Genomic DNA, 56,366 nt, shown 5'->3' with positions numbered 1-56,366 from the left:
CGGCATTGGGCAGCTTCTGGCGCGAACAGGCCGTAGTGCTCGACGTAGTTCACCACTCCAGCAGGGAGAAACCGTAGTAGGAGCCGGCTTGCCGGCGAGGGCCCTTGAGCCTTGCACCGCCCTCGGGAACGCGATCGCTGGCAAGCCAGCTCCTATGGGTTGATACCGAGCAATGCCCCACCTATGTAGGAGCCGGCTTGCCGGCGAAGGGCCCTTGAGCCTTGCACCGCCCTTGGGAACGCCATCGCTGGCAAGCCAGCGCCTACGGTGGAAAAGGGAGGGTTATTCGTCGTCTTTTTTCATCAACCCGGCCAGGGCGGCGAACGGGTTGTGGGTGGCCTTGGCGATCTTTGGCGTGCTCAGGGAGCCTTCGCCAAAGTACTGCTGGTCGGTGTAGCGCGAGTGCTCGTTGTCGTGGCAGTACAGACACAGCAACTCCCAGTTGGAGCCGTCCTGGGGGTTGTTGTCGTGGTTGTGGTCACGGTGGTGCACGGTCAGCTCGCTCAGGCGCTTGCCGGCGAATTCCCGGGCGCAGCGGCCGCAGACGTGGGGGTACATTTTCAGGGCCTTGTCGCGGTAGCCCATCTCCCGGTCGCGCTGGGCGTCGGCGAGGATGCGGTCCAGCTTGGAGGTGTTGGACGGCGTAGTGGACGAACTCATGGGTTCACCTTTGTAGAAAGACTAATGACGGTAATGGACGAAGTTTAGCTCAGCCCTTGAGCTTCTCGGCAATCCAGATGGTGTGCCGGGTGCCCTTGTTGCCGTGGGCGAAGACTTGCACTTCCTCGGCCTTGAAGCCGGCCTTGCGCAGCTTGTCAGAGAACTGTTTGTCGGCGCTGGCCGACCACACGGCCAACACGCCCTTGGGCCGCAAAGCCTTGGCGCAGGCCGCCAGGCCACCGGCGGAGTACAGCCAGCTGTTGGCTTTCTGGGTCAGGCCTTCGGGGCCGTTGTCGACGTCGAGCATGATGGCGTCGAACCCCTGGGGCTCGGCCTGCAGGACCTTGGCCACATCCTCCTGGCGGATCACCGTGCGCGGGTCCAGCAGCGGCCGGCCGGACTTTTCCCCCAAGGGACCGCGGTTCCACTCCACCACCCCCGGCACCAGCTCGGCGACCACCACTTCGGCACTCTTGCCCAGGTGCTTGAGGGCCGAGGCCAGAGTGAAGCCCATGCCCAGGCCGCCGATCAGCACCCGCGAACCAGGGCGCCCGGCCACCTTGCGGCAAGGAATCTCCGCCAGGGCGTCTTCGGAGCCGTGCATGCGCGTGTTCATCAACTGCCCGCCATCGCCGCCCTGGATCTTGATCACGAAATCCTCGCCGTATTCGAACAGGCACAGGGCACCGCCATTGTCGGGAATCGGGGTGGTGTCGAGCAGAACGAAACGTTTCATGTGGGTCTCATTGAAGAAGGCAAACCGGCCCGGTTGGGAGTAGCCTGAGGGGCAGACAATAGCGAGGGAGCCATTGATGAAGCGCACTATTCTAACGGTCATTGCCCAGGCGGCGCTCTCGCTAAGTGCGACGCTATGGATCAGTGGTGCCCTGGCCGAGGATTTGCTGAGTGTGCCGGTCACGCCGACCCCCAGCGTCGGCTCGCCGGGCACTGCGACCCCCACGCCTTATCCGCAAGTCACGCCGCCGAGCACGCCCAAGGCCGGCGGCAATGGGGGCGCGCCGTTGCTGCCACCGATCGACATGCCCAAGCCCCCCAAGGACCAGACGCTGCCGGGCTTGGAGCAGAGCGAGAACAAAGCCAAGACACCGGGGGGCTGAGCCCCGCTTTAGCAGTGCTGGGCCAGCAGTTGCCCGTCGGCCATGCGCAGGCGCTTGGACAGGGAAATGGCCAGGGCGCGGATGATTTTGGCGGCAATTTTCGGCGCGTCGTTGAGCATTTTCTCCAGCGAGTCCTTGCCCAGGTTGAGTAACTGGCAATCGCTGGCGGCCACGCAGGTGGCTGAACGCCGCTCGCCATCGAGCACCGCCATTTCGCCGAAGGCCCGGCCACTGCGCAGGGTCGCCACGGTCACGGGTTGGCCGTCGCCGGTGCTTTTCTGCACGGCCACCTGGCCGGAATGGAGGATGCACATGAAGCTGCCGGCATCGCCCTCGTGAAAGATTTCCTCGCCCTCGGCGATGCTGCTGATGCTGAAGTAACCGGCGGCAGCGACAAAGTCGGCCGGCAAGAGTTGGTCGAACAGGCCGCAGTCCATCAGCCAGTCGCGGATTTCGTTATTCAGTAAGGTCGGTTCTGACATGTCGTCACGGTCTTTTTCTTGTGTCTGTTGCATCGCTGGATACCTGAGCAGGGCACCCACCGACGGCGCTCGAGATTAAGACAGGAGCGCCGGGTGGAGTTCCTCAGTCCAGGCCCAGAACCTTAAAAACAAATGCATATTCGAGGGCTACGTCACGTAATCCCTGATAACGCCCGCTCATGCCCCCGTGGCCGGCGCCCAGTTCGGTCTTGAGCAGCAGCAGGTTCTGGTCGGTCTTGGTGGCGCGCAACCGGGCTACCCACTTGGCCGCTTCCCAATACTGCACGCGACTGTCGTTGTAGCCGGCGATCACCAGAGTCGCCGGGTAGGCCTGGGCCTTGACGTTTTCATAAGGCGCATAGGCCTTGATCCGCTCATACACCTCCGGTTCTTCAGGGTTGCCCCATTCGTCGTACTCGGTGACGGTCAGTGGCAGCTCGGGGTCGAGCATGGTGTTGAGCACGTCGACAAACGGCACTTCGGCAATTGCCGCCCGGAACAGCTCTGGACGCTGGTTGAGCACCGCGCCGATCAGCAGCCCACCGGCGCTGCCGCCACTGATGGCCAATTGGCTGGAGGTGGTCAGGCCTTGGGCGATCAGGTGCTCGGCGCAGGCGATAAAGTCGCTGAAGGTGTTGTGCTTGTGTTCTTGCTTGCCGGCGCGGTACCAGGCTTCGCCCAGTTCGCCACCGCCGCGCACGTGGGCAATGGCAAAGGCCACGCCTCGGTCCAGCAAGCTCAGGCGGGCATGGGAGAACCACGGGTCGAGGCTTTCACCGTAGGCGCCATAGCCATAGAGATAGAGCGGGGTCGGCTGGCCCAGGGCGTCGCGCTTGACCACCAGGCTGATGGGCACCTGGGTGCCGTCCGGCGCCGTGGCCCAGAGGCGCTGGCTGACATAGGCGTCGGCATCGAAATCACCGAGGACTGGGGTTTCCTTGAGTACGGTCTGTTGCCCGCCGAGCAGGATCAACTGGCGCACCTGGGCTGGGCGATTGAGGGCCTCGTAGCGCAGGCGGATGCGGTCGCTGCTGAACTCCAGGCTGTTTTGCACGTGCAGGCTGTAGGCGGCGTCCGGCAGTTGCACCCGGTAGGACGGGCTGTCCTGAGGGTGCACTTCGATGATCGGCAGCCCGCCTTCGCGCAGGCTCAGGGTCATGGCCCCGGCATTCAGGCTCACGCCGTCGAGCATCACCTGATCGTCATGGGGGATCAGTTCCAGCCACTGGTCCTGGGTCGGCACCTGGCCGGCGTCCGGGGTCTGGTACAGGGCGAAATTGATGCCGTCGCGGTTACTGCGGATAAACCAGGTCCACTGGCCGTCGAGCTGGCCGTGATCCACATCGTATTCATGGTCCTCCATCCGCGGGGCCAGGCAAATGAACGGCAAGTGCGGCTGGGCGGCATCCAGCACCCAGACTTCGCTGGTGGTCTTGCTGCCCAGGGACAGCAGCAATTGGCGTTCGGAACTGGAGCGGTAACAGTGCAGGAAGAAGCGCCCGTCCGGTTCGTGGAACACCTCTTCGGCGGCGGTGCCGTCCAGGCGGTAGCGGAACAGTTTGTGCGGGCGATGGGTTTCGTCCAGCTCGCCAAAGAACAGGGTCAGGCTGTCGTTGGCCCAGGTCATGCTGCCGTCGCAGTTCTCGAACGCCAGCTCACTGATCTTGTCGTTGGACAGCTCCTTGACGAACAGGGTGTAGATTTCCTCCCCTGTGGTGTCGAGGCTGTAGGCCAGGCGCTGATGGTCCGGGCTGATATTGAAGGCGCCCAGGGAAAAGAAACCGCCGTTGGCCAGGGCGTTGGGGTCCAGCAGCAGTTGCTCCTGGCTTTCATCCACCACCAGGCTGTCATCGGCCGGGCGCGGGCAGCGGTAATGCCGGGCGTATTCGTCGCCGGCGGTGGTGCGGGTGTAGTAGAGGTACGGGCCCCACGGCGAGGGCAGGGACAGGTCGGTCTCGAGAATCCGTCCCTTGATCTCCTGGAACAGGGTCTCGCGCAGTGCCGCCTGGTCGGCGAGCTGGGCTTCCTGATAACTGTTTTCAGCCTTCAGGTAGTCGAGCACCGCATCGCTGTCGCGCTCTTGCAGCCAGGCATACGGGTCAGCGCCTTCGGCCTTGTGGGCGAGGGGGGCACTGGTGACGTTGGCAGATAAAGGCATGAATGGCTCTCGGCGGATGACAAATGAGGGCTTGGCAGACGGCGTTGCAGCCTGACATGCGAAAAGCCGTTATCATAAGCGCCTCTTTGCCTGCCTTGCCATGGACACCATGACCGAGAACGACTATCTGATCGCCTGGGGCCTCTACGCCTTCGCCGCCTTGGGCTGCCTGTTGGTGTGGATGCGCCTGACCCGCTGGATGTGGCGCTGGTTGCGTGAGCCATTGCGTGTGTTGATGGCGGTGTTGCTGTTCAGCCCGACCATGGTCGACGCCACCAAGGACATGCTTGCCCCGGCCGTGGCCATCACCGCCCTGGACCTGCTGCTCAAGGTTGGCAACAACGCCTGGCGGGCCATTTCCGATCTGTTCATGTACGGCATGATCGCGTTTGCGGTTTACCTGTTGTTTGTGCTGATCCGCTGGCCCATCGAGCGTGCCGCCCAGCAGCGCCGCGAGCGCGCCGAGGCCGCCAAGGCAGCGGTCAAGGCCAGTGATGTGGAAGACGACCAACCCTTTGGCGGCGCCGGCGATGATCGCTACGGCCGCCCGGCGGTGCCCAGCAACCCCCAGCGTTCGCGAGTCGAACCGCGTTTGTAAGCCCGCCCCGGCATTGAAGCGAGAGTCCGAGCATGTGTGAGTTATTGGGCATGAGCGCCAATGTACCGACCGATATCGTCTTCAGCTTTACTGGGCTGATGCAGCGCGGCGGGCGTACCGGCCCGCACCGCGACGGTTGGGGCATCGCTTTTTATGAAGGCCGCGGCTTGCGGCTGTTCCAGGACCCCGCGGCCAGCTGCGAGTCCGAAGTGGCCAACCTGGTGCAGCGCTACCCGATCAAGAGCGAAGTGGTGATCGGCCATATTCGCCAGGCCAACGTCGGCAAGGTCTGCCTGTCCAACACCCACCCGTTTGTCCGCGAGCTGTGGGGGCGCAACTGGTGTTTCGCCCACAACGGCCAACTGGCGGATTTCCGGCCGGCGCAGAGCTTCTATCGCCCGGTGGGGGATACCGACAGCGAGGCGGCGTTCTGTGATCTGCTCAACCGCGTACGCGGTGCCTTCCCGGAGCCGGTGGAGGTCGAGGCGTTGCTGCCGAAGCTGGTGCAAGCCTGTGCCGAATACCGCAGCCAGGGTGTGTTCAACTGCCTGCTCAGCGACGGTGACTGGCTGTTCTGCTACTGCTCGACCAAGTTGGCGCAGATCACCCGACGTGCGCCTTTCGGGCCGGCGCGCTTGAAGGATGTGGACGTGATCGTCGACTTCCAGGCCGAAACCACCCCCAACGACGTGGTTACGGTGATCGCCACCGAACCCCTGACGGAAAACGAAACCTGGACCCGCTACGAACCCGGGCAGTGGAGCCTGTGGCGGCGCGGTGAATGCATCAGCCACGGCCAGACCGAATAAGGACATCCCCTATGTTGCTCAGTTATTTGCGGTTGGTGCTGTTTGCCGCTGGCCTGTTGGTGGGCGTGCAGGTACCCGGTTTCATCAGCGACTACGCCAAGCGCGTGGAAGCCCACTTGATTGAGGCCCAGACCAGCCTGCAAGGCTTCCAGGGCACCGCCAATCAGTTTTTCAAGGGTGATATGCAGGCTTTGGTGGCTCATTACCGCGCCAGTGACGACCCGGTATTTCGCAGCGACGCCGACAGCCTGAGCAGCCTGCTCACTCGGCAATTGGCCTTGGACAAGCAATTCCAGGCGATGCAGGGCCCTTGGTACATCCGCGTGCTGCAAGTGGCGCTGGCCGCCGATCCGGATATCCGCAAGGAAACCTGGAACGGCTACAGCTACCAAATCCTCCTGACCCCCGAGGCCATGGTCTGGGGCATGAGCGGCGCCTTGCTGCTGTCTTTTGGCCTGGAATGCCTGTTCCGCCTGATCGACTGGGTCGTGCTGGGCGGCAAGCGCCTGCGCCAGAGTCGCCCCATCGAAGAGCGCGACCTTAAAGGCCTCTAAGCCGCTATACGAGCCGGCTCCCTTAGCCGCCGGCTTGCCAGCGCTCACGCCCGCAAGACCAATCTCCACCTACTTGGACAGAAAGCGCATTCCCTCTTCCAGCCCGCGCAGGGTCAGCGGGTACATCTGGTCCTCGATCAGGTCGCGGACAATGTTGGTCGACGCGGTGTAACCCCAGGTGTCCTTCGGGTAGGGGTTGATCCAGATGAGCTTCTTGTACTTCTCCATAAAGCGCTGCATCCACACATAACCGGCTTCCTCGTTCCAGTGCTCGACGCTGCCGCCGGCCTGGGTGATTTCGTAGGGCGCCATGGCGGCGTCACCGACGAAGATCACTTTGTAGTCGGCGCCGTACTTGTGCAGCAGGTCCTGGGTCGAGGTGCGCTCCGAGCCGCGGCGCATGTTGTTCTTCCACACCGATTCATAGATGAAGTTGTGGAAGTAGTAGTACTCCAGGTGCTTGAACTCGGTCTTGCAGGCCGAGAACAGTTCCTCGCAGATCTTCACGTGGGCATCCATGGAACCGCCGATGTCGAACAGCAACAGCAGCTTGATGCTGTTGCGGCGTTCCGGGCGCATCTGGATGTTCAGCAGCCCGGCATCGCGGGCGGTGTGGTCGATGGTGCCATCGATGTCCAGCTCGTCCGCTGCGCCCTGGCGCGCGAACTTGCGCAGGCGACGCAGGGCTACCTTGATGTTGCGGGTGCCCAGCTCCACTGAGTCGTCGAGGTTCTTGTACTCGCGCTGGTCCCAGACTTTCACCGCCTTGCCCTGGCGCTTGCCGGCGTCGCCGACGCGGATGCCTTCCGGGTTGAAACCGCCGGAGCCAAAGGGGCTGGTGCCGCCGGTGCCGATCCACTTGTTGCCGCCGGCGTGGCGTTCCTTCTGTTCTTCCAGGCGTTTCTTGAACTCTTCGATGAGCTTGTCCAGCCCGCCCAGGGACTGGATCTGCGCCCGCTCTTCATCGCTCAGGGAACGCTCGAACTCCTTGCGCAGCCAATCCTCGGGGATCAGCGCCTGCAGGTGGTCATCGAGCTTTTCCAGGCCGTTGAAGTACGCACCAAAAGCCCGGTCGAACTTGTCGAAATGCCGTTCATCCTTCACCAGGATCGCCCGGGCGAGGTAATAGAACTCGTCCATGTCGGCGAAGGTCACGCGCTGCTTGAGCGCGTTGATCAGGTCCAGCAGTTCGCGCACCGACACCGGCACCTTGGCCGCGCGCATTTCATTGAACAGGTTGAGCAGCATGGCATCAGCCTCTTAACGACTACCGCGACGGCTCATGAACGCCAGACGCTCCAGCAACTGCACATCCTGCTCGTTTTTCACCAGGGCGCCGGCCAGGGGCGGAATGGCCTTGGTCGGATCACGCTCGCGCAGCACCGCCTCACCAATGTTGTCGGCCATCAGCAGCTTGAGCCAGTCCACCAGTTCCGAGGTTGAAGGCTTCTTCTTCAGGCCGGGCACTTTGCGCACGTCGAAGAACACGTCCAGGGCTTCGCTGACCAGGTCCTTCTTGATGTCCGGATAATGCACGTCGACGATTTTCTGCAGGGTGGTGCGGTCGGGGAAGGCGATGTAGTGGAAGAAGCAGCGGCGCAGGAAGGCGTCCGGCAGCTCCTTCTCGTTGTTGGAGGTAATGATGATGATCGGCCGCTGCTTGGCCTTGATGGTCTCGTCGATTTCGTAGACGTAGAACTCCATCTTGTCGAGTTCTTGCAGCAGGTCGTTGGGGAATTCGATGTCGGCCTTGTCGATTTCGTCGATCAGCAGGATCACCCGCTCCTCGGATTCGAAGGCTTCCCAGAGCTTGCCTTTTTTCAGGTAGTTGCGGATGTCGTGGACCTTGTCCACCCCCAGCTGAGAGTCGCGCAGGCGGCTGACCGCGTCGTACTCGTAGAGGCCCTGGTGGGCCTTGGTGGTGGACTTGATGTGCCAGGTGATCAGCTTGGCGCCAAAGGACTCGGCCAGTTGCTCGGCGAGCATGGTCTTGCCGGTGCCGGGTTCGCCCTTGACCAGCAGCGGACGCTCCAGGGTGATGGCGGCGTTGACGGCCAGCTTCAAGTCATCGGTGGCGACGTAGGCGCGGGTGCCTTCGAATTTCATCTGCAAATCCTCGAACGGTGACGGCGAGCTGCCCGGGGCAGGTCGACTGAAAAACGCGGTGGCTGACTATAACGCGGCGCCCGGTCGACTGTGAACGCAGACGGCCCATTCAGTCTCTGAATGGGCCGTCACACGGTGACTCAGTCAGTCGATGGCTTGGGCTGCTCATAACGGGCATTGAATGCCTGGACGAAACCGTTGTGCAGAATCTGCAGAAACGCCCCAAAGGCGCTGATGTCCTGGCGGTGTACGTTGCCGCTGAGTTCAACCCGGGTGGCGAACTGGTTTTTGCCTTGGTTTTTCAGCAGGTTCTCGCTGGCGCCAACCAGGGCCTTCCAGACCGAACGCAGGATGCCTTTGTTTTTGTTCTCCACGTCCTGCTGCCAATTGAACACTTCGACGTCCCGCAGCAAGGGCTTGATGTACCCGGTCAGGCGGGCTTTTTCCGCCCGGGCCTCGATCACCACATCGCCGTGGCCGGCGTTGAAGTCGAATTTGCCGTAGGCCGAGGCGAAGTCATTGAAGCGCTTGAGTTCGATGTCTCGGGCCCGCAGGCGGAATTCGAAGTCCTCGAAGTTGCTCAGCGGATCGAAGGTGGCGCTGCTTTCCAGGGGCGCCTGGCCCTGCAGCAAGGCCTTGCCGTCGAAGCGCGCGGCGCGCTTGCCGGCGGCGTCGGCGACGTTGGTCAGGTTGTAGATACTGGCGTTGACCTGGGTGGCGCCGATGTTCACCGGCGGCGTGGAGCTGAAGTTGCGAAAGTTGATGGTGCCGTCGTCGATCCGCACCTCATCCAGGGTAATGGGTACAAGCTTGCCCAGTTGCGCCCGCCAGTCGGTGCCCTGGCCGGTTTGCGAGGCCTGTTTGTTGGCGCCGCCGTCGACGAAGTTCAGTTGCGGTTTGACGAACAGCACCTTGGCCACCACCGCATGGTCGTACCACAACGAATGCCAGCTCACCGCCAGGTCGATCAGCGGCGCGTCGACGAAAGGCACCGGCACCTTGCCGTCGACCTTGACGATCTGCAGCCCGTTGATGCGATAAGCGCCGCGCCACAGGGCCAGGTCCACGTCGCTGACCTGGCCACGGTAGTCGCCCATGTCCGCCAGTTTGTCATTCAGGTAATCGCGTACCAGGTAGGGCAGGGCGATATGCAGGGCCACCAGCAGCACGACCAGGCATGCCAGGGTCCACAAGGGCCAACTGTAGCGACGTTTCATGGTGATGGGCCTCCAGCCGTATAGAGGATGGACTGCCGGTGGCCGCAGTCGTTCGGCTCGACTGGACGCTCATGGGTCCGAGGCATACCCTTGAGCACTTCTTCACTGCTGCATAAGGACCCAGCCATGAGCCGCATTTTTGCTGACAACGCCCATTCCATCGGTAATACGCCCTTGGTGCAGATCAACCGCATCGCCCCCCGTGGCGTGACCATCCTGGCCAAGATCGAAGGGCGTAACCCGGGCTACTCGGTGAAATGCCGAATCGGCGCGAACATGATCTGGGACGCCGAAAGCACCGGCCGGCTCAAGCCTGGCATGACCATCGTCGAACCCACTTCCGGCAACACCGGGATCGGCCTGGCCTTCGTCGCCGCCGCCCGCGGCTATAAATTGATGCTGACCATGCCCGCTTCCATGAGCATCGAGCGACGCAAGGTGCTCAAGGCCCTGGGCGCCGAACTGGTGCTGACCGAGCCGGCCAAGGGCATGAAAGGCGCCATCGACAAGGCGGCGGAAATCCTGGCCAGCGACCCGGTCAAGTACTTCATGCCGCAGCAGTTCGATAACCCGGCCAACCCGGCGATCCATGAAAAGACCACCGGTCCGGAAATCTGGAATGACACCGACGGCGCCGTGGACGTGCTGGTAGCGGGGGTCGGCACCGGCGGCACCATCAGCGGTGTGTCGCGCTATATCAAGAAGACCCAGGGCAAGCCGATTCTGTCGGTGGCGGTCGAGCCTTCGGGTTCGCCGGTGATTACCCAGAAACTGGCTGGCGAAGAGATCAAGCCCAGCCCCCACAAAATCCAGGGCATCGGTGCCGGGTTTGTGCCGAAGAACCTCGATCTGGAAATGGTCGACCGGGTCGAGCTGGTGACCGATGAAGAGTCCAAGGCCATGGCCCTGCGTCTGATGCAGGAGGAGGGCATCCTCTGCGGCATTTCCTGTGGCGCGGCGATGGCCGTTGCCGTGCGCCTGGCAGAAACCCCGGAAATGCAGGGCAAGACCATTGTGGTGATCCTGCCGGACTCCGGCGAGCGCTACCTGTCGAGCATGCTCTTTAGCGATCTGTTCACCGAGCAGGAAAACCAACAGTAAGGCGACGGCCGCCATTCGCCTGATAAGCCGCCGGCTTGCCGGCGAATGCTGACCCACATCACTCAAGGCTTCGGGCGCTTATGCTACTTAACGCCTTTGTTGCAAAGCCGTTAATACTGAATGTTCAGTGGTGCGGGTTTTTCCATGGCCCAGGAGTGTTTATCATGGCCGGCTGCCAGGCCGGGTGAACACTCCCCTCACGGTTGCCTATTTCCAAGGAGTCGTTGCATGAGCTTTTCCTTTGCCGCCAAGTTCGCGGTGTTGTCGCTGTTCGTCGGCAGCATTCTTTACGTGCACCTGCGGGGCAAGGCGCGTCTGCCGGTACTGCGCCAGTTCGTCAACCATTCCGCGCTGTTCGCCCCATACAACGCCTTGATGTACCTGTTCTCCGCGGTGCCCTCCAAGCCTTACCTGGACCGCAGCAAGTTTCCGGAACTGGACGTGCTCAAGGACAACTGGGAAGTGATCCGCGACGAGGCCATGCACCTGTTCGACGAGGGCTACATCCGCGCCGCCGAGAAGAACAACGACGCCGGTTTCGGCTCGTTTTTCAAGAAGGGCTGGAAGCGTTTCTACCTCAAGTGGTACGACAAACCCCTGCCTTCGGCCGAAGCCCTGTGCCCGAAAACCGTTGAGCTGGTCAGCCGCATCCCCAACGTCAAGGGCGCCATGTTCGCCTTGCTGCCCGGTGGCAGCCACCTGAACCCGCACCGTGATCCGTTCGCCGGTTCCCTGCGCTATCACCTGGGGCTATCGACCCCCAACTCTGACGACTGCCGGATTTTCGTCGATGGCCAGGTCTATGCCTGGCGCGACGGTGAAGATGTGATGTTCGACGAAACCTACGTGCACTGGGTGAAGAACGAAACCGAAACCACCCGGGTGATCCTGTTCTGTGACATCGAACGCCCCCTGAGCAACCGCCTGATGACCCGCCTCAACCGTTGGGTCAGTGGTCTGCTGGGCCGTGCCACCGCACCGCAGAACCTGGACGACGAGCGCGTCGGCGGGATCAACCAGGCCTACGCCTGGAGCAAGCGCTTCAGCGACAGCTTCAGCGGCGTGGTGAAACAGTGGAAGCGCCGCAATCCCAAGCTGTACCGCATCCTGCGGCCGATCCTGGCGGTGGTGGTGCTGGTGGCGTTGTGGAAGTGGCTGTTCTGATAATTCTTGCAATGAAGATCGGGCGCTGAGTATATTCGGCGCTCGACGAGTCAGACGACTCAGGTTTTTCCCTCCTCAAGAGCCCTCTGTACATGGCCTTTTCCCTCAACAGCTCGGTAGTGGTTTCAGCGGTCAACGCTGGCGTCGTGCCGTGCGGGAATCAGCAGCCTGCGCAGATCGGTCAATACCCCCCACCTGTCAGTAGTGTGCCGGTCTACGCAGTCGTAGCACCGCCAGGCGTTGGTATTCCGGGCTGATCAGCAACTGCTGCCGTTGCCTGCGCCCGCCTGAAAAAACACGACTGAATTTCAGCTTTTGCTGAGTTGGCTTTTTGCCTGACTACAGGTGGTTTTCATGTTGCTCATTTCCAAAAAATCCGCGCTGGCGGCGGCTTCCACGAGCCTGTTCGTCCTGCTCTGGAGCAGTGGCGCAATCTTCTCCAAATGGGGCCTGGCCCATGCATCGCCCTTTGCCTTCCTAGTGATTCGCTTTGCCATTGCCCTGTGCGGCCTGGTGCTACTGATGCCCTTGCTCAAGCTCAGGTTGCCCCGTGGGCGTGGCCCGATGCTCTACGCGGCGGTCACGGGCCTGGTGCTGTTGGGCGCCTACCAGATCTTCTACCTGCTGGCCTTGAGCCTGAAGGTCACGCCCGGGGTCATGGCCACCCTGATGGGGGTGCAGCCGATCCTTACCGTGGTGCTGATGGAGCGTCAGCGGTCCTGGAGCCGGATGTTCGGCCTGGGCCTGGGGTTGGCGGGGCTGATCATGGTGGTCTACCAAGGCATTGGTCTGGCGGGAATGTCCCTGGTCGGGATGCTCTTTGCCTTGCTGGCCCTGGTCAGCATGACCCTGGGCTCGATCATGCAGAAGCGCATCACCGATAACCCGTTGGGGACGTTGCCCGTGCAATACCTGGCGGGGCTCTTGCTGTGCGCGGTGTTCGTGCCCTTCCAGCCGATGCATGTCGAGTACAGCCTGGGCTTTGTGGTGCCGGTGTTGTGGATGGGCCTGGTGGTTTCGGTGCTGGCGACCCTGCTGCTGTACCGGCTGATTGCCCAGGGCAACCTGGTCAATGTCACCAGCCTGTTCTACTTGGTGCCGGCAGTGACGGCGGTGATGGATTACCTGTTCTTCGGTAATCGCCTGGCGCTGTTGAGCCTGCTCGGCATGCTCTTGATCATCGTCGGCCTGGTGTTCGTGTTCCGTAAGAGCGCCTGACCTGCCAGGGCCTGGCGGCGGACGCCGTCAGGCCCTGAGCACACGGTTGCGTCCGGCCAGCTTGGCGGCGTAGGTCGCCTGGTCGCTCAGGCGCAGCAGGTTTTCTGCTGACAGCTCCGGGTCCCAGGCCGCCACACCGAAGCTGGCGGTGACCGGGCCGACCACGGGCAGCGATTGCCGGGCGAGGTTTTCCCGCAGTTGCCAGGCCAATTGTTCGGCCTGTTCCCCTGAGGTTTGCGGGCAGAGGATCGCCAGTTCCTCGCCGCCGATCCGACAAAAAATATCGCTGGTGCGCAGCCGTTGGCCAATCAGTTGGCAGGTTTGCTTGAGCACCTCGTCCCCCATGTCGTGGCCCCAGCGGTCATTGACTGACTTGAAGTGATCCAGGTCCAGCAGGATCAGGGAAAACCCCGTCCCGTAGCGTTTGCCGCTGTCCACCAGGCACTCCAGTTGGCCCATGAAGTGCCGGCGGTTGTAGATACCGGTCAACTCGTCGGTGACCGCCTGGGTACTCAGGGCGTGCTCGCGGTCCTTGAGTTCGGTGATGTCCATGAACGACCCGTACCAGACCACGCTGCGATCCTCCTGGCGCTCGGCGTAGGCTTCGCCGTGCAGCCAGCGCAGCCCTTGGCGTGGCAGTTGCACGCGAAAGTCACAGGCCCAGGCCTCGCCGCTGCGGCTGGACTCCAGGGTCACGCTGATGATCAGCGGCATGTCTTCGGGGTGGACGCGCTTGAACAGCGGGTTATGCAGGAAGCTCAAGCCCAGGACGTCCTCGGCCTTGAGTTCGAAAAGTTGTTCGATACTCGGGCTGCAGAAGGCGAAATAGCCGTCCCCCGAGGCGCGCAGGTGGTACTGGTAAAGCACGTTGGGAATGCGCTGGGTGAGTTTTTTCAGGAAGGCCTTGCTCTCCTGGATGTCCTTGAGCAGTTCGTTGCGTTCGCTGACATCGATGATCACATTGAGCTGTTCCAGGCCTCCGCTGTCAGGGTCGTGAAACTCGGCACGGCGCAGTTCGCCGATAAACAGGCTGCCGTCCTTGCGCTGGTAGCTCCATTGCGTGGCCTGGTCGCCGCTGCTGCGACACAGGTGATCGATCAGTTGCACGTTCGAGGTATGCAACAGCGCCGGGTCTTGGCTGGCCTTGCGACGTTCATCGAGATCGGACGGCAGGTACAGGCGTTGCACCAGATTGCGCCCCAGCATCTCGGCGCGGTTGAAGCCGAACAGGGCCTCGGCGCCGGCACTGAACAGGCGTATCCGTCCTTCAGCGGTGGTGCTGATGACGGCCACTTGGGTGGCCGCATTCATCAGGTTGTCGAAGCGGGTATTGAGCGCCTTGATGCGGTTTTTGCGTGCGTTCAGCTCATGCAACTGGCGGCGCGTCTCACGCTGCTGACGCACCGTGCAGAACAGCATCACCAGCAGGAGCGCGGCGAGGCTGATCAACAGCCCCGTGGCCAGGGGGTGCAACGGGTGATGATCGGGCAACCACAGCAAGCCGATCATGGCGCTGCCAAGGACCAGCCAAAGTGTCGGCTCAATCAGCCGACTGCGGTTGAGGAAGTGCTCGATCCACTGCGACATCCGACTACTCATTGCCACCTCCGAACCAGGCGAAAGCTGCATGCGCGTAGTGCCCCGTCAGGACTATTCCTTCCTGCTTCTGGCGAAGATTATTCTCATAGTTACGCGATGATGGCTAGAGGCCATTTTTGTGGTTGGCCAATGATGGCCACTCCCTGGATTGGTCATCAACGACATGAATGATCAGTGATATTCCAGCCATGTCATCGGTAAAAAAACGGATTGGCAGGGCAGCAGCTGGTGATCTTGCGCGTTCCCCAGGGGGCGGTGGGCATCGGTGTCGGCAGCCATCGTTGAACAGGGGCGGTTGGGCAAGGGCTGTGCGCGCAAAAAAACTCAGGGGGGTGAATCGCAAATACTAAAGTCGCTGATGGGGGGACGACATAACGCTTATACACAGGAGAGTTCCTATGAGAGGTCTACTTATCGGTACCGGCATCAGCGTGTTCTTCGGGGTGGCGGGCAGTTGCTTGGCCGCACCCCCCATGTCTCAAGGTGTGATCCGTTTTAACGGCAGTGTCGTCGAGACCCCTTGCCGCGCTTCCGAGACGGCCTCGCCCGGTGGTCTGGAGCTGGGCCAATGCCCCAAGGCGGCGCGGGGCAATGTCATCAGCGTCAACCCGGTGGCCACGGTCAGCGGGTTGAACAGCTCCGGGGTCAAGGTCAAGTTATTGGCCGACAGTGGCACGGCCGAGCCTTATTACCAGCAGCGGTACGTGCTGGTCGATACCGCCGGCCGCCCGTGACATCGGGCAACTACCTGGTGACCTTGAGTCTTCCCTAGTTCAGGGCAGGGTCAATTGGTGCTCGGCGCGCACCGAGCCGACGAAAGCCTGCATCGCTGACGAGGCGATGCGATGGCGTCGGGTAATCAGGCCGAACGGTGGCAAGCGCGCCTCGAAGTTGATCGGCAGGATCGCCAGCAAGTCACGTCCGGGGTAGTCCTCCACCACGGACAGGGGCGTCACACCGAGCATGTCGGTCTGTTGTACCAGGGAGAGCAAGGTCATGATCGAGGTGGTTTCGACAATGCTGCTGGGAATGTCGACCCGGGCATTGTGGAACACCTGATTGATGATCGAACGCATGGGGCTTGGGTGTTGTTGCAGCACCCAGGTCTCATGCTGCAACTGCGCCCAATTCAGTTGCGTGGCCTGGGCCAGGGGGTTCTGCGCGCCGGCGATCACGCACAGCGCCTCTTCGCCGAGGCTGTCGAAAATCAATTCTTCCGCCCGCGCGCCCGCGGGAATCCGGCCCAGCACAATGTCCAGTTGATCCTGCAGCAGGGCTTGCACCAGCACGTCGCTGGTGTCGACCTGGATGCTCATGGACAGCCGTGGGTGGCTTTGCTTGAGGGTGGCGATGGTGCGGGTCAGCAGCCCTGAAGCCAGCGCCGGGATTGCCCCCACCGCCACCCGCCCGAGGTTGCCGGACTCCAGCGCCACCAGTTCTTCGCGCATGCCGCTGAGTTCGGCGAAAACCATCTGCGCGTAGTAGATCACCGTGTCGCCGTAGGGCGTCGGGCGCATGCCCCGGGGCAAGCGCTCGAACAGCTCGACGCCCAGCAGGTCCTCGGCTTCGTGGAGCATCTTGGTGGCGGCCGGCTGGGTCATGCCGATGTGGTCGGCGGCGCGGCGGAGCGAACCGAACTCCTGCAGGGCCAGCATCAGGCGCATCTGTCGCAAGCGCAGGCGGCTGTGGATCATATTGGCATCAGGAATTCGGGTCATGGGGCCGGGCTCTTGAGAAAGACAGCGGCAAGCCTGACAACAAATGCCAGGTCTTGCCAGGGGGGGGATCAGGGCACCGAGTTGCTCTTCGCCGGTTGCCCGCCCCGCAGGCCCAGAAGGCTGCGTACTGCGCGTGACAGCAGCGGCCAGAACAGCATCAGCAGCGCAGCGGTGGTCAGGCTGCCCACCAGCGGGTTGGACCAGAAGATGCCCAGTTGCCCATCGGAAAACAGCATCGACTGGCGGAACGCGTCTTCGGCCTTGTCCCCCAGCACCGCCGCCAGCACCAGGGGCGCGATGGGGTAGCCGAGCTTCTTGAACAGATAACCCAGGGCGCCAAAGCCCAGCATCAGCACCACGTCGAAAAACGCGTTGTGCACCGAGTAGGCGCCGATGGCGCAGATCATGATGATGATCGGCGCGATGATCGAGAACGGAATCCGCAGGATCGAGGCGAACAGCGGCACCGTGGCCAGGACCACGATCAGGCTGACCACGTTGCCCAGGTACATGCTGGCGATCAGGCCCCAGACAAAATCATGCTGCTCGACGAACAGCGTCGGCCCCGGGTGCAGGCCCCAGATCATCAGCCCACCGAGCATCACCGCGGCGGTGGCCGAGCCGGGAATACCCAGGGTCAGCATCGGCAGCAGGGCGCTGGTGCCTGCGGCGTGGTCGGCGGTTTCCGGGGCGATCACCCCTTCGATTTCACCCTTGCCGAACTGCTCGCGGTTCTTCGAGAAGCGCCGCGCCAGGCTGTAGCCCATGAACGAGGCCGCCGTCGGCCCGCCCGGGGTGATGCCCATCCAGCAACCCACCAAGGTACTGCGGACGATGGTCAGCCAGTAACGCGGCAACTTGGCCCAGGTGCGCAGGATCACCATGGGCGTGATGCGCGCATGCTCGCCGCGAAACACCAGGCCCTCTTCCACGGTGCAGAGGATTTCGCCGATGCCGAACAAGCCAATCACCGCCACTTCGAAGCTGATGCCGGTCATCAGGATCGGCTGGTCGAAAGTCAGCCGCAGGTTGCCCGAGACCGTGTCCATGCCCACGGCGGCCATGGCGAAACCGAGCATCATCGCCACCAGGGTCTTGAGCGGCGGGTTCTTGCTCATGCCGATAAAGGTGCAGAACGCCAACAGGTACACCGCGAAAAACTCGGGCGAGCTGAAGGACATGGCGAACTCGGCGATGCGCGTGGACAGGAAGGTCAGCAGCAACACCCCGCACAGCGCCCCGATCAGCGCCGAGCTGAAGGCCGCCGTCAGGGCCTCGGCCGCTCGTCCCTGGCGGGCCATGGGGTAGCCGTCGAAGGTGGTGGCCACCGAGGACGGCTCGCCGGGAATGTTGAACAGGATCGAGGTGATCGACCCGCCGAACAACGCCCCCCAGTACATGCATGACAACAGGATGATGGCCGACACCGGGGCCATGGTGAAGGTCAGTGGCAGCAGCAACGCCACGCCGTTGGGGGCTCCCAGGCCGGGCAGCACGCCCACCAGGATGCCCAGCAGCACACCGATCACCATCAGCCCGATGTGCCCGGGGGTGAGGATCAGGTTCATGCCTTGCAGCAGGGAATCGAATTCGCTCATTTCAGGCTGCTCCCGGCCAGGACCAACCAGTCGCCCACGGCGCCGGCATCCAGCGGCACCTTGAACCACAGAGCGAAGATCAGGTAACTGGCCAGTACCGCGCCCAGGGACACGCTGCCGATCATCCAGGCCTCGTAAGGTTTGGCCCGTACCCGGTCACGCCACATGAACCAGGCAATAAACAACGCCGAGGCCAGGTAGATACCGGTCAACGGCATGGCCGCGACGAACAGGGCGATGGGCACGAACACCGACATCACCTGGCCAAAGGCGCTGCGGCTGACGAACGCCAGGCCCAGGGCTTGCCAGCGCAGCAGGGTCAGCAGCCCGTTGGCCAGGCTGGCGCCGCTGAGCAGCAGGCCGATGTAGAAGGGGAAGTAACCCGGCTCGGGGCCGCTGTCGCCCCAGCCGATGCCTTGTTCGACGCTGCCGAACATGACCATCGCGCCCACCAGGGCGGTGAACAGGGCCAGGCCGAGTTCGACCCAGCGGGTGCCGACCAGTGAGGGTGAATCCACAGAACGGGACATGGGTGTATCTCCGCAAGAAGGGGCTGCCGAGGGCCCGGCCGGCTCAGTCAACGAGCCGGAGGGGCGGCAGCCGTTGGATCAGTTGCGCAGCCAGCCGGCGTTCTTGAACACCGGGGTGACGCGGGCGGTGTCTTGCTCGATGTAGGCGGTCAGTTGCTCGCCCTCGAGGAAGGTCGGCACCAGCGCGTTCTGGGTCACGTAGGCCTTGAACTCCGGTGTCTGGGTGACCTTGCGCAGCAGCTCGACATAAAACGCCTGTTGTTCGGCGCTGACTTCGCCGGGCATGAACACGGTCCGCGGGAAGCGGTACTGATCGATGCCCAGGCCTTGGGAATGGCAGGTGGGGATATCCGCCCAGGCTTTGTCGCCGGCGACCTTTTCCGTGTAGCGCATGGGTTCCTGGCTGAACACGCAGAGCGGTTGCACTTGGTCACCGCGCCATTGGCTGATGCTCTCGGCAGGGTTGTTGACGTTGCTGGCGATGTGTTTGCCGGCCAGTTGGGTGGCCGCCTCGCTGCCGCTCTTGAAGGGGATGTAGGTGAGCTTGCTGCCGGTGGTCTGGTTCAGCAGCAAGGTCAGGGTCTGGTCGACATCCTTGGACTGGCTGCCGCCCATGCGCAGTTTCGAGGCGTCGGCCTTGACGGTTTCATAGAAGCCCCGGGCGTCTTTCCAGGGCGCGTCCTTGTAGGTCCAGAGGATGAAATCATCTTCCGCCACGGCCGCCACCGGGGTCAGTTCCTGCCATTGGTAACCGAGCTTGGACACCAGGGGCAGCAGGTAGATGTTGTTGGTGCCGATCACCAGTTTGTCGGGGTCGCCCTTGGCCATTTTCAGGTCGAGGAAGGCCTCGGCGCCGTTGCCGCCGCCTTTGTTCAGCACCACGGTGTTGACGTCCAGCAGCTTGTGGGTGGCGATGATCGACTGGATCAGCCGAGCGAGTTGGTCGGTGCCGCCACCGGGGCCGCCGGCGACGACGATTTCCAGGTTTTTATCGGGTTGCCAGGCCTGGGCCAGGGTCGGTAGCGTGCCGACGCACAGCAGGGTGCAACCCAGGAGCAGGCGGGACGTGCGACGAACGAATGTTGTGCGCATGGGAGGGCCTCGTGTTCTTGTAGTTGTTATGAGTGGCTTGTCACTGGCCGGGGCCGCAAGCCTGGGCCGAGTGTGGGAAGCCCCGCCACGAACGTCTACTCAAAACAATACATACACCGATAGCCTGGGGTTATAGGTTGGGCCGGGCTTGCACCAGATTCGCAGTGCTAAGTATTGAGCCAGAGCGGTTGCTGTTAAACCTGGGAAAAACGGGGGCTGGACTCGGAGCGGTCTGAAATCGTTGTAGGGATATCCTCTGGCTATCGCCTTATCTCAAGTTTTGATTAGACGGTTATCACTGGGCCTTCGATAGTGCACCCCAGGTCGCGCCCTCGAAGGCGCACGCTGCACCCACAACAATAAGAAAACGAGGTACCCCCCCCATGGCTCGTTCCAGTGCTTCCCTGCACTTGCCCGCTGCAAGTGTCGAACACGCTTCAGCAGCCCCGAACACTGGGGGCCGAGCCAGCCATGTGCGCTGGCGGATCTTCGCGGTGATCTTCGCCCTGACCATGGTCAACCTGATCGACCGGGTCTCGCTGTCCATCGCCATGCCCACCATCGCCCATGAATTCTCCCTGTCGCCGAGCCTGCAAGGGCTGATCCTCAGCAGCTTCTTCTGGGCCTATGCGCTGCTGCAGATTCCCGGCGGCTGGCTGATCGACCGCTTTGGCCCGCACCGGGTCATCGGCTGGTCCACCGGGCTTTGGGGCACCTTCCAAGTGCTGGCCGCATTTGCCACTGGCGGGCTTTCCCTGCTGTTCGCCCGGGTCGCCCTGGGCGCTGCCGAAGCACCGTTGTTTCCCTCCGGCGGCAAGCTGATTTCCCTGTGGCTGGCCCCGGGCGAACGCAGTCGCGGCGCGGTGCTGATGGACAGTGGCAGCCCCCTGGGCGTGGCCATTGGCGGGCTGTTGATCGCCTACCTGATTGCCATTCTTGACTCTTGGCGGCTGGCCTTTTTGATCGCTGGCGTAGCGACCCTGGTGCTGGCCTGGGTGGCCTACCGTTACCTGCGCGACGACCCCGCCAGCCATCCTCAGGTGAACGCCGCGGAGCTGGAAAAGATCAACGCCGGCCGGGCCACACCGGCCGCCGAAGCGGCACGGATTCCGGTCAAGGGCCTGGGCATCGCCAGCCGTTCGTTGTGCGGGCTGCTGATCGGCCGGGCCAGTTGGGCCATGGTCTATTTCGGCTTGCTGACCTGGGGCCCGAGCTACCTGTCCCAGGCCCGGGGTTTTGATATCAAGGGCATTGGCGCCGCCACCTTTGTGATCTTTATCTGCGGCGCCCTAGGCTCGCTGACCGGCGGTTTTCTCTGCGACGGCCTGATGCGCAAGGGCGTCAGCCGGGGCGTGGCGGTGAAGAGCCTGCTGGCGTTTTCCGGGGTGATTGCGCTGCTGGCGTTCCTGCTGCTGCCGACCCTGAGCAACCCCTTCGCCGCCGTGGCCCTGCTGGCGCTGACGGCGTTCTTCCTGATGTGGGGCAGCCTGTACTGGAGTTTTCCGGCCCTGCTCGCCGCCCCGGCGCGGGTCGGCCTGATCGGTGGGGTGATGAATATGGCCGGCAGCACCGGTGGCATCGCGGTGCCGATCCTGGTGGGAGTGATCCTGCAGTTCGCCGGTGGCTTTGCCCCGGTACTGGGCTTCTTTGCGGTCTGCTCGGCGCTGTTTGTCCTGGCCACTTTGCTGATCAGCCTCGACGGCCCTCAGGAGGTGACGCATGGCTGAGCTCTGGGATGGCCCGATCGTCGACGCCCACCATCACTTCTGGGACCCGCAGAACAACTACCACCCCTGGCTCGCGCCGGAGGCTCGGATCGCCTTTCGCTATGGCGACTACAGCGCCATTAAGCGGCGTTATTTCCCTGAGGATTATTTCGCCGACGCCGGTGCCCATCGAGTGGTGCAGACGGTCTACGTCGAAACCGAATGGGACCCCGGCGATCCGATTGGCGAAACCCGTTTCATCCAGGGCCTGGCCGAGCGTTACGGGGTGCCCAATGCGGTGGTGGCCCAGGCCTGGCTCGATCATCCGGACGCCCTTGCGGTGCTCACCGAGCAGGCGTCCTACCCTTGCGTGCGCAGTGTCCGGCACAAGCCCGGCGGGCCCCAAACGCCCGAACAGGTGGGCCAGACCCGCACCCTGATGAGCGATGAACACTGGCGCCGCAGCTTTGCCGCCCTGGAAGGCCTGGGGCTGCATTTCGATTTGCAGACCCCTTGGTGGAACCTGCCGGAAGCCGAGCGGCTGGCCCGGGATTTTCCCGGCACGACCCTGATTCTCAACCACGCCGGGCTGCCCAGCGACCGCAGCGCCGAAGGCCTGGCGGCCTGGCACGGGGCGATGGCGCGGCTGGCCGAATGGCCCAATGTGCAGGTGAAAATTTCCGGCCTGGGCCAGGGGGGTAAAGCCTGGCGCGCCGAAGACAATGCCTGGATCGTACGTCAGGTGATCGAACTGTTCGGCAGCGCCCGCGCAATGTTCGCCAGCAACTTCCCGGTGGACAGCCTGTGTGGGTCGTTCGATGACATCTACAGCGGTTTCAAACACATCGTTGCCTATCTGCCCCGCGCCGATCAGGAGCGCCTGTTCTACAGCAACGCCCAACGCCTCTATCGTTGCGAGCCTGACGCCCGCGACCGCACACGGCCTGAATCTGTAAGGAGCCAAGCATGAATAAAAGTACCCTCGCCATGGTCCTGGGCGACCCCGCGGGCATCGGCCCGGAGCTTATCGCGCGTTTGCTCGGCGATCCCCAGGTGCGGGCCCAGGCCCAGGTGATCCTGATTGCCGATGAGGCAGAGATGCGCTGCGGCATGGACATCGCCGGGGTGACGTTTCCCTATCGCCCGGTGAGTTCCCTGGAAGACCTGGTGTTCAGTGACGACACGCCGTTGTTCTACGATTTTCGCGGCAGCGCCCTGGGCCCGTTCCCGCGCAGTGAGGCCAGTGCGATCGGCGGGCGCTACAGCCTCGACACCCTGGAAGTGGCCCTGCGCCTGACCGAGCGCGGGGCCACGGACGCGGTGTTGTTCGGGCCCTTGAACAAGACCTCGCTGCACATGGCCGGCATGGCCCACAACGATGAATTGCACTGGTTCGCCGAGCTGCTGGATTTCCATGGGCCGTTCTGTGAATTCAACGTGCTGGACAATCTGTGGACTTCCCGGGTGACGTCTCACGTGGCGCTGTCCGAAGTGCCGGGCCTGCTCAGCCAGGAGCGGGTGCTGGAAGCCATCCAACTGATCGACAACGCCCTCAAGCGCAATGGCCTGGACAGGCCGCGGATCGGTGTCTGCGGCTTGAACCCGCACAACGGCGACAACGGCTCGTTTGGCCGCGAGGAGTTGGACATCATCGGCCCGGCCGTGAGGTCAGCCCAGGCCCTGGGCATTGCCGCGGACGGTCCGTACCCGGGCGACACGATTTTCTTGAAAGTCCAGGGCGATGCCAGTGCTTTCGATGCGGTGGTGACCATGTATCACGACCAGGGGCAGATCGCGATCAAGCTCATGGGCTTCTCCCGGGGTGTGACGGTGCAGGGTGGCCTGCCGATCCCCATCACCACCCCGGCCCACGGCACCGCGTTCGACATCGCCGGGCAGGGCAAGGCCAACGTTGGAGCGATCCGCCAGGCCTTCGAGATCGCCTGCCGCATGGGCCTGCGCAGCCGCTGATCGGCGCGGCCTTCCCGGCGTTTTATTCCTCGGCGTTCTTCGCCAGCCAGCCGGCCCCTACGGACAGTGGGGGCGGCTTTTTGGCGAATGGGGAAGGTGAAATATCCGATAACCCTATGTGGCAATAAAGGCTTGGTTGCTATCACCTGTGGTTATCGTTGGATGCCCATAAGTGATTAGCCGCTGTGTTCACCGCTGGCTAAAGTCGCCCCATCGCTTGAGCCGAAGCCGCCACCGAACACGCTCGCTCAAGACGACTCGACAACTACAAAAAGCCCGCCTTGTTTCTTCCGCAAGGCATGACGGCACTCAAGGAACATCCCTATGACTCGTCCCGATTCGGTCCTGGCGCTGTCCAGCGCTATCTCCAAAAGCCGGCTGCGCTTGCTGCCATTCCTGATCCTCATGTACATCCTGGCCTTTATCGACCGCTCCAACGTCGGCTTTGCCAAGGCCGCGTTGCAGGCCGATACCGGGCTGGGCGATGCGGCGTTCGCCTTTGGCGCCAGCATCTTCTTCATTGGCTACGCCTTCTTCGAAGTGCCCAGCAACTACATGCTCCATCGCCTGGGGGCCAAGGTCTGGCTATGCCGGATCATGGTCACCTGGGGCCTGGTGTCGGCGGCGATGATGTTCGCCCACAACGCCGAAACCTTTTACGTCCTGCGCTTTATGCTCGGCGTTGCCGAGGCCGGGTTCTTCCCCGGGATCATCCTGTACCTCACCTACTGGTTCCCGGCGCAAAGCCGTGGCCAGGCCTTGGGCCTGTTCTACTTCGGCCTGCCCCTGGCGCTGGTGCTCGGCAGTCCGCTGTCGGGCTGGTTGTTGGAGTTTCACGGGGTGTTCGGCCTGACCAACTGGCAATGGCTGTTCGTGGTCGAGGGCCTGATGGCGTCGGTGGTGGGCATCGCCGCCTACTTCTACCTGGTGGACCGCCCGGCCGATGCGCGCTGGTTGAGCGTCGAGCAGAAGCAGGCGCTGCAAAACGCCCTGGCCGAAGAGGACGCGAAGAAGCAAGGCAGCAGCCCCCACGGCTTTCTCAGTGCCTTGCGCAACCCTCGGGTGCTGCAGTTCTGCCTGGCGTATTTCACCATCCAGATGAGTGTCTACGGCGTGGTGTTCTACCTGCCGACGCGCATCGCCGGTTTGCTCGACGGCCATGTCGGCCTGAACGTCGGCCTGATCACCGCGATCCCCTGGGTCTGCGCCCTGGTGGTGACCCGCCTGATCACTCGCTACGCCGACCGCAGTGGCCAGCACCAACGCCTGGCGGTGTGCATGCTGACCATGGCCGCCGCCGGTATTGCCGCCTCGGCCCTGGGCAGCAGCATGGTCCCGGTGGTGCTGGCCTTCTGTTTTGCCGCCGCCGGTTTTGTCGCCGTGCAGCCACTGTTCTGGACCATCCCCACCGGTTACCTCAGCGGTGCCGCGGCAGCCGGTGGCATTGCCCTGATCAACTCCATCGGCAACCTCGGCGGCTTTGTCGCACCCAACCTCAAGACCCTGATGGAAACCCAGTTCGCCGATCCGCGCGCCGGCATGTTCGCCCTGGCCCTAGTGGGCATCCTCGGTGCCATCCTGCTGTCGCGCTTGAACACCCGGCACACCCCGACCTCGCCTAACTCGCTTACGCCGGCCCAGGTCGGTTGATCACTCCCACGCCTTAGCAAGGAACCCACACCATGAAAATCAAAGCCATCCGTACCCGCGTTTTCGAGTGGAAGGGCAAAGTCGTCCCGCCCCAAGCGCACTTCTGCACCAATGCCAGTGACATTCTTTTCGAGCGTGGCGATGCCATGGGCTCGTTCCGCTTCCACGGCTGGCTGGTGGTGGAAGTGGAGACCGACAGCGGCATCGTCGGCATCGGCAACTGCGCCCTGGCCCCGCGTGTGGCCAAGGAAATCATCGACACCTACCTGGCACCCATCGCCATCGGTGAAGACCCCTTCGACAACGAATACATCTGGCAGAAAATGTACCGCCAGAGCCATGCCTGGGGCCGCAAGGGCATCGGCATGGCGGCCATCTCGGCGATCGACATCGCCATCTGGGACATCATGGGCAAGGCGGTGAACAAACCGGTGTTCAAGCTGTTGGGCGGGCGCACCAAGGAGAAGATCTGGACCTACGCGTCCAAGCTCTATGCCAACGACAACCTCGACCTGTTCCTCGAAGAGGCCCAGGGTTACCTGAGCCAGGGCTTCACGGCGCTGAAGATGCGTTTTGGCTACGGCCCCAAGGACGGCCCGGCGGGCATGCGCCGCAACATCGAGCAGGTGCGTGCCTTGCGTGAGCTGGCCGGCCCGGACGTGGACATCATGCTTGAGTGCTACATGGGCTGGACCCTGGAATACGCCCGGCGCATGTTGCCCAAGCTGGCCGAGTTCGAACCGCGCTGGCTGGAAGAACCGGTGATTGCCGATGACATCGAGGGTTATATCGAGCTGAAGAAGATGGGCATCATGCCGATCTCCGGTGGCGAGCACGAGTTCACCTCCTACGGCTTCAAGGATCTCCTGGAACGTCGCGCCGTCGACGTGATCCAGTACGACACCAACCGCGTGGGCGGCATCACCGCGGCGCGCAAGATCAACGCCATGGCCGAAGCCTGGTCGGTGCCGGTGATCCCCCATGCCGGGCAGATGCACAACTACCACCTGACCATGTCCACCACTGCTTCGCCGATGGCCGAGTTCTTCCCGGTGTTCGATGTCGAAGTCGGCAACGAACTCTTCTACTACGTGTTCAAGGGCGAGCCGCAACCGGTCAATGGCTACATCCAGCTCGACGACCACAAGCCGGGCCTGGGCCTGGAAATCTCCGATGAATACTTGAGCGACTTCAATATCATCGAGTAAGGGGCAAGCCACCGCCCTACAAACCACCCAGCCACACAGCACAACGCCGGCCCCTTGAGGCCGGCGTTGTGCTGTGTGGCAGTTGCCGAAGGTTTGACCCAGCAAAAAAAAACGACCGCCCGAAGGCGGTCGTCGCAGGTGCCGGAAGGTTGTGGCGTTACAGCGCCGTCCGCGTGCTTTCGCCGTCCACCAGGCGCTGGATGTTCAGCGGGTTGGCGTTTTGCAGGGCTTGGGGCAGCAGGGCATCGGGGTAGTTCTGATAGCACACCGGGCGCAGGAAACGCTCGATGGCCAGGGTGCCCACGGAGGTGCCCCGGGCATCGGAGGTGGCTGGGTAAGGGCCGCCATGCACCATCGCATCACAGACTTCGACCCCGGTCGGGTAGCCGTTGAGCAGCAGGCGCCCGGCCTTTTCTTCGAGGATCGGCACCAGGCTGGCGAAGCGCTGCAGGTCGTCCGGCTCGGCCAACAGGGTGGCAGTCAGTTGCCCGTGCAGGCTGCGCAAGGCTTGCTCCAACTGGGCCTGGTCGGCGACTTCAACGACGATGGTGGTCGGGCCGAAGATTTCTTCCTGCAGCACTTCCTCCTGGTTCAGCAGCAACGCTACGTCGGCCTGGTACAGCTGCGGACGGGCTTGCTGGCCCTGTTGCGGCTGGCCGGCCAGGTGGCGGATGCCCTCCAGGGCGTCGAGGCGCGACAGGCCGTTGCTGTAGCTGCGCAAGCCGCCGGCATTGAGCAGGGTGTGGGCCGGCTGCTCGTTGAAGAACTGGGCGAGGCTGGCGACAAACGCGGAAAACTCCGCCGAAGCGATGCCCAGGACCAGGCCCGGGCTGGTGCAGAACTGCCCCGCACCCAGCACCACGCTGTTGCCCAGTTCCACGGCGATGCGTTCACCGCGCACACGCAGGGCTTCCGGCAGCACCAGGATCGGGTTGATGCTCGACATCTCGGCAAACACCGGGATCGGCTGTGGGCGTGCCGCGGCCATGTCGCACAGGGCCCGGCCACCGCCGAGGGAACCGGTGAAGCCCACGGCCTGGATCGCCGGGTGCTTGACCAGGGTGGCACCTACGCCGCCGCCATAAATCATGTTGAAGACTCCGGCCGGCATCTCGGTGCGCTCAGCGGCCCGCAGGATCGCCGACGCCACTTGGTCGGCGGTTGCCATGTGCCCGCTGTGGGCCTTGAACACCACGGGGCAGCCAGCAGCCAGGGCCGCCGCGGTGTCGCCACCGGCGGTAGAGAAGGCCAGGGGGAAGTTGCTGGCACCGAACACCGCCACCGGGCCCAGGCCGATGCGGCACTGGCGCAGGTCGGGGCGGGGCAGGGGTTGACGATCGGGCAGGGCGCGGTCGATGCGCGCGCCATAGAAATCGCCGCGCCGCAGGACCTTGGCAAACAGACGCATCTGCCCGCTGGTGCGGCCCCGTTCGCCCTGGATACGCCCAGCGGGCAGGGCGGTTTCACGGCACACCAGGGCGACGAAATCATCCCCCAGGGCGTCGATTTCATCGGCGATGGCATCGAGGAACTGCGCCCGGCGTTCGGCCGAGAGGTTGCGGTACAGCGGGTAGGCCCGGGCCGCGGCCTGGGCTGCGGCGTCGACTTCGCTGTCGGTGGCCTGGATGAATTCATAGGGCAAGGCTTCGCCGGTGCTGGCGTCCAGGCTTTGCAGACGGATGTCGCCCTGGGCGCTGCGCAGGCCACCGATGTAGTTGTGGCCGAGGATCTGAGTCATTGCTGCCTCCTGGTATCACGATGAAACGGGGCGCCTGCTGGCGCCCTGAAGGAAAATCACCGGCTTGACCGGTGTCTGAAAGTGCGTGGCGAGGCCGTCTTCAAAGGCGGCGGACCTCACCGATGCGGACTGGGCATTCGGCCACTTCAATGCCGTTGACCAGCGGTGCGCCAAACTCCGGCAGGCTGATCTCGAAGCGGTCACCGACCTGGGTTCGTACCTGATCGGCAAAGGACAGGGTCGCGGTGCCGAAGAAGTGCACGTGCACGTCACCGGGCCGCAGGAATTGCCGGTACTTGAAGTGGTGGTACTCAAGGTTTTCCAGGCTGTGGCACATGTTGTCCTCGCCGCTGAGGAACTCCTTCTCCCAGAGCACCTGGTCGCCGCGGCGGATGCGGCTCATGCCCACCAGGTTGCGCGGCAGTTCGCCCACCCGCAGTTCCGGGCCGAAGCTGCAGTTGCGCAGCTTGGAATGGGCCAGGTACAGATAATTTTTGCGCTCCACCACATGGTCGGAGAACTCGTTGCCCAGGGCGAAGCCGATGCGATAGGGCTGGCCGTCGTCACCAATCACGTAGAGCCCGGTGAGTTCCGGCTCTTCGCCAGCGTCTTCGGCGAAGTCCGGCGACTGCAGGGCCTGGCCCGGGCGCACGACGATGGAACCGTCGCCCTTGTAGAACCACTCCGGCTGGGTGCCGACCACGCCCGGCGCCGGCCGCCCGCCTTCGATGCCCCACTGGAACATGCGTGCGGTATCGGTACTGGCGGCAGGTGCATCGGTTTTCTGCTGGTGCATCTTGTCCCGGGTCGAGGCGCTGCCCAGGTGGGTCAGGCCGGTGCCGCTGATCAGGCAATGGGCCGGGTCTTCATGATCCAGGGGCGGCAGTACCCGGCCTTCGGCCAGGGCCAGGGGATAACTTTCGGTGTGGTCCTGGGTGCCCAGGGCCGCCACTTCGGCCGCCAGGTCACGGCCATTGCGAATCGCCTGCAGGGCCAGCTCGCGCATGGTGCGCACCGCGTTTACCGGGCGGATGCTCTCGCCATCGATCAGGCCGACCTGGCGGTGGCCCTGGGTGTTTTCAAACTGGATCATATTCATCGCAAATGAACTCGTGCTTGTTGTTATCCAGGGTCCGGCAGCCGGGCCCGCTTAACAGCACTGTAAAATTCCACGGCGATGCTGCCTAATGAGAGCTGCTGATTGAGCGATAACTTTTAGTCATCCCCTATGATTCCATCCCTGAGCAACATCGCTTCACGCTTGCGCCTCAAACAACTGCGGCTGTTGATCGCCCTGGATGAACTCGGCTCCCTGCACAAGGCCGCCGACGCCATGGCGATTACCCAGCCGGGGGCGACCAAGGCCTTGAATGAAATCGAGTCGACCCTCGGTGCGACCCTGTTCGAGCGCAGCAGCAAAGGCCTGGAGCCCAACGATCTGGGGCGCTGCGTGATTCGTTATGCGCGCCTGATCCACACCGACCTGGCCCATTTGCGCGAAGAAATGATCGGCATCCTCCAGGGCCACGGTGGCCGGGTGTCGGTGGGCACCATCATGGGCGCGGTGCCGGTGCTGGTGGAGGGCCTGGCCCGCTTGCGCGCCCGGCAGCCGGAGCTGTCGGTGGAGATCGTCGAAGACACCAGCGCCCGCTTACTCAGCCTGCTGGACCAGGGGCGCCTGGACCTGGTGATCTGCCGCACCAGCGTCAGCCAGCGCCCCAGCGCCTATGACAGCCGCTCCCGGGCCCAGGAAGCGCTGGTGTTGGTGGCCCATCCGCAGCATGCGTTTGCCGCCCGCAGCGAACTCAAGCTCAGTGAACTGGCGGACAGTCGTTGGGTGGTGTTTCCGGTGAACATGCCGATGCGCCAGACCCTGGAGCGGGAGTTTCGTGAGGCGGGGCTGAGCTTTCCGTCTTACCCGATCGAGACCTCATCGACCTTCACCACCCTGTCTCTGCTGTTGCAGGACCCGACCCTGGTGGCGGTGATGCCGTTATTGGTGGCCCAGGTTGCCCTGCGCCACGGCATGTTGGTGCGCCTGCCCCTGGAACTGAAGTCGCGCAACGAGCCTTATGAAATCGTTACCCGACGTGGGGTCGAACTCAGCGTGCCGACGCGCCTGTTGATCGACGAGTTGATCGAGCCCGATGCGGATTCCCCGGCGCGGCTTTAGCGCGCTGCGGCCCGCTGGGTCGGCCTCAGCACCAGCCACAACGCCACTGCAATCAGTAGCCCGCCATACAGGTGGGCCATGGACAGTGGCTCATCCAGCAGCAAGGCGCCCCACAGCACGCCGAAGGGCGGAATCATAAAGGTCACGGTCATGGATTTGACCGGGCCGATGGAGCTGAGCAGGCGGAAATAGAGGATGTAGGCGAAGGCGGTGCACACCAGGCCCAGGCCCAGCAGCGACAGCCACACGCTCCAGCCGCCCCAACTGGCTGGCGCTTGGGTGGCCACGCTGTAGCCGAACAGCGGCAGCAGGAACAGGCTGGCGCCGAGCATGCTGCCCAGGGCCGCCAGGCGACTGTCGAGGCCGCCGGCCTGGTCCAGCCAGCGCCGTGCGAGAAAGCCGGCAAAGCCGTAGCAGGTGGTGGCCACCAGACACGACAGGGCGCCCAGCAACAGTTGCTGATCGAAGGCCACTGGCCCGGCGCGGGTCAGGATGCCGACCCCGAACAGCCCCAGGCAGACCCCGGCGATCTTGCTCGGGCCCAGGCGTTCGCTGAAGAACAGCCCGCCGATCAGCACTCCCATCAACGGCGTGGTGGCGTTGAAGATCGCCGAGTAGCCGGCGGGCAGCACTTGGGCGGCCACCGCATACATGGTGGCGGGCAGGCCCGAGTTGATCACCCCGAGCAATAGCACGGTCTTGAACTTGCCGCGAAAATCCCAGTTGATCCGCATCAGGGCGAGGATCACCAATAGCCCGACGGCGGCGATCGCCACCCGGAAAAATGCGCTGGGCGCGGTGCCGAGCACCGGAGCGATGATCCGCATGAACAGGAAGCTGGCCCCCCAGATGGCGGCCAGCGACAGCAGGCGCAGGATGTCGACAAGTCTCACGGTAAACACTCTTGGCTTTTTCAGGGGCGAGAGTGTTGCCGAGGGCCTGGGGGGCTGGCAAACCCTAATGCATCCGTTACAGCACGAAGCGGGTCACCAAGCCGTTGAGGTCGATGGCCAGGCGCGACAGTTCCTGGCTGGCGGCCGAGGTCTGGGTGGCACCGGCGGCGGTCTGGGTCGACAGGTCGCGGATGTTCACCAGGCTGCGATCGACGTCCCGGGCCACCAGGGCCTGCTGCTCGGCGGCACTGGCGATCACCAGGTTGCGCTGGCTGATATGGGAAATCGCCGAGGTGATTTTCTCCAGGGCGCTGCCGGCGCTGTTGGCCCGCTTCAGGGTGTCTCCGGCGTGCTCGGCACTGCTTTGCAAGGCGCCCACGGTGGCGTCGGTGCCTTGCTGGATGCGCAGGATCATCTGCTCGATTTCTTCGGTGGAATCCTGGGTGCGCTGGGCCAGCGAGCGGACTTCGTCGGCCACCACCGCAAAGCCGCGACCGGCTTCCCCGGCCCGTGCAGCCTCGATCGCCGCGTTGAGGGCTAGCAGGTTGGTCTGCCCGGCGATGCCGCGAATCACTTCCAGCACCTTGCTGATGTCTTGGGCCTGGCTCGCCAGGCCCTGGGCCTGTTCCGAGGCACCGAGCACTTCGCTCACCAGGTTCTGGATCGAACTGATGGTTTCGCTGACCTGGTAATGCCCGTGCTTGCTGTCCTCGTCCGACGCCTGGGAGGCTTCGGCGCTGGACACGGCGTTGCCGGCCACTTCATCCACCGCCGCGCTCATTTCAGTGACGGCGGTGGCGGCCTGTTCGATTTCATCGTTCTGCATCTGCAGGCCACGGGTGCTCTGCTCCATGACCGAACTCATCTCTTCGGCGGCGGAGGCCAGTTGCTGGGACGAATCGCTGATGCCCCGCAGGGTGGCGCGCAGGTTGTCCTGCATGGTGGCCAGGGCGCTGAGCAGTTGCGCCGGTTCATCCTTGCCGCTGCCGTTCACCGTCTGGCTCAGGTCGCCGGCGGCGATGGTCCGGGCCACGGCCAGGGCCTGGCTCAGGGGCGTGGTGATGCTGCGGGTCAACTGCCAGGCCAGGAGCAGGGTGGCCACCAGGGCGACGATGATGATCAGGCTGACGATCCACACCGAGCGGTCATACATCAGTGCAGCGTTATCCGAGGCGGCATCGGCGCCTTGCTGGTTGAACACGATCAGGTCTTCCAGGGCCTGGTCGAGGACTGTGCCCACCGGCGACAGTTCGTCGTTGAGCCGGGTGTAGGCTTGGGTGGTTTGGCCGTTGTCGATCTGCACGATGATCTGGTCGAGGATCTTCAAGTACTGGGCGATAGCGTTCTGTACTTTGTCGAGCATGACCCGTTCCTGGTCCGTGCTCATGTTCGCCGCATAATCCTTCAGGCGTCCGGCCAGTTCCTGGCGCTCGCTGCTGATGATGGCTTTGCTTTTATCGTGGCTGGCGGCCTGGTTGTTGGCGATCAGGCGCAGGGCTTCCATGCGGATCGAGGCGACGTTGGCCGCACCGTCATGGATGTTCTCGATGCTCGGCATCCAGGATTCTTCGATGACTTTGGCGCTTTCGCGCAGGGTCGCCATCTGCCCCAGGGAAAACACTCCGACTACGACCAACAGGGTGGCCAGTAGCGCAAAACTCAGTGCGGCGCGCAGACCGATGCGAATGTTCCTGATCGACATAAATTGCTCCTTGGGCGGTTTGACATGGGTATTCCTCTTCGCACTTGGATTTTGTTTTTAGGGCATGAAGGCGCGCTGTATATCAAAGAGCCATCACTCTGGTAAGGCGCATTTGCCCCGGTGTTGCCTTGGATCAAGAAGGGCGTTTGGTTCGAGTCGAGGGAGTTGGAGATTTATTGACGCCGGGTTATTGGCGTGCAGGGCAAGTGGTAGGCGGCCTGCGAGGGAATCGATCAAGTTGGCGTCGGATGACTTGTGGGTATTTTTTTGACCGAACGGTCGATTAAAAATAATTGCAAGTGGCTGTGTCCATGCGACGTCCCCGGCTGCTTCGTGGGTTAAAAATGCGCTTCTCCTCAAGCCGTTTCACTGGCTAAGCTCAGGCACTGAAAATTCCCGCAGAGGTTTTCCTATGTCGCAGTCATGGCCAGCCGCCGATATCGCTCGAATGATCCTCGAGGGCTTCGACGATTATCGTGAGCACTTCCGCCGAATCACCGACGGTGCGCGGATGCGTTTCGAGCGGGCCCAATGGCAGGAGGCGCAGCAGGCCTCAGCGGCGCGGATCAACCTCTATGAAGACAAGGTCGGCGAAACCGTGGCCCGCCTGCGCGCAGCCTTTGCTGCCGAGGTGCTGCTGGATGTCAGCCAGTGGCCGCTGGTCAAGAGTGCCTACATCAGCCTGATCGACCTGCGCTTCGACGATGAGCTGTCCGAGACCTGGTACAACTCGACCTTCTGCGGGCTGTTCAGCCATGACCTGATCAGCGACGGCTGCATGTTTATCCACACCACCCGGCCCAGCCTGCGCCGGGCCCGGGCAGCGCAGACCCGCACCTACAAGCCCGCGGGACAACTGGCGGCCACACTGGAACAGATTTTCATCGACTACGGCTTCAGCGAGCCCTACGCCGATTTGCCCAGCGACCTGCGGCGCCTGGAAGCCCAGTTGCGCGAAAACCTGCCGGACTGGGTGTGCAAGGACCCGCAACTGGCGGTGGAGCTGTTCTCCTCGGTGCTGTACCGCAACAAGGGCGCCTACCTGGTGGGGCGCCTGTACACCCAGGATGAGCAGTGGCCCCTGGTGATTCCCCTGCTGCACCGCGAAGGCCGGGGCATCCAGATCGATGCCTTGATCACCGACGAGGCCGATGTCTCGATCATCTTTTCCTTCACCCGCTCCTATTTCATGGTGGATGTGCCGGTGCCGGCGGAGTTCATCGGCTTTTTGCGGCGCATCCTGCCGGGCAAGCACATTGCCGAGCTGTACACCTCCATCGGGTTCTACAAGCACGGCAAGTCCGAGTTCTACCGGGCGCTGATCAACCACCTGGCCAACACCGACGACCAGTTCATCATGGCGCCCGGCGTGCGCGGCATGGTCATGAGCGTGTTCACCCTGCCGGGGTTCAACACGGTGTTCAAAATCATCAAGGACCGGTTCTCGCCGTCGAAAAACGTCGACCGGGCCACGGTGATCGAGAAGTACCGCCTGGTGAAAAGCGTGGACCGGGTCGGGCGCATGGCCGACACCCAGGAGTTCGCCGATTTCCGCTTTCCCCTGAGCAAATTCGACCCGGCCTGCCTTGAAGAACTGCTGGAGGTGGCGCCGTCCACGGTGGCGGTGGAGGGCGAGACGGTGCTGATCCGCCACTGCTGGACCGAACGGCGCATGACCCCGCTCAACCTGTACCTGGAAAATGCCAACGAAGCCCAGGTGCGCGAAGCCCTGGAAGATTACGGCCTGGCCATCAAGCAGCTGGCGGCGGCGAATATCTTCCCCGGCGATATGCTGCTGAAGAACTTCGGCGTCACCCGTCACGGCCGGGTGGTGTTCTACGACTACGACGAAATCTGCTTTCTCACCGAGGCCAACTTCCGCCACATCCCGGAACCGCGCACCCCCGAGGATGAAATGGCTTCCGAGCCCTGGTACTCCATCGGCCCGCTGGACGTGTTCCCCGAGGAGTTCCCGCCGTTCCTGTTTGCCGATGCCGGGCAGCGCAAACTGTTCAACCAATTGCATGGCGAGCTGTACAACGCCGATTACTGGAATAGCCTGCAAGCAGCCATTCGCTCCGGCAAGGTCATCGACGTGTTCCCGTATCGGCGCAAAGGGGCTGAGGAGTAGAGGCAGCGGTAAGCGGTAAGCGGCAAGCGGCAAGCCAAAGCCAGAGCACGACGCTGCTTTAATCTTGCCGCTTGCCGCTGCCCCACAAGCTAAATATGAGCCATTGCGTTAATCTTGCCGCTTTTCGCTTGAAGCCTGCCGCTGCTCTATGACTACCGACCAACTGCTGAAAAACCTCGACCAAGCCATGCTCGCCGACCGTCATCGGTTGCGGCGGCAGTTGCTTGAGCTGCGCAAGAAGCCCGATGAGGCCAAGCTCGCCCAGTGGGTCGAGCGCATGCAGGCGTCCTGTGCCCAGGTCACGGCGCGGCGGGCCAGCGTGCCGCTGATTCGTTATGACGACAGCCTGCCCATCGCCGCCAAGCGCGACGAAATCAAGGCGGCGCTGCTCAAGCACCAGGTGCTGATCATTGCCGGTGAAACCGGCTCGGGTAAAACCACTCAGTTGCCGAAAATCTGCCTGGAAATCGGTCGCGGTCAGCACGGCCTGATCGGTCATACCCAGCCGCGGCGGATTGCGGCGCGCAGCGTGGCCAGCCGGGTCGCCGAAGAACTGGCCACCCCACTGGGGGCACTGGTGGGCTACCAGGTGCGCTTCGAGGACCAGAGCGATTCCAATACCCTGATCAAGTTGATGACCGACGGCATCCTGCTGGCGGAAACCCAGAACGACCGCTACCTGGAACGCTACGACACGATCATCGTCGACGAGGCCCACGAGCGCAGCCTGAACATCGACTTCCTGTTGGGCTACCTGAAGACCCTGCTGCCGCGTCGCCCGGACCTCAAAGTCATCATCACCTCGGCGACCATCGACCTGGAGCGCTTCTCCAAGCACTTCAACGATGCGCCGATTGTCGAGGTGTCCGGGCGTACCTTCCCGGTGGACACGTGGTATCGCCCCCTGACCCTGGAACAGGACGAGGAGGGCAACCGCGTCGAGGACGACCTGACCGTGGACCAGGCGATCCTTGCCAGCCTGGATGAAATCGCCGCCCATGAGCGCAGCGAGCGGCGCAGCCCGGGGGATGTGCTGGTGTTCCTGCCCGGCGAGCGGGAGATTCGCGACGCCGCCGAGATGTTGCGCAAGGCCCAGCTCAAACACACCGAGATCCTGCCGCTGTACGCGCGCCTGTCGCCGGCCGAGCAGCAGCGGATTTTTCAGTCCCACCCGGGCCGGCGCGTGGTGCTGGCGACCAACGTCGCGGAAACCTCGTTGACCGTGCCGGGTATTCGTTACGTGATTGACAGCGGCACCGCGCGCATCAGTCGCTACAGCTACCGGGCCAAGGTTCAGCGCCTGCCCATCGAAGCCGTTTCCCAGGCCAGTGCCAACCAGCGTAAAGGCCGTTGCGGCCGGGTCGAGCCGGGGATCTGCATTCGTCTGTACAGCGAGGAAGATTTCCTCGGTCGTCCGGAATTCACCGACCCCGAGATCCTGCGTACCAACCTGGCGGCGGTGATCCTGCAGATGCTCCATCTGCGCCTGGGTGAAATCACCGATTTCCCGTTTATCGAACCGCCGGATGGCAAGGCCATCAGCGACGGTTTCAACCTCCTGCAAGAACTCTCGGCGGTGGACCGCAACAGCCAGCTGACCCCGCTGGGGCGGCAACTGGCGCGGCTGCCGGTGGACCCGCGCATGGGCCGCATGCTGCTGGAAGCCGCGCGCCTGGGCAGCCTGCAGGAAGTGTTGATCGTCGCCAGCGCCATGTCGATCCAGGACCCGCGCGAGCGCCCGCCGGAGCGTCAGCAGGCCGCCGACCAGGCCCATGCCCAATGGAAAGACGTGGACTCGGACTTCGCCGGGCTGGTCAATCTGTGGCGTGGTTTTGAAGAGCAGCGCCAGGCCCTGACCGCCAGCCCGCTGCGCAACTGGTGCCGCAAGAATTTCCTCAACTACCTGCGGCTGCGCGAGTGGCGCGATTCCCATCGCCAACTCAGCCTGATCTGCCGCGACCTGCAACTGAGCGTCAATAAAGAGCCGGCGGATTACCCGAAACTGCACAAGGCGGTGCTGGTGGGCCTGCTCAGCCAGATCGGCCAGAAAACCGAAGACGGCGACTACCTCGGTGCCCGTCAGCGACGCTTCTGGATTCACCCGTCATCGGGCCTGGGCAAGAAGCGTCCGCAATGGCTGATGACCGCCGAGCTGGTGGAAACCACCAAGCTGTATGCGCGCATGGTGGCCAAGATCGAGCCGGACTGGATCGAACCCCTGGCCGGGCACCTGATCAAGAAGAACCACTTCGAACCCCATTGGGAGAAGAAGCGCGGGCAGGTGGTGGCGTACGAGCAGATCACCCTGTTCGGCCTGATCGTGGTGGGCCGTCGGCCGGTGCATTACGGCCCGGTGGACCCGGTGGTCTCTCGCGAGCTTTTTATCCGCGAGGCGCTGGTGCGTGGGGAGATCCAGTCCAAGGCCAAGTGCCTGAGTGCCAACACCCAATTGCTGGAGCAGCTCGACGCCCTGGAAGCCAAGGCCCGGCGTCGGGACATCCTGGCGGACGAGGAAACCCTGTTCGCCTTTTATGACGCGCGGCTGCCGGCGGAGATTCACCAGACCGCCACCTTCGACAACTGGTACCGGGTCAACAGCCAGAAAGACCCACAGTTGCTGATCATGCGCGAGGAAGACGTGCTGGCCCGCGAGGCCAGTGAAGTCACTGCGCTGCAATACCCGGACACCCTGCACATCGGCGACCTGGAACTGGCCCTGAGTTATCACTTCGAACCCAACCATCCCCGGGATGGCGTGACCCTGCGGGTGCCGGCGCCGCTGTTGCCGGCCTTGCCCGCCGAGCGCCTGGAATGGCTGGTGCCGGGGGTGATCGAGGCCAAGTGCATTGCGCTGGTGCGCAACCTGCCCAAGGCCTTGCGCAAAAACTTCGTGCCGGTGCCGGACTTCGTCAAGGCTGCCTTGCAACGCATGGACTTTGCCGAAGGCTCGCTGCCCCAGGCCCTGGGGCGGGAGCTGCTGCGCATGACCGGCGCCCGGGTCAGCGACGAAGCCTGGGCCGAGGCCGCGCAACAGGTGGAAAGCCACCTGCGGATGAACCTGGAAATCGTCGACGGCCAGGGCAAGTTCCTCGGTGAAGGCCGGGACCTGGCCGAGCTGACCGCGCGCTTTGCCGAGGCCAGCCAGGCGGCCTTGGCCGTGCCGCAAACGGCGAAGAGCCAACAGCCGGTGGAGCCCAAGGTGTTTGCGGCGGTGGCCGAGAAGACTCAGCAAAAGATCGCCGGGCTGTCGATGACGGTGTACCCGGCGCTGGTGGAAGAGGGCGGTACGGTCAAGGAAGGGCGTTTCTCCACTGCCGCCGAAGCCGAGTTCCAACATCGTCGGGCCTTGCAGCGCCTGCTGTTGCAACAGTTGGCCGAGCCGGCCAAGTTCCTGCGCGGCAAGCTGCCGGGGCTGACCGAGTTGGGCCTGCTGCACCGCGAGCTGGGGCGCGTCGAAGCCCTGGTGGAAGACATCCTGCTGGCCAGCCTCGACAGCTGTGTGCTGGAGGGCGAAGCCACCTTGCCTCGGGATGGCGCCGGGCTGGCTTCCCTGGCCGAGCGCAAGCGCGGCGGCTGGACCGAACATGCCGAACGGCTGGCCAGGCTGACCCTGGAGATTCTCAAGCTGTGGCACGGCCTGCAAAAGCGCTTCAAGGGCAAGATCGACCTGGCCCAGGCCGTGGCCCTCAACGACATCAAGGCGCAACTGAGCCACTTGGTGTACCCGGGGTTTGTCCGGGAAACCCCGGCCCAGTGGCTCAAGGAGCTGCCGCGTTACCTCAAGGCCATTGAGCTGCGTTTCGAGAAGCTCGGCAGCCAGGTGCAGAAGGACCGGGTCTGGAGCGGTGAACTGGTCGGGCTCTGGAGCCAGTACCAGGCCCGTGCCAGCAAGCACGCTCAGGAAGGCAAGCGCGACCCGCAGTTGGAGTTGTACCGCTGGTGGCTGGAGGAATACCGGGTGTCGTTGTTTGCCCAGCAACTGGGTACCAAAGTCCCGATCTCCGATAAACGCCTGAGCAAGCAATGGAGCCAGGTCGAACCCTGACCGCGCCATGCCGTGTAGGCGCTGGCTTGCCAGCGATGGCGTCCGTGAGATCGCCATCGTCGGCAAGCCGGCTCCTACATGACTTGTGGTGCTCCTTCAAATTTTTACTGCCCACCTCGGCCCCTGTAGGGGCGGCTTGCCAGCGATGGCGTGCGCAACCGTTCCGTTAATCTCGCCATTGCGGCGAAATGCCAGTGGTTATGGCAAACTCCGCCGTCATAAATACCGTGCCCGCCCAGGCGGACCGGAATAAAGCGATGCCAGGCTCTGTCCCGTCTGTTGCGGGGTGGACCCTTTACGGTTTGGTACGTCGGTGCCAATACCTTCTGCCTGAACAGAAATAGAGGAACGACCGTGCATAACGTCGTCATCAGCGGCACAGGCCTTTTCACCCCGGCCAACAGCATCTCCAACGAAGAGCTGGTGCAGTCTTTCAATGCCTATGTGCATCAATTCAACGCCGACAATGCCGCCGCCATCGAGCGTGGCGAGGTCCAGGCGCTGACCGAGTCCAGCGCCGCCTTTATCGAAAAAGCCTCCGGCATCAAAAGCCGCTTTGTCATGGACAAAGAGGGCATCCTCGACCCGCAGCGCATGGCGCCGCGCCTGCCCGAGCGCTCCAATGATGAATGGTCGGTGCTTTGCCAGATGGCCGTCGGCGCTGCCGAGCAGGCCCTGCAGCGCGCCGGCAAGACCGCCGCCGACATCGACGGGGTGATCGTTGCCTGCTCCAACCTGCAGCGCGCCTACCCGGCCATCGCCATCGAAGTCCAGGAAGCCCTGGGCATCCAGGGTTTTGGCTTCGACATGAACGTGGCCTGTTCCTCGGCCACCTTCGGCATCCAGGCCGCCTGCAACAGCGTGCAGTTGGGCCAGGCCCGGGCGATCCTGATGGTCAACCCGGAAGTCTGCACCGGTCATTTGAATTTCCGTGACCGCGACAGCCACTTCATCTTCGGCGACGCCGCCACCGCCGTGATCATCGAACGCGCGGACCTGGCCACCTCGGCCTACCAGTTCGATATCGTCAGCACCAAGCTGCTGACCAAGTTCTCCAACAACATCCGCAACAACTTCGGTTTCCTCAACCGCGCGGCGGAAGAGGGCATCGGCGCCCCGGACAAACTCTTCGTCCAGGAAGGCCGCAAAGTGTTCCGTGACGTCTGCCCTATGGTGGCGGAGCTGGTGGGTACCCACTTGCAAGAAAACCAACTGAACGTTGCCGACGTGAAGCGCTTCTGGCTGCACCAGGCCAACCTCAGCATGAACCACCTGATCGTCAAGAAACTCCTGGGCCGCGAAGCCTCGGTGGAAGAGGCCCCGGTGATTCTCGACCGCTACGCCAACACCAGTTCGGCGGGTTCGGTGATTGCCTTCCACAGCTACCAGGACGACCTGCCAAGCGGGTCGCTGGCGGTGCTCAGTTCCTTTGGTGCCGGGTACTCCATCGGTAGCGTGCTGCTGCGCAAGCGCTGAGACGAGGGGGCTGGCCTTATCGCCGGCCAGCCGACACCTACAGGTGGCGACGAGGCATTGATGGCTGCAGCGGACGATACGTCGCTGCTCGCTCGCCTGTTGGCGGGTGAGCAGCAGGCTTACAAAGAGTTGGTCAGCACCTACCAGGGGGCGATGCGTGCGGTGGCCTATGCCATCGTCGGCCAGCCTCATGCCGATGAAGTGGTGCAGGAGGCCTGGCTGTCGGTGGTGCGCAATCTGGGGAAGTTCGAGGGCCGTTCAAGCCTCAAGACCTGGTTGCTGACCATCACCGCCAACGCGGCGAAAAGTCGCTACAAGCAGCAACGCCGGGACGTCCTGCTGGACGATGTGCCGGCGCCCCACGGCACCCTGGGTGACGAGCGATTCTCCCCGGACGGGCATTGGCGGGTGGCGCCCCTGGCCTGGCATGACGACAACCCCGAGGCCTTGCTCACCGAGCGCGAGCTGCGTGAGTGCCTGGAACGTACCCTGTTGAGCCTGTCGGATCTGCAAAGCAGTGTCTTGCTGCTGCGCGAGCGCCAGGGGCTGGAGTTGCAAGAGATCTGTAATCTTCTGCAGCTTTCGCTCTCCAATGTGCGTGTGCTGTTGCACCGCGCACGGTTGAAGGTCTTTGCCACCGTGGAGCACTTTGAGGAAACCGGCCAATGCTGACCTGTCAGGAATACGTGGCGTGCTCCAGCGATTACCTCGATGGCCAGTTGAGCCTTCGCCAACGCTTGAGGGTGCGCTACCACGTGCTGCTCTGCCCCGACTGCCGGCGCTTCATTCGCCAGATGCGTGTGCTGCAAGCCACCTTGCGGGTGTTGCCCGAACCGCCCTTGGCCGGTCTCGACGAGTTGGCCGCACGTCTGGCTGCCCAGCGTCACGACGACTGCCAATAGCGTCGAGATTGATGGCCGCCCGGCCAGCAATTCACAACGCTGCCGTCAGAACTTCCCGGATATCCCCCGCGCAACCCCTCTAGTACGGGCCTTTTGCTTTATTTCTTTTCGAAGTAAAAAAGTTCCCGTGTCATAAAATCTTTATCTATCAGCAACCGCGCTGACATAACCCATCGCCAAGATTCCCTCCCAACACAAGCGGGCCTGAACCGCGTGTTTTCCAACGCTACAGACCACCAATTAGGGGAATTCTTCGATGATCCGTAAGCACTTCGCCGGTTTTGCCGCCAGCGCTCTGGCCCTGGCAGTGACCGCCCAGGCTTTCGCTGGCACCGTCACCACCGATGGCGCCGATATCGTTGTCAAAACCAAGGGCGGCCTTGAGGTCGCCACCACGGACAAAGAGTTCAGCTTCAAACTCGGTGGCCGCCTGCAAGCCGACTACAGCCAGTTCGACGGTGTCTACACCCGCAACGGCGACACCGCTGATGCGGCCTATTTCCGTCGCGCCTTCCTGGAATTGTCCGGTGTGCTCTACACCGACTGGGCGTACACCATCAACTACGACTTCTCCCACAACACCGGCGATGCCGACAACGGCTACTTCGACGAAGCGTCCCTGGCTTACAACGGCTTCAAGCCGGTGTCGATCAAGGTCGGTCGCTTCGACCCGGACTTCGGCCTGGAAAAAGCCACCAGCTCCAAGTGGGTGACGGCGCCGGAACGTAACATCTCCTACGACATGATCGACTGGGCCAACAGCCATCAGAACGGCCTGGGCCTGCAAGCCTCCAGCACCTTCGCGGATTCGTTCTACGCCTCCGCCGGTGTGTTCAGCAAAGACACCGACGACACCGACGGCAACAGCATCAAGCAGGCCAACGGCCGCTTCGTATTCGCGCCGATGCACGACGCCGGCAACGTGCTGCACTTTGGTATCAACATCGCTAGTCGCGATGTCTCCGATACAGCGTTCGACTCCCGCTATCGCACCCGGATGGGCATGCGCGGCGTCGATACCCTGGGCGGCAACGATGCCGGCACCAACGGCAACCGTCCGGTGCTGGGCGGCGCTTCCGCTTCGCCAGCCGGTTCTTATGACCGCGACACCGCAATGGGCTTGGAAGCCGCCTTCGCCATGGGCCCGGCCTCGATCCAGGGTGAATACATCACCCGCAAGACCAAGGCTGACGACAGCGCCTTTGAAGACATCAAGGGTCATGGTTTCTATGTTCAGGGCGCCTACACCCTGACCGGCGAGGCTCGCGGTTATAAAGTCGGCAAGTTCGACGCCATCAAGCCGTCCAACAAAGCCATCGGCGCCTGGGAACTGTTCTATCGCTACGACAGCCTGACCGTCGAAGACGATAACGTGACCACCGCCAGCCTGACCCGTGATGTCGGCGATGCCGAAGTCAAGGTGCACAACCTGGGTGTGAACTGGTACGCCAACGAAGCGGTGAAAATCTCCGCTACCTACATCAAGGCCAAGACCGACAACGTGACCAACGCCACTGCAGCCGCAGGTGCTACTCCGGCACGCCGTACCGGCGATGACAGCGGCGACGGTTTCGTCCTGCGTGCCCAGTACGTGTTCTAAAACAGCGCAACACCGATCCAGAGCTCTTTCTCATCCGTTATAGCTCCTCTCGTTTCAGCCCCGCTTCGGCGGGGCTTTTTTTTGCCTGCAACCAAGACCGTGGATGCAAAGGTGCGGTTTCTATTTCAGGGCTTTCGGCGATGGGCGATACTCCCCCGGGTTTGTGGGCCATGCATACCGGGGAACGCGATGCCGCTTCAATCCTTGAACAGTCTGTCTGCCGTCGACCCGTTGCAATGGGACGCGCTGGTGACGGATGGGCAGCCGTTTTTGCGGCATGCCTTTCTCAGTGCCCTGGAAGACAGCGGCAGCCTGGGCCCGCAGTCCGGTTGGCAACCCGAGCACCTGCTGCATGTGGAAGACGGTCGTCTGTTGGCGGCCTTGCCCAGTTATCGCAAATGGCATTCCTATGGCGAGTACGTCTTCGATCATGGCTGGGCCGATGCCTGTGCCCGGGCCGGCATTGACTATTACCCCAAGCTGCTGACGGCGGTGCCTTTCAGCCCGGTCAGTGGGCCGCGCCTGTTGGCGGCGACCCAGGCGGACGGCGTCGATTTGCTGAAAAGCCTGCCGGGCTACCTGGAGATCGAAGGGCTTTCCAGTGCCCATATCAACTTCACCGACCCCTTCACCGACCTCGCCCTGGCGCAACAGCCAGAGGCGGGCTGGCTGCAACGTTTTGGCTGTCAGTTTCATTGGCAGAACCGGGGCTATCGGGACTTTCAGGATTTCCTCGATGTGTTGAGCTCGCGCAAGCGCAAGCAGATGCGCAAGGAACGCGAGCAGGTGGCGGGGCAGGGGATCGATTTCGAGTGGCTGCACGGCCATGAGCTGAGCCAGGCGCAGTGGGATTTTGTCTACGCCTGCTACGCCAACACCTACGCGGTGCGACGTCAGGCACCGTACCTGACCCGAGCGTTTTTCAGCCTGTTGGCCGAGCGCATGCCCGAGGCCATTCGGGTGGTCCTGGCCAAACAGGGCGGCGCCCGGTGGCCATGGCTTTCAGCCTGGTGGGCGGTGGCAGTTTTTATGGGCGTTACTGGGGCTGCCTGGCGGAGTTCGACCGCCTGCATTTCGAGACCTGCTTCTACCAGGGCATGGACTACGCCATCGCCCAGGGGCTGCAACGTTTCGATGCCGGGGCCCAGGGCGAGCACAAGCTGATTCGCGGCTTTGAGCCGGTGATCACCCATTCCTGGCATTACCTGCGCCATCCGGGGCTCAAGGCGGCGGTGGCGGACTTCCTCGAACAGGAGCGCGTCGGGGTGCTGGCGTACGCCGAAGAGGCGCGTACGGCGCTGCCCTATCGGCAGGCCTGACCCCGGCGCGGTGGTTCTCGCCGGAGCCTGGTGCCGTTCAGATAGCTTCAGTCGATGCCGACAAAACCGCCGGTCTGGTGCTGCCACAGCCGCGCATACAGGCCGCCCTGGGCCAGCAGTTCGGAGTGGCTGCCGGTTTCGGCGATGCGCCCGTGCTCCAGGACTACCAAGCGGTCCATGCGGGCGATGGTGGACAGGCGGTGCGCAATGGCGATCACCGTCTTGCCCTGCATCAGGGTTTCCAGGCTCTCCTGAATGGCGGCTTCCACTTCCGAGTCCAGCGCCGAGGTGGCTTCGTCCATGATCAGGATCGGCGCGTCCTTGAGCAGCACCCGGGCAATGGCAATGCGCTGACGCTGGCCGCCGGACAGCTTGACCCCGCGTTCGCCGACATGGGCGTCGAAACCGCTACGGCCCTGGGCGTCGGAAAGCAGCGGGATGAACTCGTCGGCCCGGGCCTTGCGCACCGCTTCCCAGAGTTCCTCGTCGGTGGCGTCTGGACGGCCGTAGAGCAGGTTGTCGCGGATCGAACGGTGCAGCAGCGAAGTGTCCTGGGTGATCATGCCGATGCGTTCGCGCAGGCTTTCCTGGGTCACTTCGGCGATGTTCTGCCCGTCGATCAGGATCTTCCCGCCCTGCAGGTCATAGAGGCGCAGCAGCAGGTTGACCAGGGTCGACTTGCCCGCGCCGGAAGGACCGATCAGGCCGATCTTTTCCCCGGGCTTGATGGTCAGGTTGAGGCCGCTGATGACCCCGGAGCGTTTCCCGTAGTGGAAGTCCACCTGTTCGAAGCGCACCTCGCCCTGGCTCACGGCCAGGCGCGGAGCCTGTTCGCGGTCAGTGACGCTCAGGGGCTGGGCGATGGTCTGCAGGCCGTCCTGGACCATGCCGATGTTTTCGAAGATGCCGTTGACCACCCACATGATCCAGCCGGACATGTTGACGATACGGATGACCAGGCCGGTGGCCAGGGCGATGGCCCCCACGGAAATCAGCGACTGGCTCCAGAGCCACAGGGCCAGGCCCGTGGTGCCGACGATCAACAGGCCGTTCATGCTGGTGATGACCACGTCCATGCTGGTGATCACGCGACCGGCCAGCTGGTTTTTCTCGGTCTGTTCGGCGATTGCCTCGCGGGCGTAGTTCTGCTCGAAGTGGGTGTGGGCGAAGAGCTTCAGGGTGGTGATGTTGGTGTAGCCGTCGACGATCCGCCCCACCAGCTTGGAGTTGGCATCGGACGAGACCACCGAGCGTTCCTTGACCCGGGGTACGAAGTACCAGAGCGCGGCGACGTAGCCGACGATCCAGATCAGCAGCGGGATCATCAGGCGCCAGTCGGCTTCGGCAAACAGCACCAGGGCGCTGAGGGCGTAGATCAATACGTGCCACAGGGCGTCCACCGCCTGCACCGCGGAGTCGCGCAGGGAATTGCCGGTCTGCATGATGCGTTGGGCGATGCGCCCGGCGAAGTCGTTCTGGAAGAAATTCAGGCTCTGTTTGAGCACGTAGCTGTGGTTTTGCCAGCGAATCAGGCTGGTCATGCCGGGGCTGATGGTCTGGTGCACCAGCAGGTCGTGCAGACCGACGAACAAGGGGCGGAACAGCAGGGCGACCACGGCCATCCAGGCCAGTTCGAGGCCGTGGGTCTTGAAGATGTCGGTGCTGGGCGTGCCCTGGGCCAGGTCGATCAGGGTGCTCAGGTAGCTGAACAGCGACACTTCGATCAGCGCCACGAACAGGCCGACCACCAGCAGGGCAACGAAGCTCGGCCACACTTGGCGGATGTAATAGAGGTAGAAGGGGAGAACCTGGGTGGGCGGTGCGGCGGTGGGGGCGTCGCGGAAAATATTGATCAGTTGTTCAAAACGACGATAGAGCATTGGGTCTGACGCCCGCGTGGCGGGCTCTCCTGTTCAGTGGGCGAACGGGGCGCTGAGCCAGCCCCCCGTCGTGACTCCCGGCACGCTGTTAGTCGATGCGCTTGGCCGACTTGATCAGCACCGGGTCCACCGGCACGTTCTGCATGCCTTGCTTGGTGGTGGTCTGGGAATTGACGATCTGGTCGACCACGTCCATGCCGTTCACCACTTTGGCGAACACGGCGTAACCGGCATCGCGGCCCGGGTCGAGGAAGGCGTTGTCGGCCACGTTGATAAAGAACTGACTGGTGGCCGAGTTGGGGTTCGAGGTACGGGCCATGGAGAGGGTGCCGCGCACGTTATGCAGGCCGTTGCTGGCTTCGTTCTTGATCGGGTCGCGGGTCTCTTTCTGCACCATCTGCGCAGTGAAACCACCGCCCTGGACCATGAAGCCCGGGATCACCCGGTGGAAGATGGTGTTGGTGTAGAAACCGCTGTCGACGTAGTCGAGGAAATTCTTGCTGGAAATCGGTGCCTTGACCGGGTCCAGTTCGATTTCGATCTTGCCGAAGCTGGTTTCCAGCAGCACGTGAGGAGCCTTGGCCGGTTGGGCGGCCATCAGGTTGGCGGCGAAGAGTACGGAGCCGGCGACGAGGGCGAGTTTTTTCAGCATGGGTCAGTGATCCTGGGTAGTGGTGTCGACTGTGGTTAAAAATTCGAGCAGGGTTTGGTTGAAGCGGTGCGGCTGGTCCAGTGGCGTGGCGTGACGCGAGTCCTCGATCACCACCAGCCGCGCATTGGGCAGTTGTTTGACGTAAGCCTGTTTCAGCGCCACCGGCGTGTAGTCGCGGTCGGCGCTGACGATCAGGGTTGGACAGGTGACGCGTGACAGTCGTTCCTGCACCCCCCAGCCGACAATGGCGTCGAAGCTGGCGAGATAAGCACGTTTGTCGTTTTTTGCCCAGCGTTCGGCCATTTTTTGCCGCAGCTCGGCCTGTTCGGGTTTGGGAAACAGGTTGTTGCCCAGGGCCTTGCCTATGGTGCTCAGGCTCAGCAGCCGGGCCAGGCTCCAGCGCTTGAACCACTGGCCAACGTCCTTGGCGTTGCGCACCTTGACCTCGGGCGCGCTGTTGACGATGCACAGGCTCTTGAGCAAGTGGGGCTGATCCACCGCCAGTTGGAACCCGATCATGCCGCCCATGGACAACCCGACAAAATGCACGGGCCCCAGGTTCAGGTGTTCGATCAGGGCCACCATGTCGGCGCTGAACCCCGGGATGCTGTAGCGCTCCCGAGGTTTGTCGGAGCGCCCGTGGCCGCGCACGTCCGGCACGATCAGCCGGTAGTAGGGCGCCAGGTCGGCGATCTGTTTTTCCCAGTCCAGGGTGCTGGAGCCCAGGCCGTGGACCAGCAGCAACGGCGTGCCCTGGCCATATTCCTCATAGTGCAGGGTGCAACCTTCATGTTCGAAATAGGCCATGGCGGAACTCCTGTTCGGTCGGGGATCAGGCCTGCGCGGGGGCGGCGAAAGGCGCATCCAGGGGCGCGGTGTCGAAGGTGCGCAACAGTTCGACAAGAATCTGCGTGGCCGGGCCCAAGGGTTTGTCCTTGTTGGAGTAAAGGTAGAAGGTCGGGTGGCGGCTGCCGCCCTGATCCATGGGTAGCACCTTGAGCACGCCTTCGCGCAGTTCCCGTTCGATCAGGTGGCGCGGCAGCCAGGCAAAGCCCAGGCCGCTGCTGACGAAGGTCGAAGCAGTGGCCAGGCTGCCTACCGTCCAGCGCTGTTCGGCGCCGAGCCAGCCGACGTCCCGTGGCTGCTGGCGGCCGGAGTCGCGAATCACCACTTGCAACTGGCTTTCCAGGTCCTGGAAGTTCAGCTCACGGTTCAGGCGATGGAGGGCATGCTCCGGGTGGGCCACGGCGACAAACTCCACGGCGCTCATCTCCGTGCCCAGGTAGCCTGGAATGCTGAAACCGCTGATGGCCAAGTCGGCCACGCCTTCCATCAGCACCTCTTCGACGCCCGACAGCACCTCTTCGCGCAGGCGCACGCGGCAGCCACGGCTTTGCGGCATGAAGGCGGTCAGGGCGCGTACCAGGCGCGCATTGGGGTAGGCCGCGTCCACCACCAGGCGCACTTCGGCTTCCCAGCCTTGCTCCATGTGGTGGGCCAAGTCTTCCAGTTGGCTGGCCTGTTTCACCAGTTGTCGGGAGCGCCGCAGCAGCACCCCGCCGGCTTCGGTGAGCACGGCCTTGCGCCCGTCGATACGCAGCAGGGGCACGCCCAACTGATCTTGCATGCGGGCCACGGTGTAGCTCACCGAGGATTGTGAGCGGTGCAGCGCTTCTGCCGCTTGGGCGAAGCCACCGTGGTCGACCACGGCTTGCAGGGTGCGCCATTGATCGAGGGTCACGCGGGGCGCTTTCATGAGGGGCTCCTCTTGTCCTAAGCTGGCGCTCCTTATTGGAGACTGCCGAATGAGAAAATTCTGTTGTGCCGTATTGGCCCTGCTGCCCTTGAGCGTGATGGCCTATCCGATCGATGTCGAGAAACAGCTCAACGGCTTGAGCATCGACTACACCGCCTTCGACACCGACGCCGATATCGGCTCCATGCAGATCAACAACTTCGGCAAGACCGATGCGCTGTGCAGCGTGGTGTTTCGCAATGGGCCCGAGGCGCCGCGTACGCGCAAAGTGGAAGTCTCTGCCGGGCAGAGCAAAAACGTCACGGCTAAATTCAACCGCAGCATTCTCAAGCTGCGCCTGACCCTGACTTGCACTCCCAAATAATTCGAAGTGGGGCAGCCTGGCTGGGCATGCTCCGCTTATAAACGAATTTATTGATTGGTTGTAGCAGTTATTTGCGCTTTTTCATCGATATCACTCTGTTTAATCTGCGCCCCATCGACTTAAGCATCCACCGATGGAGGCTCCACCCCATGTCCCGCGTCCTGATCATTGAAAGCAGTGCCCGCCAGCAAGGTTCCGTTTCCCGTCAACTGACCCAGACCTTTATCCAGCAGTGGCAAGCCGCGCACCCGGCGGATCAGATCACCGTGCGTGACCTGGCGGCGCAGCCGGTGCCGCACCTGGATGCCGACTTGCTGGGTGGCTGGATGAAGCCCGCCGAGCAGCGCAACGACAGCGAGCAGGCGTCGTTGCAGCGTTCCAACGAATTGACCGATGAGTTGCTGGCCGCCGATGTGCTGGTGCTGGCCGCGCCCATGTACAACTTCGCCATCCCCAGCACCCTCAAGGCCTGGCTCGACCATGTGCTGCGGGCCGGGGTGACCTTCAAGTACACCAAAACCGGCCCTCAAGGCCTGCTCACCGGCAAGCGTGCCTATGTGCTGACCGCCCGCGGCGGTATCTACGCCGGCAGCAGCGCCGATCACCAGGAACCCTACCTGCGCCAAGTCATGGGCTTTGTCGGCATCCACGACGTGCAGTTCATCCACGCCGAAGGCATGAACTTGGGGGGCGACTTCCAGGAAAAGGGCTTGAACCAGGCCAACGCCAAGCTGGCCTCGGTGGCCTGAGGCGTTAATCGTCAGATAATCGCCCCATGTTTAAGTGACTCCCGCGTAACCCCTTCAAGCTGGTTCGCGCATCGAACCTCCCTTTGCACTGTTTGCTCCTGAGTGCTCCCGCCCGATTGAACGCCTTAGCGAGATCGGGCTTTTTTTTGCCTGGCATTTCACCCCAGCCGGCAAAACCGCTATCGTCGCCGCCATTCAAGACGAGGCGAGCATGGGCTATCTACTTTTTGTCACGCTGATCCAGGCGTTTTCCTTCAGTTTGATCGGCGAGTACCTAGCCGGTCATGTCGACAGTTACTTCGCCGTGCTGGTGCGGGTGCTGCTGGCGGGGCTGGTGTTCATTCCCCTGACCCGCTGGCGCCGGGTCGAACCGGCGTTTATGCGCAGCCTGTTATTGATCGGTGCCTTGCAGTTCGGCGTGACCTACGTCTGCCTGTACCTGAGCTTCCGGGTGCTGACGGTTCCGGAAGTGCTGCTGTTCACCATCCTCACGCCGCTGCACGTGACCCTGATCGAAGACGCCCTGAACCGGCGCTTCAACCCCTGGGGACTCGTGGCGGCACTGGTGGCGGTGGCGGGAGCGATGGTGATTCGCTACGACAGCATCAACCCGGACTTCTTCATGGGCTTCTTGCTGCTGCAACTGGCCAACTTCACCTACGCCGCGGGACAGGTGATGTACAAGCACCTGGTGGCCCGCTACCCGAGTGACCTGCCCCATTACCGGCGTTTCGGTTACTTCTACCTGGGAGCTTTGCTGGTGGTATTGCCGGCGTTCCTGCTATTCGGCAAGGCCAACTTTCTGCCGGACGCGCCGCTGCAATGGGCCGTGCTGCTGTTTCTCGGGCTGGTGTCCACGGCGTTGGGCATGTACTGGTGGAACAAGGGCGCGTGCCTGGTGACCGGCGCCACCCTGGCGGTGATGAACAACCTGCATGTGCCGGTGGGGCTGCTGATCAACCTGTTGATCTGGAACCAGCATGAAGACCTGGGGCGGCTGTTCCTGGGCGGTCTGGTGATCCTGGGCGCCGTGTGGATCAGCCGGCGCGGCACGCAGGAACCGCCAGCCATTCGCCGGACCTGATGACGCCATCTTGTAGGAGCCGGCTTGCCGGCGATGGGGGCCACAAGCCCTGTACCGAATCGGATGACGCCATCTTGTAGGAGCCGGCTTGCCGGCGATGGGGGCCACAAGCCCTGTACCGAATCGGATGACGCCATCTTGTAGGAGCCGGCTTGCCGGCGATGGGGGGGCGCAAGCCCTGCGCCGGATCGGATGACGCCATCGCTGGCAAGCCAGCTCCTACAGGGCTTGTTTTTCGATCGGGGGAATATGGCTAGCGCCCAGCACGGCGGGCAGCAGCCCGGCGCGCAGGTCGGTGCCGCTGGGTTGTTGGTACAGGCTCAGGCCGAACTCCGGCATCACCGCCAGCAGGTAGTCGAAGATATCCCCCTGGATCCGCTCGTAATCCGCCCAGACGGTGGTGCGGGTGAAGCAGTAGATCTCCAGGGGGATGCCCTGGGCCGTGGTCTGCATCTGCCGCACCATGCAGGTCATGTTCGGCTGGATCTCCGCGTGGCTCTTCAGGTACGCCAGGGCATAGGCGCGGAAGGTGCCGATATTGGTCATGCGCCGCCGGTTGGCCGACATGGCCGCGACATTGCCCTGGGCCTCGTTCCAGCTTTTCAGCTCGGCCTGTTTGCGGCTGATGTAGTCGGTCAGCAAGTGCACCTTGCTCAGGCGGGCTTCTTCTTCGTCATTCAGGAAGCGCACGCCGCTGGCGTCGATAAACAGGCTGCGTTTGATCCGTCGGCCGCCGGACTGCTGCATGCCGCGCCAGTTCTTGAACGACTCGGACATCAGGCGCCAGGTGGGGATGGAGACGATGGTCTTGTCGAAGTTCTGCACCTTGACCGTGTGCAAGGTGATGTCCACCACGTCGCCGTCGGCGCCCACTTGCGGCATTTCGATCCAGTCGCCGACCCGCAGCATGTCGTTGCTGGTCAGTTGCACGCTGGCGACGAAGGACAGCAGGGTGTCCTTGTAGACCAACAGGATCACCGCCGACATGGCGCCCAGGCCGGACAGCAGCAACAGCGGCGAGCGGTCGATCAGGGTGGCGACGATGATGATCGCGCCAAACACGAACAGCACCATCTTCGCGAGTTGCACATAGCCTTTGATCGAGCGGGTACGGGCGTGTTCGGTGCGCGCGTAGATGTCCAGCAAGGCGTTGAGCAGGGCGCTCAGGGCCAGGACCTGGAACAGGATGGTGAAGGCCAGGGCCACGTTGCCGAGGAACACCTGGCTGGTCTTGCTCAGCTCCGGCACCAGGTGCAGGCCGAACTGGATCACCAGGGACGGGGTCATCTGGGCCAGGCGATGGAACACCTTGTTCTGGCGCAGATCATTGAGCCAGTGCAGCGCCGGCTGGCGACCGAGGAGCTTGACCGTGTGCAAGGTGATGTAGCGCGCTACCCGGCCCAGCACCAGGGCCACCACCAACAGAAGCAGCAGGGCCAGGCCTGAATGCAGGAGCGGGTGCTGGTCGAGGGCACCCCAAAGGTCTTGGGCGTTGAGCCAGAGCTGTTTGAAATCCATGGGCTAAAACGATTCTTCTGTGAGGCGGAAAGGGAACGATTAGAGCATTTAAGCCGGTCAAAGTTACGCTTGTGGACAGATCGGCTAACAAAAAAGCCAATCTTTGCTGCCGTTTGTATAAAGAAACTCGGCCTTGGCGCTCGAAACCGTTACCCTATGCAGCTGTTTTTTTGCATATCTTCGAGGTAGCACCCGTGTTTTCCCAATTCGCCCTGCACGAACGCCTGCTCAAAGCCGTGGCCGAGCTTAAATTTGTCGAGCCTACGCCTGTGCAAGCAGCGGCTATCCCGCTCGCGCTTCAAGGGCGTGACCTGCGGGTGACGGCACAGACAGGCAGCGGCAAGACCGCCGCCTTTGTCCTGCCGATTCTCAATCGCCTGATCGGCCCGGCCAAGGTCCGCGTCAGCATCAAGACCCTGATCTTGCTGCCGACCCGCGAACTGGCTCAGCAGACCCTGAAGGAAGTGGAGCGCTTCTCCCAGTTCACGTTCATCAAGTCCGGCCTGATCACTGGCGGTGAAGACTTCAAGGTCCAGGCTGCCATGCTGCGCAAGGTGCCGGATATTCTGATCGGCACCCCGGGCCGGATGATCGAGCAACTCAACGCCGGCAACCTCGACCTCAAGGAAGTCGAAGTGCTGGTGCTCGACGAAGCCGACCGCATGCTCGACATGGGCTTTGCCGAAGACGTGCAGCGCCTGGTGGATGAGTGCACCAACCGCCAGCAAACCATGCTGTTCTCTGCCACCACCGGCGGTTCGGGGTTGCGCGAGATGATCGCCAAGGTCCTCAATAACCCCGAGCACTTGCAACTCAACGCGGTCAGCCAGCTGAACAGCACCACGCGCCAGCAAATCATCACGGCCGACCACAACCAGCACAAAGAGCAGATCGTCAATTGGCTGTTGGCCAACGAGACCTACCAGAAGGCCATCGTCTTCACCAACACCCGGGCCATGGCCGACCGCATTTATGGTCGCCTGGTGGCGCAGGAGTACAAGGCGTTTGTCTTGCACGGTGAGAAGGACCAGAAAGACCGCAAACTGGCCATCGACCGTCTGAAGCAGGGTGGGGTGAAAATCCTCGTCGCCACCGACGTCGCGGCTCGCGGCTTGGACGTCGACGGCCTGGACCTGGTGATCAACTTCGACATGCCACGCAGCGGCGATGAATACGTGCACCGCATCGGTCGCACCGGCCGTGCCGGCAACGATGGCCTGGCCATCTCGCTGATCTGCCACGGCGACTGGAACCTGATGTCGAGCATCGAGCGCTACCTGAAGCAAAGCTTCGAGCGCCGTACCATCAAGGAAGTCAAAGGCACCTACGGCGGACCGAAGAAGGTCAAGGCGTCGGGCAAGGCCGTTGGCGTGAAGAAGAAAAAGACCGACGCCAAGGGCGACAAGAAAAAGACTGCAGCCAAGGGGCCGACCAAGCGTAAAACCGCTAACCGGCCAAAAGCCGAAGTACCGGCCCTGGTCAGCAAAGACGGCATGGCGCCGCTCAAGCGCCGCAAGCCGGAAGCACCGGCCGCCGACTAAGCCGCTAGCGCAATCCACGAAGAACCCGGACCTGTTCCGGGTTTTTTGCATTCAGCTATCGGCTTTTTTCTCGGCGCTTTTCAATTCCTTAAGACGCTGGTCGATCAGTTGGCACTTGTCCGGCAGGTCCTTGCTGGCGGTGCTCAAGTCCATTTTCTGCAACTCGTCGTTGATCTCCTTGGCCTTGGTCGGGTTCTGCTCAGTCAGATTGCTCACCACCTGGGCCAGTTGCTCGCGCTTGGCGGTGGCCTCTTCGGGCGTGCAGGCCCAGGCGGGCAGGGCAAACAGTAAGGTGCTGGCGAGGATCAGGGGGCTGAACGTTTTCATGGCGAGGACTCATGAGGCGGATCGGGCTGTTACGAGGTTGAGGAGGGAGAGCGTGGGAAAGTTCAGTTGGATGTCGCGAACGGAGTCGTGCAGCCCCGGACGCTATCGAGCGTTTTTTCTGGAAATTCAGAAGTGCCTTATGTGTTGGGGGCTCGGGCGACCCTAGTATCGACAGCTGCTGAAGGGGCAACAGTCTGGGGTAGCGCAGTTTGTCGGGGAGTCTTGTGCTGACCCGACGCTCAGAGTTTGGTCCATCTGCATCGCTTGTCTGGTCTCCATTCCGGCACTCTTTCGAAGGACCGACTATGTTGCTTTCCACCCTCAGGATGAGGTTGTGCTTTGCCTTGTCTTGCCTGCTGTTGGCCAGCCCACTGTCCGTGGTGTTTGCCGCCCCCTTGCCCGCACCGGCTTTCAACCCTGGCGACCAGGACCTGATCCGCGATCGTCAGAACCGACTGTTGGAAGAGCAGCAACGCCGCCTTGAAGAACTCAAGGACCTGCCCGGCAAGAGCGTCGCCCCCGTGGCGCCAACAGCCCCATCCGACAGCCGCTGCTTCCCGATCAAAAGCATCCGGCTCAACGGCGCCGACGCCTTGTCCGCCGCCGAGAGTGATCGCTTGCTCAGGCCCTACATCGGTCAGTGCCTGGGGGTGGCCCAGCTTAACGAGCTGCTCAAGGTCATCACGCACCGTTACATCGAAAAGGGCCTGGTCACCAGCCGTGCCTACCTGCCGCAGCAGGATCTCTCTAGCGGCCATCTGCAAGTGCGGGTGGTGGAAGGCAAGCTCGAAGGCCTGAGGGCGGCTGTGGACAGCAAGCTTACTGCCCGCGAACTGAACATGGCGTTCCCCGGCAGTGCCGGGCAGTGGCTCAACCTGCGACAGATCGAGCAGATGGTCGACCAGCTCAACCGCTTGCCGTCGAACCAGGCACAGATGGAATTGGCCCCGGGGAAGGCCGTGGGCGGCAGTGAAGTGCTAGTCAAAAATACCCCGCAAAAGCCCTGGCGTGTAGGTCTGTCCCGCAGCAACGAGGGGCAGAAAAGCACCGGCGAACAGCAGTGGGGCAGCTCTTTCGAATGGGACAGCCCCTTGGGTCTGGCTGACCAGTTAGTGCTGCGCGGTGGCCACGACGCCCTCAGCGACCACCAGAAAACCTCGCGCAACGCCATGCTCTATTACAACCTGCCGTTTGGCTGGTGGAACCTCAGCTACAGCTACAGCCAGAGTGAATACCGTTCCCTGGCCCAGGCCCAGGGCTTTAACTTCAAGCGGACCGGCGACAGCCAGAACCACCAACTGCGCCTGGAGCGTGTGATCCACCGCGATGCCTTGAGCAAGACCTCCCTCAATACTGGCCTGAGCTACCTGCGCACCCACAACTACATCGAAGACAGCAAGCTGAGCAACAGCAGCAACCGCCTCAGCGAAGCGCAGTTCGGCATCAACCACGGCCGACGCATCGGCAGTGCCTTCCTCAACCTCGACCTGGGGATGCAGGACGGCATCGGCGCTTTCGATGCCCAGCGCGAGAACCAGCGCGACCGCTTCGGCAATCGCCAAGCCAATGCCCGCCACCGCAAGTACACCGCCACCGCCAGCTACCTGCAGCCATTCAAGCTGTGGGAAGAGTCCCTGGTGTTCAGCAGCCTGGTCACCGGCCAGCGCAGCGAGGATGTGCTGTTCAGCCCCCAGCGCATGAGCCTGGGCAGCCAGTCCTCGATCCGTGGCTATAAGGACCAGAGCCTCAATGGCGACAGCGGCTACTACTGGCGTAACGACTTGCGCTGGAGCCGCCCGGTGACCTGGGGCTGGCTACGGCCGCTGTTCAATCAGTACGGCACTGGTCTGGGCTATGACGTTGGCGCGATTCGCCATGACCGCTACAACGCCGAGCAGCATGGCCGGGTTTCCAGCGACTCCCTCGAGATGTTTGCCCGTGGAGCGAACTTGGCGGTCAGCGTGACCTTTGCCCATTCACTGGAGCGGCCCCGAGCCCTGAGTGAACAAGAAGCCCCGGTTTATTTCCGTTTGGACCTGCTCCTCTAATCCCGATTTCCACTTGAGATACACAACATGGACGTTCGTCAGTTTGCCTTCCTGGCTCACCAGCCTTCTGCTGCCCTGCAATCCCGGCATTCCTTTGGGGGCCTGCCGAAGCGCGGACTGGCGTTCATGCTGGCCAACCTGATGTTCTGGCAGCCGCTGTGGGTGATGGCCGACGGCATCGTGGTCAATGGCAGCGGCACCCGTCTCGGCC

General features: G+C 62.9%; 48 protein-coding genes and 1 pseudogene. 27 read left to right on the top strand and 22 right to left on the bottom strand.

All coding sequences use genetic code 11. The features are described from left to right. Positions 1 to 282 precede the first annotated feature (282 nt). Both M1B34_RS29345 and M1B34_RS29340 read right to left on the bottom strand, forming a co-directional pair. Positions 283 to 660, bottom strand: a complete 378-nt coding sequence (locus M1B34_RS29345) for a YajD family HNH nuclease (protein WP_123336237.1) — start codon at positions 658 to 660, stop codon at positions 283 to 285. Positions 661 to 709: 49 nt separating this feature from the next. Further along, positions 710 to 1,396, bottom strand: a complete 687-nt coding sequence (locus M1B34_RS29340) for a spermidine synthase (RefSeq protein ID WP_123336235.1) — start codon at positions 1,394 to 1,396, stop codon at positions 710 to 712. A 76-nt stretch (positions 1,397 to 1,472) separates the two neighbouring features. Here M1B34_RS29340 and M1B34_RS29335 point away from each other — a divergent pair, with 76 nt between their 5' ends. After that, on the top strand, positions 1,473 to 1,778 hold the full coding sequence (locus M1B34_RS29335) for a hypothetical protein (RefSeq protein ID WP_123336233.1): 306 nt from the start codon (positions 1,473 to 1,475) through the stop codon (positions 1,776 to 1,778). 8 nt (positions 1,779 to 1,786) lie between these two features. Here M1B34_RS29335 and M1B34_RS29330 read toward each other — a convergent pair whose 3' ends face one another. Further along, positions 1,787 to 2,260, bottom strand: coding sequence for a cyclic nucleotide-binding domain-containing protein (locus M1B34_RS29330; protein WP_123337501.1), 474 nt, complete (start codon positions 2,258 to 2,260; stop codon positions 1,787 to 1,789). 103 nt (positions 2,261 to 2,363) lie between these two features. Continuing rightward, positions 2,364 to 4,418: a S9 family peptidase gene (locus tag M1B34_RS29325; protein WP_268266966.1), complete on the bottom strand. Its 2,055-nt coding sequence runs from the start codon at positions 4,416 to 4,418 to the stop codon at positions 2,364 to 2,366. Between the two features lie 100 nt (positions 4,419 to 4,518). Here M1B34_RS29325 and M1B34_RS29320 point away from each other — a divergent pair, with 100 nt between their 5' ends. The 3 genes from M1B34_RS29320 to M1B34_RS29310 are packed head-to-tail and all read left to right on the top strand — an operon-like array spanning position 4,519 to position 6,379. Then, entirely contained in the window at positions 4,519 to 5,016 is a 498-nt protein-coding gene (locus tag M1B34_RS29320; RefSeq protein ID WP_123336229.1) for an MFS transporter, read from the top strand. Positions 5,017 to 5,048: 32 nt separating this feature from the next. Beyond that, positions 5,049 to 5,825: a class II glutamine amidotransferase gene (locus M1B34_RS29315; protein ID WP_268266965.1), complete on the top strand. Its 777-nt coding sequence runs from the start codon at positions 5,049 to 5,051 to the stop codon at positions 5,823 to 5,825. Positions 5,826 to 5,836: 11 nt separating this feature from the next. Continuing rightward, a complete protein-coding gene (locus tag M1B34_RS29310) occupies positions 5,837 to 6,379 on the top strand; it encodes a DUF2937 family protein (RefSeq protein WP_123336225.1) in 543 nt (180 codons plus the stop codon). A 69-nt stretch (positions 6,380 to 6,448) separates the two neighbouring features. Here M1B34_RS29310 and M1B34_RS29305 read toward each other — a convergent pair whose 3' ends face one another. The 3 genes from M1B34_RS29305 to M1B34_RS29295 all read right to left on the bottom strand — a co-directional run bounded on the left by M1B34_RS29305 (position 6,449) and on the right by M1B34_RS29295 (position 9,702). Beyond that, positions 6,449 to 7,627, bottom strand: a complete 1,179-nt coding sequence (locus M1B34_RS29305) for a vWA domain-containing protein (RefSeq protein ID WP_123336223.1) — start codon at positions 7,625 to 7,627, stop codon at positions 6,449 to 6,451. Positions 7,628 to 7,639: 12 nt separating this feature from the next. Next, the gene (locus M1B34_RS29300; RefSeq protein WP_123336222.1) at positions 7,640 to 8,485 is read right to left on the bottom strand and encodes an AAA family ATPase; all 846 of its coding nucleotides are present in this window, start codon (positions 8,483 to 8,485) and stop codon (positions 7,640 to 7,642) included. A gap of 140 nt (positions 8,486 to 8,625) precedes the next feature. Then, positions 8,626 to 9,702, bottom strand: a complete 1,077-nt coding sequence (locus M1B34_RS29295) for a DUF748 domain-containing protein (protein WP_268266964.1) — start codon at positions 9,700 to 9,702, stop codon at positions 8,626 to 8,628. Between the two features lie 126 nt (positions 9,703 to 9,828). Between M1B34_RS29295 and cysK the strand changes: the two genes are divergently transcribed. The 3 genes from cysK to M1B34_RS29280 all read left to right on the top strand — a co-directional run bounded on the left by cysK (position 9,829) and on the right by M1B34_RS29280 (position 13,185). Then, a complete protein-coding gene (gene cysK, locus M1B34_RS29290) occupies positions 9,829 to 10,803 on the top strand; it encodes a cysteine synthase A (protein ID WP_268266963.1) in 975 nt (324 codons plus the stop codon). A 228-nt stretch (positions 10,804 to 11,031) separates the two neighbouring features. Further along, positions 11,032 to 11,967, top strand: coding sequence for an aspartyl/asparaginyl beta-hydroxylase domain-containing protein (locus M1B34_RS29285; RefSeq protein WP_268266962.1), 936 nt, complete (start codon positions 11,032 to 11,034; stop codon positions 11,965 to 11,967). A gap of 354 nt (positions 11,968 to 12,321) precedes the next feature. Then, the gene (locus M1B34_RS29280; RefSeq protein ID WP_268266961.1) at positions 12,322 to 13,185 is read left to right on the top strand and encodes a DMT family transporter; all 864 of its coding nucleotides are present in this window, start codon (positions 12,322 to 12,324) and stop codon (positions 13,183 to 13,185) included. 27 nt (positions 13,186 to 13,212) lie between these two features. Here M1B34_RS29280 and M1B34_RS29275 read toward each other — a convergent pair whose 3' ends face one another. Further along, positions 13,213 to 14,772, bottom strand: coding sequence for a sensor domain-containing diguanylate cyclase (locus M1B34_RS29275; RefSeq protein ID WP_268266960.1), 1,560 nt, complete (start codon positions 14,770 to 14,772; stop codon positions 13,213 to 13,215). A gap of 410 nt (positions 14,773 to 15,182) precedes the next feature. Here M1B34_RS29275 and M1B34_RS29270 point away from each other — a divergent pair, with 410 nt between their 5' ends. Continuing rightward, positions 15,183 to 15,518 carry a type 1 fimbrial protein gene (locus tag M1B34_RS29270; RefSeq protein ID WP_341870562.1) on the top strand — a complete coding sequence of 112 codons (336 nt, stop codon included), beginning with the start codon at positions 15,183 to 15,185 and terminating at the stop codon, positions 15,516 to 15,518. A 39-nt stretch (positions 15,519 to 15,557) separates the two neighbouring features. Here M1B34_RS29270 and M1B34_RS29265 read toward each other — a convergent pair whose 3' ends face one another. The 4 genes from M1B34_RS29265 to M1B34_RS29250 all read right to left on the bottom strand — a co-directional run bounded on the left by M1B34_RS29265 (position 15,558) and on the right by M1B34_RS29250 (position 19,722). Then, the gene (locus M1B34_RS29265; RefSeq protein ID WP_123336209.1) at positions 15,558 to 16,502 is read right to left on the bottom strand and encodes a LysR family transcriptional regulator; all 945 of its coding nucleotides are present in this window, start codon (positions 16,500 to 16,502) and stop codon (positions 15,558 to 15,560) included. 68 nt (positions 16,503 to 16,570) lie between these two features. After that, positions 16,571 to 18,100, bottom strand: a complete 1,530-nt coding sequence (locus tag M1B34_RS29260; RefSeq protein ID WP_123336207.1) for a tripartite tricarboxylate transporter permease — start codon at positions 18,098 to 18,100, stop codon at positions 16,571 to 16,573. Continuing rightward, positions 18,097 to 18,630, bottom strand: coding sequence for a tripartite tricarboxylate transporter TctB family protein (locus tag M1B34_RS29255; RefSeq protein WP_268266959.1), 534 nt, complete (start codon positions 18,628 to 18,630; stop codon positions 18,097 to 18,099). The genes M1B34_RS29260 and M1B34_RS29255 overlap by 4 nt, the downstream gene beginning before the upstream one ends. Positions 18,631 to 18,708: 78 nt before the next feature. Next, positions 18,709 to 19,722, bottom strand: a complete 1,014-nt coding sequence (locus M1B34_RS29250; protein ID WP_268266958.1) for a Bug family tripartite tricarboxylate transporter substrate binding protein — start codon at positions 19,720 to 19,722, stop codon at positions 18,709 to 18,711. Positions 19,723 to 20,105: 383 nt separating this feature from the next. Here M1B34_RS29250 and M1B34_RS29245 point away from each other — a divergent pair, with 383 nt between their 5' ends. The 5 genes from M1B34_RS29245 (at position 20,106) to M1B34_RS29225 (ending at position 26,257) form a co-directional block, all read left to right on the top strand. Then, positions 20,106 to 21,449 (top strand): MFS transporter, encoded by a 1,344-nt coding sequence (locus tag M1B34_RS29245; protein WP_268266957.1) that lies wholly within the window; start codon positions 20,106 to 20,108, stop codon positions 21,447 to 21,449. After that, complete coding sequence (locus M1B34_RS29240; RefSeq protein ID WP_268266956.1) at positions 21,442 to 22,398, top strand: amidohydrolase family protein; 957 nt, start codon at positions 21,442 to 21,444, stop codon at positions 22,396 to 22,398. The genes M1B34_RS29245 and M1B34_RS29240 overlap by 8 nt, the downstream gene beginning before the upstream one ends. Further along, positions 22,395 to 23,399 carry a 4-hydroxythreonine-4-phosphate dehydrogenase PdxA gene (locus M1B34_RS29235; RefSeq protein WP_268266955.1) on the top strand — a complete coding sequence of 335 codons (1,005 nt, stop codon included), beginning with the start codon at positions 22,395 to 22,397 and terminating at the stop codon, positions 23,397 to 23,399. Before M1B34_RS29240 ends, M1B34_RS29235 begins: the two co-directional genes overlap by 4 nt. Before the next feature lie 324 nt (positions 23,400 to 23,723). After that, a complete protein-coding gene (locus M1B34_RS29230; RefSeq protein ID WP_123336195.1) occupies positions 23,724 to 25,049 on the top strand; it encodes an MFS transporter in 1,326 nt (441 codons plus the stop codon). Between the two features lie 32 nt (positions 25,050 to 25,081). Next, positions 25,082 to 26,257, top strand: a complete 1,176-nt coding sequence (locus M1B34_RS29225; RefSeq protein WP_123336193.1) for an L-rhamnonate dehydratase — start codon at positions 25,082 to 25,084, stop codon at positions 26,255 to 26,257. Positions 26,258 to 26,414: 157 nt separating this feature from the next. Here the strand turns inward: M1B34_RS29225 and M1B34_RS29220 are convergent, their stop codons facing one another. Next, the gene (locus M1B34_RS29220; protein WP_268266954.1) at positions 26,415 to 27,995 is read right to left on the bottom strand and encodes an aldehyde dehydrogenase (NADP(+)); all 1,581 of its coding nucleotides are present in this window, start codon (positions 27,993 to 27,995) and stop codon (positions 26,415 to 26,417) included. 100 nt (positions 27,996 to 28,095) lie between these two features. Beyond that, positions 28,096 to 29,094 carry an AraD1 family protein gene (gene araD1, locus M1B34_RS29215; RefSeq protein WP_123336190.1) on the bottom strand — a complete coding sequence of 333 codons (999 nt, stop codon included), beginning with the start codon at positions 29,092 to 29,094 and terminating at the stop codon, positions 28,096 to 28,098. A 129-nt stretch (positions 29,095 to 29,223) separates the two neighbouring features. Here araD1 and M1B34_RS29210 point away from each other — a divergent pair, with 129 nt between their 5' ends. Continuing rightward, positions 29,224 to 30,168 (top strand): LysR family transcriptional regulator, encoded by a 945-nt coding sequence (locus M1B34_RS29210; RefSeq protein ID WP_268266953.1) that lies wholly within the window; start codon positions 29,224 to 29,226, stop codon positions 30,166 to 30,168. On the opposite strand, the gene M1B34_RS29205 is transcribed toward M1B34_RS29210, so the two are convergent. Together M1B34_RS29205 and M1B34_RS29200 are read right to left on the bottom strand one after the other, a co-directional pair. Then, positions 30,165 to 31,061 (bottom strand): DMT family transporter, encoded by an 897-nt coding sequence (locus M1B34_RS29205; RefSeq protein WP_123336186.1) that lies wholly within the window; start codon positions 31,059 to 31,061, stop codon positions 30,165 to 30,167. The two genes, M1B34_RS29210 and M1B34_RS29205, sit on opposite strands and share 4 nt — an antisense overlap. A 76-nt stretch (positions 31,062 to 31,137) precedes the next feature. After that, positions 31,138 to 32,763 (bottom strand): methyl-accepting chemotaxis protein, encoded by a 1,626-nt coding sequence (locus M1B34_RS29200; RefSeq protein WP_123336185.1) that lies wholly within the window; start codon positions 32,761 to 32,763, stop codon positions 31,138 to 31,140. A 412-nt stretch (positions 32,764 to 33,175) separates the two neighbouring features. Between M1B34_RS29200 and aceK the strand changes: the two genes are divergently transcribed. From aceK to M1B34_RS29165, 7 genes and pseudogenes are all read left to right on the top strand, one after another. After that, a complete protein-coding gene (gene aceK / locus M1B34_RS29195) occupies positions 33,176 to 34,894 on the top strand; it encodes a bifunctional isocitrate dehydrogenase kinase/phosphatase (protein WP_268266952.1) in 1,719 nt (572 codons plus the stop codon). Between the two features lie 148 nt (positions 34,895 to 35,042). Further along, positions 35,043 to 38,939: an ATP-dependent RNA helicase HrpA gene (gene hrpA / locus M1B34_RS29190; protein ID WP_268266951.1), complete on the top strand. Its 3,897-nt coding sequence runs from the start codon at positions 35,043 to 35,045 to the stop codon at positions 38,937 to 38,939. Positions 38,940 to 39,293: 354 nt separating this feature from the next. Next, entirely contained in the window at positions 39,294 to 40,415 is a 1,122-nt protein-coding gene (locus M1B34_RS29185) for a beta-ketoacyl-ACP synthase III (protein WP_123336179.1), read from the top strand. A gap of 60 nt (positions 40,416 to 40,475) precedes the next feature. Then, the gene (locus M1B34_RS29180; RefSeq protein WP_268266950.1) at positions 40,476 to 41,087 is read left to right on the top strand and encodes an RNA polymerase sigma factor; all 612 of its coding nucleotides are present in this window, start codon (positions 40,476 to 40,478) and stop codon (positions 41,085 to 41,087) included. Next, entirely contained in the window at positions 41,081 to 41,317 is a 237-nt protein-coding gene (locus M1B34_RS29175) for an anti-sigma factor family protein (protein WP_123336175.1), read from the top strand. Before M1B34_RS29180 ends, M1B34_RS29175 begins: the two co-directional genes overlap by 7 nt. 256 nt (positions 41,318 to 41,573) lie before the next feature. Beyond that, positions 41,574 to 42,917, top strand: coding sequence for an OprO/OprP family phosphate-selective porin (locus M1B34_RS29170; protein WP_268266949.1), 1,344 nt, complete (start codon positions 41,574 to 41,576; stop codon positions 42,915 to 42,917). Between the two features lie 189 nt (positions 42,918 to 43,106). Further along, positions 43,107 to 44,236, top strand: a pseudogene (locus tag M1B34_RS29165) (GNAT family N-acetyltransferase). Between the two features lie 47 nt (positions 44,237 to 44,283). Here the strand turns inward: M1B34_RS29165 and M1B34_RS29160 are convergent. From M1B34_RS29160 to M1B34_RS29145, 4 genes are all read right to left on the bottom strand, one after another. Beyond that, the gene (locus M1B34_RS29160) at positions 44,284 to 46,116 is read right to left on the bottom strand and encodes an ABC transporter ATP-binding protein (protein ID WP_268266948.1); all 1,833 of its coding nucleotides are present in this window, start codon (positions 46,114 to 46,116) and stop codon (positions 44,284 to 44,286) included. An 88-nt stretch (positions 46,117 to 46,204) separates the two neighbouring features. Continuing rightward, positions 46,205 to 46,768 (bottom strand): peptidylprolyl isomerase, encoded by a 564-nt coding sequence (locus M1B34_RS29155; RefSeq protein WP_123336167.1) that lies wholly within the window; start codon positions 46,766 to 46,768, stop codon positions 46,205 to 46,207. A 3-nt stretch (positions 46,769 to 46,771) separates the two neighbouring features. Further along, positions 46,772 to 47,575 carry an alpha/beta fold hydrolase gene (locus M1B34_RS29150; RefSeq protein ID WP_268266947.1) on the bottom strand — a complete coding sequence of 268 codons (804 nt, stop codon included), beginning with the start codon at positions 47,573 to 47,575 and terminating at the stop codon, positions 46,772 to 46,774. A gap of 25 nt (positions 47,576 to 47,600) precedes the next feature. Next, positions 47,601 to 48,524: a PA3225 family LysR-type transcriptional regulator gene (locus M1B34_RS29145; protein WP_123336162.1), complete on the bottom strand. Its 924-nt coding sequence runs from the start codon at positions 48,522 to 48,524 to the stop codon at positions 47,601 to 47,603. A 49-nt stretch (positions 48,525 to 48,573) separates the two neighbouring features. On the opposite strand from M1B34_RS29145, the gene M1B34_RS29140 reads away from it, so the two are divergent. The 3 genes from M1B34_RS29140 to M1B34_RS29130 all read left to right on the top strand — a co-directional run bounded on the left by M1B34_RS29140 (position 48,574) and on the right by M1B34_RS29130 (position 50,721). After that, entirely contained in the window at positions 48,574 to 48,888 is a 315-nt protein-coding gene (locus M1B34_RS29140) for a 3-phosphoglycerate kinase (RefSeq protein ID WP_268266946.1), read from the top strand. A gap of 149 nt (positions 48,889 to 49,037) precedes the next feature. Beyond that, the gene (locus tag M1B34_RS29135; RefSeq protein ID WP_268266945.1) at positions 49,038 to 49,637 is read left to right on the top strand and encodes an FMN-dependent NADH-azoreductase; all 600 of its coding nucleotides are present in this window, start codon (positions 49,038 to 49,040) and stop codon (positions 49,635 to 49,637) included. Positions 49,638 to 49,848: 211 nt separating this feature from the next. Further along, positions 49,849 to 50,721: a carboxylate/amino acid/amine transporter gene (locus M1B34_RS29130; protein ID WP_123336156.1), complete on the top strand. Its 873-nt coding sequence runs from the start codon at positions 49,849 to 49,851 to the stop codon at positions 50,719 to 50,721. A 219-nt stretch (positions 50,722 to 50,940) separates the two neighbouring features. On the opposite strand, the gene M1B34_RS29125 is transcribed toward M1B34_RS29130, so the two are convergent. Then, positions 50,941 to 52,239, bottom strand: a complete 1,299-nt coding sequence (locus M1B34_RS29125) for a mechanosensitive ion channel family protein (protein WP_268262529.1) — start codon at positions 52,237 to 52,239, stop codon at positions 50,941 to 50,943. A gap of 194 nt (positions 52,240 to 52,433) precedes the next feature. Here M1B34_RS29125 and M1B34_RS29120 point away from each other — a divergent pair, with 194 nt between their 5' ends. Further along, positions 52,434 to 53,780, top strand: coding sequence for a DEAD/DEAH box helicase (locus M1B34_RS29120; protein WP_268262528.1), 1,347 nt, complete (start codon positions 52,434 to 52,436; stop codon positions 53,778 to 53,780). Positions 53,781 to 53,831: 51 nt separating this feature from the next. Here M1B34_RS29120 and M1B34_RS29115 read toward each other — a convergent pair whose 3' ends face one another. Further along, the gene (locus M1B34_RS29115) at positions 53,832 to 54,107 is read right to left on the bottom strand and encodes a hypothetical protein (RefSeq protein ID WP_123336150.1); all 276 of its coding nucleotides are present in this window, start codon (positions 54,105 to 54,107) and stop codon (positions 53,832 to 53,834) included. Positions 54,108 to 54,412: 305 nt separating this feature from the next. Between M1B34_RS29115 and M1B34_RS29110 the strand changes: the two genes are divergently transcribed. Next, on the top strand, positions 54,413 to 56,155 hold the full coding sequence (locus M1B34_RS29110; RefSeq protein WP_268266944.1) for a ShlB/FhaC/HecB family hemolysin secretion/activation protein: 1,743 nt from the start codon (positions 54,413 to 54,415) through the stop codon (positions 56,153 to 56,155). Positions 56,156 to 56,182: 27 nt separating this feature from the next. Further along, the coding region (locus M1B34_RS29105) for a hypothetical protein (protein ID WP_482827990.1) at positions 56,183 to 56,366 on the top strand (184 nt) is incomplete at its 3' end.

This window comes from Pseudomonas morbosilactucae, from assembly GCF_023241715.1.
Taxonomy (GTDB): Bacteria; Pseudomonadota; Gammaproteobacteria; order Pseudomonadales; family Pseudomonadaceae; genus Aquipseudomonas; species Aquipseudomonas morbosilactucae.
The sequence above is the reverse complement of the archived record's forward strand: the minus strand, read 5'-3'. Positions and strand labels throughout refer to the sequence as shown.

Excerpts from the sequence above, each read along its gene's own strand:
- M1B34_RS29345 (WP_123336237.1), bottom strand. The coding sequence starts at position 660 with ATGAGTTCGTCCACTACGCCGTCCAACACCTCCAAGCTGGACCGCATC.
- M1B34_RS29340 (WP_123336235.1), bottom strand. The coding sequence starts at position 1,396 with ATGAAACGTTTCGTTCTGCTCGACACCACCCCGATTCCCGACAATGGC.
- M1B34_RS29335 (WP_123336233.1), top strand. The coding sequence starts at position 1,473 with ATGAAGCGCACTATTCTAACGGTCATTGCCCAGGCGGCGCTCTCGCTA.
- M1B34_RS29330 (WP_123337501.1), bottom strand. The coding sequence starts at position 2,260 with ATGTCAGAACCGACCTTACTGAATAACGAAATCCGCGACTGGCTGATG.
- M1B34_RS29325 (WP_268266966.1), bottom strand. The coding sequence starts at position 4,418 with ATGCCTTTATCTGCCAACGTCACCAGTGCCCCCCTCGCCCACAAGGCC.
- M1B34_RS29320 (WP_123336229.1), top strand. The coding sequence starts at position 4,519 with ATGGACACCATGACCGAGAACGACTATCTGATCGCCTGGGGCCTCTAC.
- M1B34_RS29315 (WP_268266965.1), top strand. The coding sequence starts at position 5,049 with ATGTGTGAGTTATTGGGCATGAGCGCCAATGTACCGACCGATATCGTC.
- M1B34_RS29310 (WP_123336225.1), top strand. The coding sequence starts at position 5,837 with ATGTTGCTCAGTTATTTGCGGTTGGTGCTGTTTGCCGCTGGCCTGTTG.
- M1B34_RS29305 (WP_123336223.1), bottom strand. The coding sequence starts at position 7,627 with ATGCTGCTCAACCTGTTCAATGAAATGCGCGCGGCCAAGGTGCCGGTG.
- M1B34_RS29300 (WP_123336222.1), bottom strand. The coding sequence starts at position 8,485 with ATGAAATTCGAAGGCACCCGCGCCTACGTCGCCACCGATGACTTGAAG.
- M1B34_RS29295 (WP_268266964.1), bottom strand. The coding sequence starts at position 9,702 with ATGAAACGTCGCTACAGTTGGCCCTTGTGGACCCTGGCATGCCTGGTC.
- cysK (WP_268266963.1), top strand. The coding sequence starts at position 9,829 with ATGAGCCGCATTTTTGCTGACAACGCCCATTCCATCGGTAATACGCCC.
- M1B34_RS29285 (WP_268266962.1), top strand. The coding sequence starts at position 11,032 with ATGAGCTTTTCCTTTGCCGCCAAGTTCGCGGTGTTGTCGCTGTTCGTC.
- M1B34_RS29280 (WP_268266961.1), top strand. The coding sequence starts at position 12,322 with ATGTTGCTCATTTCCAAAAAATCCGCGCTGGCGGCGGCTTCCACGAGC.
- M1B34_RS29275 (WP_268266960.1), bottom strand. The coding sequence starts at position 14,772 with ATGTCGCAGTGGATCGAGCACTTCCTCAACCGCAGTCGGCTGATTGAG.
- M1B34_RS29270 (WP_341870562.1), top strand. The coding sequence starts at position 15,183 with ATGAGAGGTCTACTTATCGGTACCGGCATCAGCGTGTTCTTCGGGGTG.
- M1B34_RS29265 (WP_123336209.1), bottom strand. The coding sequence starts at position 16,502 with ATGACCCGAATTCCTGATGCCAATATGATCCACAGCCGCCTGCGCTTG.
- M1B34_RS29260 (WP_123336207.1), bottom strand. The coding sequence starts at position 18,100 with ATGAGCGAATTCGATTCCCTGCTGCAAGGCATGAACCTGATCCTCACC.
- M1B34_RS29255 (WP_268266959.1), bottom strand. The coding sequence starts at position 18,630 with ATGTCCCGTTCTGTGGATTCACCCTCACTGGTCGGCACCCGCTGGGTC.
- M1B34_RS29250 (WP_268266958.1), bottom strand. The coding sequence starts at position 19,722 with ATGCGCACAACATTCGTTCGTCGCACGTCCCGCCTGCTCCTGGGTTGC.
- M1B34_RS29245 (WP_268266957.1), top strand. The coding sequence starts at position 20,106 with ATGGCTCGTTCCAGTGCTTCCCTGCACTTGCCCGCTGCAAGTGTCGAA.
- M1B34_RS29240 (WP_268266956.1), top strand. The coding sequence starts at position 21,442 with ATGGCTGAGCTCTGGGATGGCCCGATCGTCGACGCCCACCATCACTTC.
- M1B34_RS29235 (WP_268266955.1), top strand. The coding sequence starts at position 22,395 with ATGAATAAAAGTACCCTCGCCATGGTCCTGGGCGACCCCGCGGGCATC.
- M1B34_RS29230 (WP_123336195.1), top strand. The coding sequence starts at position 23,724 with ATGACTCGTCCCGATTCGGTCCTGGCGCTGTCCAGCGCTATCTCCAAA.
- M1B34_RS29225 (WP_123336193.1), top strand. The coding sequence starts at position 25,082 with ATGAAAATCAAAGCCATCCGTACCCGCGTTTTCGAGTGGAAGGGCAAA.
- M1B34_RS29220 (WP_268266954.1), bottom strand. The coding sequence starts at position 27,995 with ATGACTCAGATCCTCGGCCACAACTACATCGGTGGCCTGCGCAGCGCC.
- araD1 (WP_123336190.1), bottom strand. The coding sequence starts at position 29,094 with ATGAATATGATCCAGTTTGAAAACACCCAGGGCCACCGCCAGGTCGGC.
- M1B34_RS29210 (WP_268266953.1), top strand. The coding sequence starts at position 29,224 with ATGATTCCATCCCTGAGCAACATCGCTTCACGCTTGCGCCTCAAACAA.
- M1B34_RS29200 (WP_123336185.1), bottom strand. The coding sequence starts at position 32,763 with ATGTCGATCAGGAACATTCGCATCGGTCTGCGCGCCGCACTGAGTTTT.
- aceK (WP_268266952.1), top strand. The coding sequence starts at position 33,176 with ATGTCGCAGTCATGGCCAGCCGCCGATATCGCTCGAATGATCCTCGAG.
- hrpA (WP_268266951.1), top strand. The coding sequence starts at position 35,043 with ATGACTACCGACCAACTGCTGAAAAACCTCGACCAAGCCATGCTCGCC.
- M1B34_RS29180 (WP_268266950.1), top strand. The coding sequence starts at position 40,476 with ATGGCTGCAGCGGACGATACGTCGCTGCTCGCTCGCCTGTTGGCGGGT.
- M1B34_RS29175 (WP_123336175.1), top strand. The coding sequence starts at position 41,081 with ATGCTGACCTGTCAGGAATACGTGGCGTGCTCCAGCGATTACCTCGAT.
- M1B34_RS29170 (WP_268266949.1), top strand. The coding sequence starts at position 41,574 with ATGATCCGTAAGCACTTCGCCGGTTTTGCCGCCAGCGCTCTGGCCCTG.
- M1B34_RS29160 (WP_268266948.1), bottom strand. The coding sequence starts at position 46,116 with ATGCTCTATCGTCGTTTTGAACAACTGATCAATATTTTCCGCGACGCC.
- M1B34_RS29155 (WP_123336167.1), bottom strand. The coding sequence starts at position 46,768 with ATGCTGAAAAAACTCGCCCTCGTCGCCGGCTCCGTACTCTTCGCCGCC.
- M1B34_RS29150 (WP_268266947.1), bottom strand. The coding sequence starts at position 47,575 with ATGGCCTATTTCGAACATGAAGGTTGCACCCTGCACTATGAGGAATAT.
- M1B34_RS29145 (WP_123336162.1), bottom strand. The coding sequence starts at position 48,524 with ATGAAAGCGCCCCGCGTGACCCTCGATCAATGGCGCACCCTGCAAGCC.
- M1B34_RS29140 (WP_268266946.1), top strand. The coding sequence starts at position 48,574 with ATGAGAAAATTCTGTTGTGCCGTATTGGCCCTGCTGCCCTTGAGCGTG.
- M1B34_RS29135 (WP_268266945.1), top strand. The coding sequence starts at position 49,038 with ATGTCCCGCGTCCTGATCATTGAAAGCAGTGCCCGCCAGCAAGGTTCC.
- M1B34_RS29130 (WP_123336156.1), top strand. The coding sequence starts at position 49,849 with ATGGGCTATCTACTTTTTGTCACGCTGATCCAGGCGTTTTCCTTCAGT.
- M1B34_RS29125 (WP_268262529.1), bottom strand. The coding sequence starts at position 52,239 with ATGGATTTCAAACAGCTCTGGCTCAACGCCCAAGACCTTTGGGGTGCC.
- M1B34_RS29115 (WP_123336150.1), bottom strand. The coding sequence starts at position 54,107 with ATGAAAACGTTCAGCCCCCTGATCCTCGCCAGCACCTTACTGTTTGCC.
- M1B34_RS29110 (WP_268266944.1), top strand. The coding sequence starts at position 54,413 with ATGTTGCTTTCCACCCTCAGGATGAGGTTGTGCTTTGCCTTGTCTTGC.